57 protein-coding genes and 1 pseudogene are annotated in these 57154 nt (G+C 71.2%); 22 read left to right on the top strand and 36 right to left on the bottom strand.

From position 1 onward, the window contains the following. Positions 1-98: 98 nt before the first annotated feature. The 13 genes from DVR05_RS00730 to DVR05_RS00670 form a co-directional block, all read right to left on the bottom strand. Positions 99-425: a DUF2469 domain-containing protein gene (locus DVR05_RS00730; RefSeq protein WP_116243815.1), complete on the bottom strand. Its 327-nt coding sequence runs from the start codon at positions 423-425 to the stop codon at positions 99-101. 264 nt (positions 426-689) lie between these two features. After that, positions 690-1562: a signal peptidase I gene (gene lepB, locus DVR05_RS00725; RefSeq protein ID WP_116243814.1), complete on the bottom strand. Its 873-nt coding sequence runs from the start codon at positions 1560-1562 to the stop codon at positions 690-692. A 73-nt stretch (positions 1563-1635) separates the two neighbouring features. Beyond that, a complete protein-coding gene (gene rplS / locus DVR05_RS00720) occupies positions 1636-1995 on the bottom strand; it encodes a 50S ribosomal protein L19 (protein ID WP_116243813.1) in 360 nt (119 codons plus the stop codon). A 175-nt stretch (positions 1996-2170) separates the two neighbouring features. Beyond that, on the bottom strand, positions 2171-2950 hold the full coding sequence (trmD, locus tag DVR05_RS00715; protein WP_116243812.1) for a tRNA (guanosine(37)-N1)-methyltransferase TrmD: 780 nt from the start codon (positions 2948-2950) through the stop codon (positions 2171-2173). An 11-nt stretch (positions 2951-2961) separates the two neighbouring features. Beyond that, on the bottom strand, positions 2962-3474 hold the full coding sequence (rimM, locus tag DVR05_RS00710; RefSeq protein WP_116243811.1) for a ribosome maturation factor RimM: 513 nt from the start codon (positions 3472-3474) through the stop codon (positions 2962-2964). Between the two features lie 119 nt (positions 3475-3593). After that, positions 3594-3836 (bottom strand): RNA-binding protein, encoded by a 243-nt coding sequence (locus tag DVR05_RS00705; protein WP_017598215.1) that lies wholly within the window; start codon positions 3834-3836, stop codon positions 3594-3596. A gap of 1 nt (position 3837) precedes the next feature. After that, complete coding sequence (gene rpsP, locus DVR05_RS00700) at positions 3838-4296, bottom strand: 30S ribosomal protein S16 (RefSeq protein WP_116243810.1); 459 nt, start codon at positions 4294-4296, stop codon at positions 3838-3840. 274 nt (positions 4297-4570) lie between these two features. Beyond that, positions 4571-6169, bottom strand: coding sequence for a signal recognition particle protein (ffh, locus tag DVR05_RS00695; protein WP_116243809.1), 1599 nt, complete (start codon positions 6167-6169; stop codon positions 4571-4573). 71 nt (positions 6170-6240) lie between these two features. Further along, positions 6241-7479, bottom strand: coding sequence for a hypothetical protein (locus DVR05_RS00690; RefSeq protein WP_116243808.1), 1239 nt, complete (start codon positions 7477-7479; stop codon positions 6241-6243). A 398-nt stretch (positions 7480-7877) separates the two neighbouring features. Next, positions 7878-9209 (bottom strand): ammonium transporter, encoded by a 1332-nt coding sequence (locus DVR05_RS00685; RefSeq protein ID WP_116243807.1) that lies wholly within the window; start codon positions 9207-9209, stop codon positions 7878-7880. A gap of 641 nt (positions 9210-9850) precedes the next feature. Next, positions 9851-11032, bottom strand: coding sequence for a signal recognition particle-docking protein FtsY (ftsY, locus tag DVR05_RS00680; RefSeq protein ID WP_116243806.1), 1182 nt, complete (start codon positions 11030-11032; stop codon positions 9851-9853). 61 nt (positions 11033-11093) lie between these two features. Then, positions 11094-12095, bottom strand: a complete 1002-nt coding sequence (locus DVR05_RS00675; protein ID WP_116243958.1) for an iron ABC transporter permease — start codon at positions 12093-12095, stop codon at positions 11094-11096. Positions 12096-12197: 102 nt separating this feature from the next. Then, positions 12198-13139 (bottom strand): ABC transporter substrate-binding protein, encoded by a 942-nt coding sequence (locus DVR05_RS00670; protein WP_116243805.1) that lies wholly within the window; start codon positions 13137-13139, stop codon positions 12198-12200. Between the two features lie 617 nt (positions 13140-13756). Between DVR05_RS00670 and DVR05_RS00665 the strand changes: the two genes are divergently transcribed. Beyond that, a complete protein-coding gene (locus DVR05_RS00665) occupies positions 13757-16408 on the top strand; it encodes a S8 family serine peptidase (protein ID WP_116243804.1) in 2652 nt (883 codons plus the stop codon). Between the two features lie 97 nt (positions 16409-16505). Here DVR05_RS00665 and smc read toward each other — a convergent pair whose 3' ends face one another. The 10 genes from smc to recG all read right to left on the bottom strand — a co-directional run bounded on the left by smc (position 16506) and on the right by recG (position 28041). After that, complete coding sequence (smc, locus tag DVR05_RS00660) at positions 16506-20051, bottom strand: chromosome segregation protein SMC (RefSeq protein ID WP_116243957.1); 3546 nt, start codon at positions 20049-20051, stop codon at positions 16506-16508. A gap of 421 nt (positions 20052-20472) precedes the next feature. Then, positions 20473-20664, bottom strand: a complete 192-nt coding sequence (locus DVR05_RS00655) for a hypothetical protein (RefSeq protein WP_017598204.1) — start codon at positions 20662-20664, stop codon at positions 20473-20475. 335 nt (positions 20665-20999) lie between these two features. Continuing rightward, complete coding sequence (locus DVR05_RS00650; RefSeq protein ID WP_116243803.1) at positions 21000-21287, bottom strand: acylphosphatase; 288 nt, start codon at positions 21285-21287, stop codon at positions 21000-21002. A 92-nt stretch (positions 21288-21379) separates the two neighbouring features. After that, on the bottom strand, positions 21380-22234 hold the full coding sequence (gene mutM / locus DVR05_RS00645) for a bifunctional DNA-formamidopyrimidine glycosylase/DNA-(apurinic or apyrimidinic site) lyase (protein ID WP_116243802.1): 855 nt from the start codon (positions 22232-22234) through the stop codon (positions 21380-21382). A 1-nt stretch (position 22235) separates the two neighbouring features. Then, complete coding sequence (gene rnc / locus DVR05_RS00640; RefSeq protein WP_116243801.1) at positions 22236-22985, bottom strand: ribonuclease III; 750 nt, start codon at positions 22983-22985, stop codon at positions 22236-22238. A 329-nt stretch (positions 22986-23314) separates the two neighbouring features. After that, on the bottom strand, positions 23315-23491 hold the full coding sequence (gene rpmF, locus DVR05_RS00635) for a 50S ribosomal protein L32 (protein WP_013151268.1): 177 nt from the start codon (positions 23489-23491) through the stop codon (positions 23315-23317). Positions 23492-23622: 131 nt separating this feature from the next. Beyond that, positions 23623-24165 (bottom strand): DUF177 domain-containing protein, encoded by a 543-nt coding sequence (locus DVR05_RS00630; protein ID WP_116243800.1) that lies wholly within the window; start codon positions 24163-24165, stop codon positions 23623-23625. 240 nt (positions 24166-24405) lie between these two features. Continuing rightward, positions 24406-24894, bottom strand: a complete 489-nt coding sequence (coaD, locus tag DVR05_RS00625) for a pantetheine-phosphate adenylyltransferase (RefSeq protein ID WP_116243799.1) — start codon at positions 24892-24894, stop codon at positions 24406-24408. Between the two features lie 304 nt (positions 24895-25198). Continuing rightward, complete coding sequence (gene rsmD, locus DVR05_RS00620) at positions 25199-25780, bottom strand: 16S rRNA (guanine(966)-N(2))-methyltransferase RsmD (RefSeq protein WP_116243798.1); 582 nt, start codon at positions 25778-25780, stop codon at positions 25199-25201. A 59-nt stretch (positions 25781-25839) separates the two neighbouring features. After that, positions 25840-28041 (bottom strand): ATP-dependent DNA helicase RecG, encoded by a 2202-nt coding sequence (recG, locus tag DVR05_RS00615; RefSeq protein WP_116243797.1) that lies wholly within the window; start codon positions 28039-28041, stop codon positions 25840-25842. A gap of 378 nt (positions 28042-28419) precedes the next feature. Here recG and rpmB point away from each other — a divergent pair, with 378 nt between their 5' ends. Next, on the top strand, positions 28420-28605 hold the full coding sequence (rpmB, locus tag DVR05_RS00610; protein ID WP_013151263.1) for a 50S ribosomal protein L28: 186 nt from the start codon (positions 28420-28422) through the stop codon (positions 28603-28605). A gap of 102 nt (positions 28606-28707) precedes the next feature. Here the strand turns inward: rpmB and DVR05_RS00605 are convergent, their stop codons facing one another. Further along, entirely contained in the window at positions 28708-29361 is a 654-nt protein-coding gene (locus DVR05_RS00605) for a cellulose binding domain-containing protein (RefSeq protein ID WP_116243796.1), read from the bottom strand. Between the two features lie 204 nt (positions 29362-29565). Next, entirely contained in the window at positions 29566-30570 is a 1005-nt protein-coding gene (locus DVR05_RS00600) for a thiamine-phosphate kinase (RefSeq protein ID WP_116243795.1), read from the bottom strand. A 131-nt stretch (positions 30571-30701) separates the two neighbouring features. Here DVR05_RS00600 and DVR05_RS00595 point away from each other — a divergent pair, with 131 nt between their 5' ends. Further along, positions 30702-30935: an Lrp/AsnC family transcriptional regulator gene (locus DVR05_RS00595; RefSeq protein WP_116243794.1), complete on the top strand. Its 234-nt coding sequence runs from the start codon at positions 30702-30704 to the stop codon at positions 30933-30935. Positions 30936-30962: 27 nt separating this feature from the next. Further along, on the top strand, positions 30963-31424 hold the full coding sequence (locus DVR05_RS00590) for a DUF3515 domain-containing protein (protein ID WP_116243793.1): 462 nt from the start codon (positions 30963-30965) through the stop codon (positions 31422-31424). Between the two features lie 121 nt (positions 31425-31545). Here DVR05_RS00590 and DVR05_RS00585 read toward each other — a convergent pair whose 3' ends face one another. After that, positions 31546-32397, bottom strand: a complete 852-nt coding sequence (locus tag DVR05_RS00585) for a DUF3105 domain-containing protein (protein WP_116243792.1) — start codon at positions 32395-32397, stop codon at positions 31546-31548. Between the two features lie 88 nt (positions 32398-32485). On the opposite strand from DVR05_RS00585, the gene DVR05_RS00580 reads away from it, so the two are divergent. Together DVR05_RS00580 and DVR05_RS00575 are read left to right on the top strand one after the other, a co-directional pair. Then, complete coding sequence (locus DVR05_RS00580) at positions 32486-33247, top strand: DUF305 domain-containing protein (RefSeq protein WP_116243791.1); 762 nt, start codon at positions 32486-32488, stop codon at positions 33245-33247. Positions 33248-33762: 515 nt separating this feature from the next. Further along, positions 33763-34089, top strand: coding sequence for a hypothetical protein (locus DVR05_RS00575; RefSeq protein WP_116243790.1), 327 nt, complete (start codon positions 33763-33765; stop codon positions 34087-34089). 185 nt (positions 34090-34274) lie between these two features. Here the strand turns inward: DVR05_RS00575 and DVR05_RS00570 are convergent, their stop codons facing one another. Continuing rightward, a complete protein-coding gene (locus DVR05_RS00570) occupies positions 34275-34469 on the bottom strand; it encodes a DUF397 domain-containing protein (protein ID WP_116243789.1) in 195 nt (64 codons plus the stop codon). A gap of 4 nt (positions 34470-34473) precedes the next feature. Continuing rightward, positions 34474-35310: a helix-turn-helix transcriptional regulator gene (locus DVR05_RS00565; protein WP_116243788.1), complete on the bottom strand. Its 837-nt coding sequence runs from the start codon at positions 35308-35310 to the stop codon at positions 34474-34476. A gap of 184 nt (positions 35311-35494) precedes the next feature. Between DVR05_RS00565 and DVR05_RS00560 the strand changes: the two genes are divergently transcribed. The 10 genes and pseudogenes from DVR05_RS00560 (at position 35495) to DVR05_RS00525 (ending at position 41300) form a co-directional block, all read left to right on the top strand. Further along, a complete protein-coding gene (locus DVR05_RS00560; protein WP_116243787.1) occupies positions 35495-35887 on the top strand; it encodes a hypothetical protein in 393 nt (130 codons plus the stop codon). Beyond that, positions 35884-36030 carry a hypothetical protein gene (locus DVR05_RS26470; protein WP_157982370.1) on the top strand — a complete coding sequence of 49 codons (147 nt, stop codon included), beginning with the start codon at positions 35884-35886 and terminating at the stop codon, positions 36028-36030. Before DVR05_RS00560 ends, DVR05_RS26470 begins: the two co-directional genes overlap by 4 nt. A gap of 23 nt (positions 36031-36053) precedes the next feature. Then, positions 36054-36278, top strand: a complete 225-nt coding sequence (locus tag DVR05_RS00555; RefSeq protein WP_232831904.1) for a histidine kinase — start codon at positions 36054-36056, stop codon at positions 36276-36278. Next, entirely contained in the window at positions 36275-36850 is a 576-nt protein-coding gene (locus DVR05_RS26870) for a hypothetical protein (protein ID WP_198658977.1), read from the top strand. The genes DVR05_RS00555 and DVR05_RS26870 overlap by 4 nt, the downstream gene beginning before the upstream one ends. A gap of 73 nt (positions 36851-36923) precedes the next feature. Further along, positions 36924-37067 carry a hypothetical protein gene (locus DVR05_RS26465; protein WP_157982369.1) on the top strand — a complete coding sequence of 48 codons (144 nt, stop codon included), beginning with the start codon at positions 36924-36926 and terminating at the stop codon, positions 37065-37067. A 94-nt stretch (positions 37068-37161) separates the two neighbouring features. Continuing rightward, positions 37162-37440 (top strand): hypothetical protein, encoded by a 279-nt coding sequence (locus DVR05_RS00545; RefSeq protein ID WP_157982368.1) that lies wholly within the window; start codon positions 37162-37164, stop codon positions 37438-37440. Positions 37441-37774: 334 nt separating this feature from the next. Further along, positions 37775-38380 (top strand): annotated as a pseudogene (locus DVR05_RS00540) (dTMP kinase); the annotation flags it as partial. Then, positions 38377-39687, top strand: coding sequence for a B12-binding domain-containing radical SAM protein (locus DVR05_RS00535; RefSeq protein WP_116243783.1), 1311 nt, complete (start codon positions 38377-38379; stop codon positions 39685-39687). The pseudogene DVR05_RS00540 and the gene DVR05_RS00535, both read left to right, overlap by 4 nt. Positions 39688-39735: 48 nt before the next feature. Then, on the top strand, positions 39736-40908 hold the full coding sequence (locus tag DVR05_RS00530) for a DNA glycosylase AlkZ-like family protein (protein WP_116243782.1): 1173 nt from the start codon (positions 39736-39738) through the stop codon (positions 40906-40908). 71 nt (positions 40909-40979) lie between these two features. Further along, positions 40980-41300: a MazG nucleotide pyrophosphohydrolase domain-containing protein gene (locus DVR05_RS00525; protein WP_198658976.1), complete on the top strand. Its 321-nt coding sequence runs from the start codon at positions 40980-40982 to the stop codon at positions 41298-41300. A gap of 121 nt (positions 41301-41421) precedes the next feature. Here the strand turns inward: DVR05_RS00525 and DVR05_RS00520 are convergent, their stop codons facing one another. Both DVR05_RS00520 and DVR05_RS00515 read right to left on the bottom strand, forming a co-directional pair. Next, positions 41422-42597 (bottom strand): N-acetylmuramoyl-L-alanine amidase, encoded by a 1176-nt coding sequence (locus DVR05_RS00520; RefSeq protein ID WP_232831916.1) that lies wholly within the window; start codon positions 42595-42597, stop codon positions 41422-41424. A gap of 216 nt (positions 42598-42813) precedes the next feature. Beyond that, the gene (locus DVR05_RS00515; RefSeq protein ID WP_116243780.1) at positions 42814-43104 is read right to left on the bottom strand and encodes a hypothetical protein; all 291 of its coding nucleotides are present in this window, start codon (positions 43102-43104) and stop codon (positions 42814-42816) included. A 193-nt stretch (positions 43105-43297) separates the two neighbouring features. On the opposite strand from DVR05_RS00515, the gene DVR05_RS00510 reads away from it, so the two are divergent. From DVR05_RS00510 to cydC, 4 genes are all read left to right on the top strand, one after another. After that, complete coding sequence (locus tag DVR05_RS00510; RefSeq protein WP_116243779.1) at positions 43298-44737, top strand: cytochrome ubiquinol oxidase subunit I; 1440 nt, start codon at positions 43298-43300, stop codon at positions 44735-44737. A 12-nt stretch (positions 44738-44749) separates the two neighbouring features. Next, positions 44750-45793, top strand: coding sequence for a cytochrome d ubiquinol oxidase subunit II (cydB, locus tag DVR05_RS00505; protein WP_116243778.1), 1044 nt, complete (start codon positions 44750-44752; stop codon positions 45791-45793). 219 nt (positions 45794-46012) lie between these two features. Continuing rightward, entirely contained in the window at positions 46013-47773 is a 1761-nt protein-coding gene (cydD, locus tag DVR05_RS00500; protein ID WP_116243777.1) for a thiol reductant ABC exporter subunit CydD, read from the top strand. After that, positions 47770-49536, top strand: a complete 1767-nt coding sequence (gene cydC, locus DVR05_RS00495; RefSeq protein WP_116243776.1) for a thiol reductant ABC exporter subunit CydC — start codon at positions 47770-47772, stop codon at positions 49534-49536. Before cydD ends, cydC begins: the two co-directional genes overlap by 4 nt. A gap of 96 nt (positions 49537-49632) precedes the next feature. On the opposite strand, the gene DVR05_RS00490 is transcribed toward cydC, so the two are convergent. Then, positions 49633-50184, bottom strand: a complete 552-nt coding sequence (locus DVR05_RS00490; protein WP_232831903.1) for a Uma2 family endonuclease — start codon at positions 50182-50184, stop codon at positions 49633-49635. 264 nt (positions 50185-50448) lie between these two features. Between DVR05_RS00490 and DVR05_RS00485 the strand changes: the two genes are divergently transcribed. Continuing rightward, the gene (locus tag DVR05_RS00485; protein WP_369974482.1) at positions 50449-51297 is read left to right on the top strand and encodes an EI24 domain-containing protein; all 849 of its coding nucleotides are present in this window, start codon (positions 50449-50451) and stop codon (positions 51295-51297) included. Between the two features lie 68 nt (positions 51298-51365). Here DVR05_RS00485 and DVR05_RS00480 read toward each other — a convergent pair whose 3' ends face one another. The 4 genes from DVR05_RS00480 to DVR05_RS00465 form a co-directional block, all read right to left on the bottom strand. Next, positions 51366-52490 (bottom strand): D-alanine--D-alanine ligase family protein, encoded by a 1125-nt coding sequence (locus tag DVR05_RS00480; protein WP_116243773.1) that lies wholly within the window; start codon positions 52488-52490, stop codon positions 51366-51368. Between the two features lie 61 nt (positions 52491-52551). Continuing rightward, positions 52552-53769, bottom strand: coding sequence for a PLP-dependent aspartate aminotransferase family protein (locus DVR05_RS00475; RefSeq protein WP_116243772.1), 1218 nt, complete (start codon positions 53767-53769; stop codon positions 52552-52554). An 11-nt stretch (positions 53770-53780) separates the two neighbouring features. After that, on the bottom strand, positions 53781-54848 hold the full coding sequence (locus DVR05_RS00470) for an NAD(P)H-dependent glycerol-3-phosphate dehydrogenase (RefSeq protein ID WP_116243771.1): 1068 nt from the start codon (positions 54846-54848) through the stop codon (positions 53781-53783). Beyond that, a complete protein-coding gene (locus DVR05_RS00465) occupies positions 54845-55660 on the bottom strand; it encodes a 1-acyl-sn-glycerol-3-phosphate acyltransferase (RefSeq protein ID WP_116243770.1) in 816 nt (271 codons plus the stop codon). Before DVR05_RS00465 ends, DVR05_RS00470 begins: the two co-directional genes overlap by 4 nt. A 209-nt stretch (positions 55661-55869) precedes the next feature. Between DVR05_RS00465 and cofC the strand changes: the two genes are divergently transcribed. Continuing rightward, a complete protein-coding gene (gene cofC, locus DVR05_RS00460; RefSeq protein ID WP_232831902.1) occupies positions 55870-56664 on the top strand; it encodes a 2-phospho-L-lactate guanylyltransferase in 795 nt (264 codons plus the stop codon). Here the strand turns inward: cofC and DVR05_RS00455 are convergent. Beyond that, positions 56661-56939, bottom strand: coding sequence for an HU family DNA-binding protein (locus DVR05_RS00455; protein ID WP_116243769.1), 279 nt, complete (start codon positions 56937-56939; stop codon positions 56661-56663). The two genes, cofC and DVR05_RS00455, sit on opposite strands and share 4 nt — an antisense overlap. Positions 56940-57154 lie beyond the last annotated feature (215 nt).

Raw genomic sequence — 57154 nt, 5'->3', positions numbered from 1 at the left:
CCCGTTACCACGGTCGGTGATCGGCGGTCAGCACGCCAGAGGATGTTGTTCGGTTGTGGACAACCCCGCGGCGGTCGGTCCCGCCGCCGGTCAGGGGGTCAGGACGCGCCGCCCTCGGTTGGAGGCACCTCCAGGTCCGCCTTGGTGATCTCCTCGACGTTGACGTCCTTGAACGTCACCACGCGCACGTTGCGGACGAACCGGGCGGGGCGGTACATGTCCCAGACCCAGGCGTCCTCCATCACTACTTCGAAGTACATCTCCCCGTTCTCGGTGGAACGCGGTTGGAGGTCGACGTGGTTGGTGAGGTAGAACCGGCGTTCGGTCTCCACCACGTAGCTGAACAGCCCGACGACGTCCCGGTACTCGCGATAGAGCTGGAGCTCCATCTCGGCCTCGTACTTCTCCAGGTCCTCAGAACTCATCCACGCGCTCGCTTTCGTCGCACTCTCCGGTCGTTTCGACCCCCTGTCCCATGGACACCACCGGTCCCCGGCTTGTTCCCGCCGGGACGGCGGACCCACGGACGGGCGACGTGAGGACGACCCCGAACCCATCATGCGCCACGGAACGCCCCCGTGTACCCCAGCGGGAGGATTTCCTTCACCGATCGGTCACCGGGGACGCGTCCGGCGGACGTCGTACCGCCGTCCGCACGTCACACCCCGTCCTCCCCGAGCGGCCGCGCGTCAGCCGTCCGCGGCGTTGAGTTCCTCGAAGGTCTCCGGGACGCTCAGCGAACCGAACTGGTCGAACGGCCAGATGATCACGAAGGCGCGCCCCTCCACACGGTCGATCGGGACCGCGCCGCCGCCCGGGTCGTTCTGGTGGGAGCGGGAGTCGACGGAGATCGCTCGGTGGTCGCCCATCAGCCACAGGTGTCCCTCCGGCACCTCGATCGGGCCGAACTCGGTGTGGCTCTCCACGCTGCCCGGGAAGAGGTAGTCCTCCTCCAGGGGCACCCCGTTGACCATGATCCGGTTCTGCTCGTCGCAGCACTCGACCACGTCACCCGGGAGGCCGATCACCCGCTTGATGTACTCCCTGCCGGTCGGAGCCGCCCCCAGTTGCTGCTGCACCCACGTGAACGCGGCGGAGACCGGGTTGGTCGGCTCGGGAACCCGAACGCTGCTGGGGTCGTCCCAGGAGTCCTCACCGTTGAAGACGACGACCTCGCCGCGCTCGATGTCGCGGATCTCGTAGACGACCTTGTTGACGAGCACCCGGTCACCCACGAGGAGGGTGTTCTCCATCGAACCGGAGGGGATGTAGAAGGCCTGCATGACCCAGGTCCTGATCACGAAGGCCAGCACGACGGCGATGACGATCAGGATGGGGAGTTCCTTCCAGAACGACCCCTGTTTCTCGCTGTCCTTGGACTTGGCCATATCGCCGTCCGCCCCCTTCTCCTGCTCCGGACCGTCGCCGGCGGAGACACGACTGGCTCCCGAGTGGTCGTGCACTCGGGAGCCAGTGTCGGAGCCGTGCTCCTCCGGGCCCGGTCGGGCGGAATCCTCGTCCTGGACCCCGTCCTCGACGCGGTCCCTGTCGTCTTTGCTCATCGCCCGAAGCCTATCCTGCCTCCCTCCGGGAGGCGGTGAGGTTACGGGGAGAGCCGCGCCGGGAACGCCGGGACTACTTGGCGGCGGGCTCGCGGCGCTCGCGGATACGGGCCGCCTTCCCGCGCAGGTCGCGCAGGTAGTACAGCTTGGCGCGACGCACGCGGCCGCGGGCGACGACCTCGTACTTCTCCACGGCCGGGGTGTGGATGGGGAAGGTGCGCTCCACGCCCACGCCGTAGCTCACCTTGCGGATGGTGAAGGTCTCACGGTTGCCCGAGCCCTGGCGGCGGATGACCACGCCCTTGAAGACCTGGACACGGGTCCGGTTGCCCTCGGTCACGCGCACGTGAACGTTGAGCGTGTCACCGGGGCGGAACTCCGGGACGTCGGTGCGAAGCTGAGCCTTCTCGAGCTCCTGAATGGCGGTGTGCATCTCGCGAATCCTCATCGGTAGCGCTCCGCGTCCTGTCCCCGGCTCCGTGGCCGGGAAGGGGTGCGCGGGCGAGGGCCCTCATGGGTCTGACTGTCGTACCGCCCGGGTGACCGTCACAGAGGCCGACGTCGTGCCGCCGGCATGCGGATGCGGCCGATCACCAAGGGGAACTCACCTAGTTTGCCACAGGTTGGCCGTCCTCCCGAACGTCCTCCTCCGCGAGAACCTCCCGGTCACGCCGGTCCAGGCGCTCCTCCGGAGTGGCCGCCACCAGGTCCGGACGGTTCCGCGCGGTCTTGCGCAGCGCCTGGTCCCGGCGCCAGCGGTCGACGGCGCCGTGGTTGCCCGACAGCAGGACCGGCGGCACCTCCTGGCCGCGCCACTCGGCGGGCTTGGTGTAGACGGGGCCCTCGACGAGGTGCTCCATCCCGCCCGAGGCGAAGGAGTCCTGCACCGCCGACTCCGTGTTCCCGAGCACCCCGGGCAGCAGCCGGGTGATCGCCTCGACCATGACCAGGGTGGCCGACTCGCCCCCGTTGAGGACGTAGTCGCCGATGCTCAGCTCCTCGACCGGCATCCGTTTGGCGGCGTCCACCGCCACGCGCGCGTCGATCCCCTCGTAGCGTCCGCACCCGAAGACCAGCCGCTCCTCCCCGGCGAGCCGCTCGGCGTCGGCCTGGCGGAACGGCCGTCCGCTCGGGGTCGGCAGGATCAGCCGTGCGGTCCCCTCCCCCACGACCTCGTCGAGCGCCTCACCCCACGGTTCGGGCTTCATCACCATGCCGGGGCCACCGCCGTACGGGGTGTCGTCGACGGTGTTGTGCCGGTCGTGGGTCCAGGAGCGCAGGTCGTGGACCCGGACGTCGAGCAGACCGGCGGCGCGCGCCTTGCCGATCAGCGACAGGTCCAGGGGGGCGAAGTAGTCGGGGAAGATGCTGATGATGTCGATGCGCATGGGGCGCCCCTTCACTCGGCGAGATCGAGCAGGCCGTCGGGCGGGTCGATGACGAGTCGGCCCGCGGCCACGTCGACCTCGGGAACCAGGGCGGACACGAACGGGACGAGGAGTTCCCGCCCGTCCGTGGTCGCGACGACCAGGACGTCCTGCGCGTGGTGGAGCACGTCCTCCACCCGGCCGACGGGGTCGCCGTCGGTGGTCACCACGTCCAGGTCGATGAGCTCGTGGTCGTGGAACTCGTCGGGGTCGTCGATCGGGGCGACGTCGGCGGAGTCCACCAGCAGGGTGGTTCCGCGCAGTCTCTCGGCGGCGTCCCGGTCCGTGACGCCCTCGAAGCGCACGAGCAGTTTCCCGCTGTGGCGGCGGGTGGCGGCCACGCGCAGGGGGCCCGGGTCGGCGGGGTCGGTGGTGAGCACGGAACCCACCGCGAAGCGTTCCGCGGGGTCGTCGGTGCGCACGTCGACCGCGACGTCACCGCGCACACCGTGCGCACGACCGATCCGGCCCACAACGAGCTGCATGGAGCTCCGTCCCTCCCTGGGATCCGGCCCGCACGGGGCCGGGACGACGGTGCCCGGGGACGGACCCCGGGCATGACTGTGGGGCGCCGACCGGTCCGGTCGGCGCCCCGTGAGGCGTGTCAGCGCACCTCGTGCAGGTCCAACAGGTCCACACGGACGTAGCGGCCCCCGGCGAGGGAACCGATCACGGTCCGCAGGGCCTTGGCGGTGCGGCCGTTGCGGCCGATCACCTTGCCAAGGTCGTCGGGGTGGACCCGGACCTCCAGGACTTTGCCCTTGCGGAGCCTCCTGGCCCGCACCTGGACGTCGTCGGAGTTCGCGACGATCCCCTTCACGAGGTGCTCAAGCGCCTCTTCCAGCACGTCAGGCCTCGCCCTCGGACTTCTCCGTCTCGGCGGCCTCGGCGGGCTTCTCAGCCGCCTTGTCCGCCTTCTTCTCGGACTTCTTGGCCTTGCCCTTGGCCTCGCCGCCGGGGAGCACGAGCTCCTTCAGCGCGGCCTGGAAGGCGGCCTCCTTGGCCTCCGGGTCCTTGGCCTCGGCGACCTGGAGCGGAGCCGGGGCGGGCAGGCCCTTGAACTTCTGCCAGTCACCGGTCTTGCGCAGGAGGACCTTCACCGCGTCGGACGGCTGGGCGCCCACGGACAGCCAGTACTGGACCCGCTCGGAGTTGACCTCGATGAGGCTCGGGTGCTCCTTGGGGTGGTACTTGCCGATCTCCTCGATCGCCTTGCCGTCACGCTTGTTGCGGGCGTCGGCGACGATGATGCGGTACTGGGGCGTACGGATCTTGCCCATACGCTTGAGCTTCAGTTTGACAGCCACTGGAGTGGTCTTCTCCCGATTAACGGTGTTAGGCGCCCGGCGACGAACCACGTGGGGCTGTGGCACCCGCCTGGGCAGACGTGGGCGGCGGGCGAGTTAGAGGGCTGGCCAGCCACCGTTAGTCGACTACTCATTGTGCCAGACGCCGACGGGTTCCTTGGACAGGACACCGGGCGCGTATCGTCACACCCCCGACGCACGTGCGGCCCGCCCCGGGACTCGGATTCCGGGGCGGGCCGCACGCCGCGAACCCCGTCGCGGGTCGCGGCTACCTCTACTTCTTCTTCGGCAGCTTGAAGTTCGACAGGTCCGGCATGTTCGGGCCGCCGAGACCGGGCGGGAGCGTCGGCTGGCCGGCCCCGCCGCCGAGGCCCGGAGGCAGCTGCGGCATGGTCTGGCCGCCCTCCTCCTGGCGGCGCTGGCGCTGCGCGGCGCGCTCGGCCTCCTGCTGGCGGGCCTTCATCGGGTTGCCGCTGCGCTGCTTGCCCTTCTTCGCCTTCTTGCCCTGGGCCTTGGCCTTCTTGCGGTTGCCGCCGCCCATGCCCGGCATCCCGGGCATCCCGGGCATGCCACCGTTCTTCATCTTGCGCATCATCTTCTGCGCCTCGAAGAACCGGGTGACCAGACCGTTGACGTCGCTGACCTGGGTGCCCGAACCGTTGGCGATGCGCAGACGGCGCGAGCCGTTGATCATCTTCGGGTTGGCGCGCTCGGCGGGCGTCATCGACTGGATGATGGCCTGGATGCGGTCCAGGTCCTTGTCGTCGATGCTGTCGATCTGGTCGCGCATCTGCCCCATGCCCGGCATCATGCCGAGCAGGTTCCCGATCGGGCCGAGCTTGCGGACCATCGACATCTGCTGGAGGAAGTCGTCCAGCGTGAAGTCCTCGTCCGAGGCGATGGTCGAGGCCATCTTCTCGACCTCGGCCTCGTCGAAGGTGCGCTGCGCCTGCTCGATGAGGGTGAGGACGTCACCCATGTCCAGGATGCGCGAGGCCATCCGGTCCGGGTGGAAGAGGTCGAAGTCCTCCAGCTTCTCACCCGTGGAGGCGAACATGATCGGGCGGCCGGTGATGTGCCGGATGGACAGCGCGGCGCCACCGCGCGCGTCACCGTCGAGCTTGGTGAGCGCGACCGCGTCGTAGCCGACCCCGTCGAGGAAGGCCTGGGCGGTGTTGACCGCGTCCTGACCGATCATCGCGTCGACGACGAACAGGATCTCGTCGGGCGTGACCGCGTCCCGGATGTCCGCGGCCTGCTGCATCATCTCGCTGTCCACACCGAGGCGGCCCGCGGTGTCGATGATGACCACGTTGTGGTTGTTGCGCCGCGCGTGCTCGACGGAGTCGCGGGCGACCTGGACGGGGTCGCCGACCCCGTTGCCCGGTTCGGGGGCGAACACGGGCGTCCCGGCGCGCTCCCCGACCACCTGGAGCTGGGTGACCGCGTTGGGGCGCTGGAGGTCGGCGGCGACCAGCAGCGGCGTGTTGCGTTCGCCGGCCAGCCACTTGGCGAGCTTGCCCGCCAGGGTGGTCTTACCGGCGCCCTGGAGGCCCGCGAGCATGATGACGGTGGGCGGGTTCTTCGCGAACCGGATCTGCCGCGTCTCGCCACCGAGGATCTCGACCAGTTCCTCGTTGACGATCTTGATGACCTGCTGCGCCGGGTTGAGGGCCTTGGAGACCTCCTCGCCCCGCGCGCGCTCCTTGATCCGCGCGATGAACTCGCGTACCACCGGAAGCGCGACGTCCGCCTCCAGGAGGGCGAGACGGATCTCCCGCGCGGTCGCGTTGATGTCCTCCTCCGACAGGCGACCCTTGCCGCGCAGCGAGGAGAAGACCGATGTCAGCCGGTCGGAAAGCGTCTCGAACACGAGTGTGGCCAGTCCTTCGTCTCGGAATTGGTCTCCTAGGTTACCTGCCCTCGGCCACCCTGGGCCGAGGCTCAGTTCCCGGAGTCCTCCGTCTCCTCGGCGGACTCCCCGTCCGTCGCCTCGCCGCTCTCCTCGTCGTCGGCGCCGCCGGACAGCGTCGCCTCGCGCTGCTCGCCCAGGGCCGCCAGGACGCTCTCCTGTTCCTCATCGGTCATGCCGCGGGTGGAGAGCTGGGCCGAACCGTCCACCGAACGCTCCTCCTCGCCGCTGTCCGAGCTCTGGGAGTTGTTGTAGTCGGCGCTGCACGACAGCTCCAGCGCGCCGCCGGCCTCCAGGGTGCCGGAGTCGCTGCACCGCTGCTCGCCGAGCTCGTCGTTGCTGAAGGTCACGTCCATCCGGACCAGGACGCTGCCACCGTCGGCGCCGCCCGCGTCGTGGGCGGTCCCCGACCACGTGCAGTTGGGTCCCTCCCCGCAGGACATGTCCGGCTCACCCTGCCAGGCCACCTCGATACGGGCGTCCCGGGAACCGGTGAGCTCCTCCTCGACCGTGGCGACCAGACCGTCGTAGAGCTCCGTCACCGCGGACTGGTCGGCCCGGGCCAGGTCGAACCGCACCTGGGGTCCGCTCTCGGCTCCCTCGGGAACGAGTTCCTCGATGGCGATGCGCTGGATCTGGCGGGTCTCGGCGTTGATCCACACCTGGTCGCGCTCACCCGCCAGGTCGATCCGGTAGGCCAGGGCGCCGTCGAGGTTCTCCTCGATCGCGTCCTCCTCCTCGATCTCCAGCCCGCCCAGGATCTCGGCCAGGACCGGTGGGGCGAGGACGGCGCCGGGCTCGATCCCGACCTGGCCGGCGGAGGTGCGCACCCAGTTGTCCTCGAAGTCGTCGAAGTCCGGGCCGACGACCCCCCGGTCCAGCCAGAAGTCCTCCGTGGCGCGGACGTAGGTGCGGCCGTCGACGTCGATGATCTCGCCCTCGATGCCGTGGGCCCGGATGGTGCCGCTGGTCGCGCCGCCGTCGGCCACCGTCAGGGAGGCGTCCTGCACGTCCTCGCCGACGCTCCGCGCCACCTGCCCGGTCGCCGTGAGCGCCGGATAGTCGGCCAGGTCCGCGAGGGCCTCCTCCAGGAGGGGGGCCGCGGCCACCGACTCGGTGGGCTCGGGGCTGGGCTCCTCCTCGCCCCCTCCCCCCGGGAGGAGGTCGCTGATGGTCGAGCAACCGGTCAGACCGAGCACGACGGCCGTGCCCGCCGCGGCGAACACGCTGCGACCGCTCCTGCGACCCCTGTTGTGACTGACCGGCGCCATCTTGCCTCCTGACCCCGACGGACGGGGCGCTCTACGAATACGCGTGGATCCTTGGGAAGGGGGACCGTCGACGCGTGTCCCGTCCCTGGCGTGGGATGCGGCTCCGCGGCCCGCGGCCAGCGCCCGGCGCGTTCAGGGCCGGGGTGCGGGGCCGTCCTCCGTGTCCCGGCCGTCTCCTCGAGCGGGTTCCCACGGTTGCTCCGGCGCTGCCGCCGCATCGCCTTGAAGGGTATCCAACCGGGACGCGCGCCTCGGCCAGTCCCGGCCCGGCCGTCGGTCGCAGGAGGGCGCACGGCCCGGGGACGACGGGACGGAGCCGACGGGGATCACTCCCCGCCGGCTCCTGGGATCACCTCACCGCGTCGAGCGGCGCAAGTCCCCTGACCTCAGCGTCGAGGCTAGGCCTTGGCCTGCGGTGAGGCCGTCTCCTCACCCGGAGGCGTCGGCGAGGAGACCGCTCCTTCCAGCTCGTCGAGTTCCTCGAAGGCGTAGGCGGACTCGGCGTGCAGCTCGTGGTCGAGGCCGTTGGTCTCGACCTCCTCCGGGATCCGGAAGCCCATGACGAGGTCGATGACCTTGGCGATGATCCAGGTGACGACGAAGGAGTAGACGATGGTGGCGACCACGGCGATCAGCTGGACGGCCAGCAGGTCGACACCGCCGCCGTAGAGGAGGCCGTCGGCGCCGCTGGCGGCCGAGGCGGCGACGAGACCGATCATCAGCGAACCGATGACACCGCCGACCAGGTGGACGCCGACGACGTCGAGCGCGTCGTCGTACTTGAACTTGAACTTCCAGCTGATGGCGTAGGCGCACAGGGCACCGGAGACCAGGCCGACCGCGATGGCGCCCATCGGGGTGACGTCGGCGGCGGCGGGCGTGATCGCGACCAGGCCGGCGACGGCGCCGGAGGCGAACCCGAGCGCGCTGGCCTTGCCGTAGCGCAGCTTCTCGACGAGCATCCAGGCGATGATCGCGGCGGCCGTGGCGACCTGGGTGTTGACCAGGGCGAGGGCGGCGGTGGCGTCGGCGGCGTAGGCCGAACCGGCGTTGAAGCCGAACCAGCCGAACCACAGCAGGGCGGCGCCCAGCAGGACGAAGGGCAGGTTGTGGGGGCGCATGGACTCGACGCCGAAGCCCTTGCGGCGGCCGAGGACGACGGTCAGGGCCAGGGCGGCGGCACCGGCGTTGATGTGGACGGCGGTACCGCCCGCGAAGTCGATGACGCCCGCGTCGCCGATGCCGATCAGCTCGAACCAGCCACCGCCCCAGACCCAGTGGGCGACGGGGAAGTAGGCGAGCAGGGCCCAGAGGGGCACGAAGATCAGCCAGGCGCCGAACTTGGCGCGGTCGGCGATGGCGCCGCTGATGAGGGCCACGGTGATGACCGCGAACATCATCTGGAACCCGGCGTCGACGAGGAGCGGGTAACCGCCGCTGCCGTCGTCGGCCGCGGGCTCGATCTCACCGATGAGGCTGGTGAGGCCGACGTAGTCGAAGCCGCCGATGAAGTGGTTGAGCGCTCCGGGCCCCTCGGCGTAGGTCAGCGAGTGCCCGACGAGCACCCACAGGACACTGACGATGGCGATGCTCGCGAAGCTCATGAGCATCATGTTGAGCACGCTCTTGGCCCGTGACATGCCTCCGTAGAAGAAGGCCAGGCCCGGGGTCATGAGCATCACCAGCGCGGCGCTGACCAGCAGCCACGTGGTGTTGCCAGAGTCAATCATTTCGTCGCCTCCGTAGGACGGACGGGGGATGGTCATGCAGGGGCGGCGTCAGCGAGCGCATCATCGGGCCGTGCGGATCACCACGGACGCCACTGTCCGACCTGGGTGTTTCTCGTCCTGGGCCGACATGTTGCGCGCGTGTAAAAGGACAGTCAGGAGTGTTAAGGAGCCGTGAACCGACGGATCGTTCCACGCGAACGATCGCGTGCCGGCACGAACCCGCCACCGCGTGGCACACATACGGCGACGAACTGAGCGCACTTCGTGACATATCGGAGCGATCTCACGACGGTAACGAACCTCACGACAGGTCGTTCGCCCCGGTGTTGCGATCGGGTTTCCGCGACATGACGCCGGTCACACCCCCGGACACGACGAAGGCCGGGCCCCGCTCGGGGTGCCCGGCCGCTCGGAGTTCGGGACAGTCACCCCAGGGGGCGCCGTCCGGGCGCCGACGGGGTTACGCACGACGAGGCGAGCCGCGTGGCGGGGAACGCGCCAGGAGGAGGGCTGCGCCGTAGGCGTCGGTCGAGGGTGGTGGAGGGCGACGGGCGGGCGCCGCCGAGGAGGGTGGGGAATCCCCGCCTTCGGGGCGCCCGAACCCGGGCCGAAGCGAAGCGGAGGCCCGGGGCAGGCACCGCTCAGTCCGCGGCGAGGATGGCGTCCACGAAGACCTCGGGGTCGAAGGGGGCGAGGTCGTCGGGCCCCTCGCCCAGTCCGACGAGTTTGACGGGCACACCCAGCTCGCGCTGGACCTGCACGATGATGCCCCCCTTGGCGGTGCCGTCCAGCTTGGTCAGCGCGATCCCGGTCACGTTGACGACCTCGGCGAACACGCGCGCCTGGCGCAGTCCGTTCTGGCCGGTGGTCGCGTCCAGGACCAGCAGAACCTCGTCCACCTGCGACTTCTTCTCGACGACCCGCTTGACCTTGCCCAGCTCGTCCATGAGGCCGGTCTTGGTGTGCAGGCGTCCGGCGGTGTCGATGATCACCGTGTCCGCACCGTCGTCGATCCCCCGGGAGACGGCGTCGAAGGCGACGCTGGCCGGGTCCGCGCCCTCCTCCTTGCGCACGACCGGGGCGCCCACCCGGCCGCCCCACGTCTGGAGCTGCTCGGTGGCGGCGGCGCGGAAGGTGTCGGCCGCGCCGAGCACGACGCTGCGGCCGTCCCCCACCAGCACACGGGCGAGCTTGCCCGTGGTCGTGGTCTTGCCGGTGCCGTTGACGCCCACGACCATGATCACGGCGGGGCGGTCCCCGTGCGGCTCGGTGCGCACCGTGCGGTCGGTGTCCGCGCCGATCTGGTTGAGCAGCTCCTCGCGGAGCATGGCGCGCACCTCGTCGGTGTCGCGGGTGCCGAGCACCTTCACCCGCGTGCGCAGGTGGTCGACGATCTGGGCGGCCGACGTCACACCGATGTCGGCGGTGATGAGCGTGTCCTCGATCTCCTCCCACGTGTCCTCGTCGAGGGTGTCGGAGGACAGCAGGTTGAGCAGCCCCTGACCGAAGGAGCTCTGCGAGCGGGCGAGCCGGGCGCGCAGGCGCACCATCCGACCCGCGGACGGCGGGGGCGTCTCCAGCTCCGGCTCGGCGGGCTTGACGGCCTCCTCCACGGGAGGCGCCTGCGCCGGGGGCGTGGCGACCGCCTCGGCGCTCCGGTCGCGGTCCTCCGCGGGAGCCGCGGTCGGGGGCTCACCGGTGACCTCGGGTGTGGTCTCCTCCTTGCCCGGCGCGACCGAGCGTCGGGACGTGACCAGGAAGGATCCGCCGATCACCAGGAGCGCGACGACGATGATCAGGATTGCGAGCAAGGTGTAGTCCATAGCGGCTCCAGTATCCCAGAGCGTTCACCGTGGTCGTCGGGCCGCCCGTCGGCGGGGCGCGTCAGGTGGTCCGGTGGCGGGTGGTGCGCAGGATGAGGAGGAAGAAGGGCGCTCCGAGGAAGGCGGTGACCACGCCGAGGGGGAGCTCCGCCGGGGCCACGATCGTGCGGGCGACGATGTCGACCACGACCATGAACGCGCCGCCGAGGAACACGGTCACCGGGAGGATCGCCCGGTAGTTGGCGCCGACGAGACGGCGTACGACGTGCGGTACGACGATCCCGACGAAGCCGATCAGCCCGCTCACCGCCACGGCGGCGGCCGTGGCCAGCGACGCGGCGCCGATGACGACCACGCGCACCACCGCCGGGTTGAGCCCGAGGCTCATCGCCTTCTCGTCGCCCAGGGCGAGCATGTCCAGCAGGTAGCCGCACAGGAGCAGGACGAGCAGGGAGACCACCGCGTAGGGGGCGACCAGCCGGACGTCGTCCCACCCCTCGCGGCCGAGCCCGCCGAGCAGCCAGGAGAAGATCCTGCGGAGCTGGTCCGCGCCGATCTGCTGGACGAGCGTCTGCGCGGCGGACAGGAAGGACGACACCGCCACGCCCGCCAGCACGAGGGAGGCGGTTCCCCCTCCTCCCGCGGTCGATCCCAGCGCGTAGGCCGCCGCCACCCCCAGCAGGGCGCCGACGAAGGCCGCCGCGGGGACCAGTGACCGGGGTGTGTCGGTCAGCTCCTGGCCGAAGACCATGACGAGGGTCGCTCCGAGCCCGGCGCCCGCTGCGGCGCCGAGCAGGTAGGGGTCGGCCAGGGGGTTGCGGAACACCCCCTGGTAGGCGCCGCCCGCGGTGGCCAGGAGCGCGCCGACGACGGCTCCCATGACCACCCGGGGCAGGCGGAGTTCGACCAGCAGCGCCGCCTGCCGGTCGGTCAGCGGGCTCTCGACCCGCGGTGCGACGAGGCTGAGCAGGTGGCGGACGATGCCGGCCGCGGAGATGTCCGCCGCGCCCGCCGTGACGCCGAGGAGGACGGAGGCGACGAGCAGCGCGGCGCCGCCCGCCAGCCACCCGAGGGGGAGGCCGAGGGGGCGCCCCGCGACGGGGCGGGTCGTCGGCGGCCGACGCCCCTCGCCCGCGGACGCCTTCGGCCCGGCCTCGCCCCGCACCTACGCGCCGGCGTTCTCGATCACGGCCGCGCCGACCGCCTCGGCGAAGTCGACCACGCGCGGACCCCAGCGGGAGGCGATGTCCTCGTCGAGCTGGATGACGGCGTCGTTGCGGACCGCGGTGACCGTGTCGAAGGCGGGCCGCTCGGCGACCGCGCTGACGGCGTCCGCACCGCCGTAGGACAGGAAGATCAGGTCCGGGTTCTGCTCGACGACGAACTCCTGGGACAGCTGCGGGTAACCGCCCGAGGTGCCGTCGTCGGCCTCGTCGGCGATGTTGACCAGGCCGAAGGAGGAGTAGATCTGGCCGACGAAGGTGTCGGAGGTGGCGGAGTAGAGGGTGTCGTCGAGCTCCTGGTAGAAGGTGAGGTCGGTCTCGCCGACCTCGGCCCGTACGTTCTCGACGACCTCGTTGAACTCGGTCTCGACGCGGTCGGCCTCGGCGTCGGCCTCCTCGGACATGCCGGTGGCGTCGCCGAGCAGGCGGATCTGGTCGTAGACGTCCGCCATGTCGGTGGCGGCGTCCATCGTCAGGACCGGGACGTCGACGGCCTCCAGCTGCGGGACGGTGTCCTCGGCGCTGCGGGCCAGGATGACCAGGTCGGGGTCGTACTCGACGATCGCCTCGACGCTGGGGGTGAACCCGCTGAGGTCGGTGGTGGGCGCCTCGGGCGGGTAGTCGGAGTACTCGTCGGCCGCCTCGACCAGGTCACCGGCGCCGATGGCGAAGAGCATCTCGGTGTGGCTGGGCGACAGGGAGACGATCCGCTCCGGCGCCTCCTCCAGGGTGACCTCGCCGAGCGCGTCGGTGAGGGTGACCGGGAAGGCGCCGTCATCGGCCGGCGCGGAGTCCTGGTCGGTCTCGGAGGCCGGGCCGCCGCACGCGGTGAGGGCGAGCGCGGCGCCGAGGAGTGCGAGGGGAAGTCTGCGTGCGATCCGCACTGTGCTCCTTGGGTCGGGCAGGGGGAAGGGGAGCACGGCCCAGGGGGACGGCCGGTCCTTCCCACGAGGACGGTTGCGTCGGTGCGGGCGAGGCGACCTGGCTCGTCCCCGCCGGGGCGGGGCCTCACAGTTGCGGGACAGCACCGGATTGGGCGGCCCGGAGGGCCTCGTGACCGGACTTCGCTCGATCCACACCGTCGGGTCACCGGCGGTGACCCGACTCCCCCACTGTACTCGTGAGTCTTTCGTCCCTGTTCAGACCCCGGAAGTCGGCTCTCCTCCGCCCGAAGCGGGGCGGGACCGGGGAGGATTCCCTCACCAGGCCACCTACATCCCTTTTTGACGAATTAAGTAGTAAAAGCCTTATCTGCCCGATTTGTTGCCCCATGAGAAGCATGATGCTGTTAGTTCAATTCATTCCCCCATGTGGCCGAATCGAGTCTCGGAGAACATTGACACGCTTATGACTCACCGCAATGATCTCGGTGCTATGTGCGTCGAAAAACCGATAACGGACACCACACGGACTATCCATCGGTACACGCCAATCCGTCACCGTCCGGATGGTCCGCTCCCCCGGTGTTCCGCGACGCACCGAGAAGGGATGTGTTGACAAGGTGGTATCCCACCGATCGCACCTGGCGTCGCTCGCCGGGCTGACCCTGATAGCGGGCCTCGTCACGGCCGCCCCCGCAAGCGCCGACGAAGGATCGGAACTCGCCCCCCTCCACCCGGCCCCCAGCGCCGAGAACGGCGAGATGACCCACCAGGCCGAGGGACTGTGGTTCATCGAACTGGAGGGACCCGCCCAGGCCGAGGGCAACTCCGAGGCAGCCGTCGAGAACGAGCAGCGCCGGTTCCGCGCCGAGGCCGAGGAGTACGGCCTGGAGTACGAGGAACGGCACGCCTTCGGCGAACTGTGGAACGGCTTCTCGGTCGAGATGGACGACGCCCAGGTCGGCGCGGCCCGGGAGATCCCCGGCGTGCGCGCCATCTACCCGGTCACGCGTCACGCGGTCCCCGAGCCGGAGCAGGCCGAACCCGACATGGACACCGCGCTGAGCATGACCGGCGCCGACATCGGCCAGAGCGAACTCGGCCTGACCGGCGAGGGCCTGCGCGTCGCCGTCATGGACACGGGCATCGACTACACCCACCCCGACCTCGGCGGTCCGGGCGGTTTCCCGAGCGACCGCGTCGTCACCGGCCACGACTTCGTCGGTGACGACTTCAACGCCGCCGACCCCACCAGCGTCCCCGTCCCCGACGACGACCCGCAGGACTGCAACGGACACGGCACGCACGTGGCCGGGATCATCGGAGCCGAGGGACAGGTCACCGGCGTGGCGCCCGACGTGGAGTTCGGCGCCTACAAGGTGTTCGGCTGTGAGGGGTCGACCACGGCCGACATCATGATCGCCGCCATGGAGCGGGCCCTGGCCGACGACATGGACGTGCTCAACATGAGCATCGGCTCCTCCCACAGCTGGCCCGGCTACCCGACCGCCGTCGCCGCCGACAACCTCGTCGACGAGGGCATGGTGGTCGTCGCCTCGATCGGCAACTCGGGCGCCACCGGACTCTACTCGGCCGGCGCCCCCGGCCTGGGCGAGGACGTGATCGGGGTGGCCGCCTACGACAACACCCACATCCGCGCGGCGTCCGTGGTCGTCAACCCCAGCGGCGAGGCGCTGCCCTTCATGGCGATGAGCGCCGCCGCCGCGCCGCCCACCGAGGGTGAGACCGACGAGCTCGTCTACATCGGCCGCGCCTGCTCGTCCCTGGGCGACACCCTGGAGGGCGACCCCGAGGGCCGGACCGCGTTGATCGTGCGCGGCGACTGCACCTTCGCGGAGAAGTACGACACCGCGCTGGACGCGGGCGCCACCGGCGTCGTCATCCACAACAACGTGCCCGGCATGTTCGCCGGGGGCGGCATCACCGACCGGGGCGCCTTCGCCATCGGCGTCTCCGACGAGGCGGGCGCCCACCTGACCGAACTCCTGAAGGGCTCCGAGCCGGTCACCCTCAGCTGGTCCGACCAGACCGTCAGCACCCCCAACCCGACCGGCGGCCTGATCAGCTCGTTCAGCTCCTACGGCATGTCGCCCGACCTGGACCTGAAACCCGACATCGGCGCGCCCGGCGGCCTGATCAACTCGACCTACCCGATGGACCAGGGCGGGTACGCCACCATCAGCGGTACGTCCATGTCCTCGCCGCACGTCGCGGGCGCCGTGGCGCAGCTCCTCCAGGCCCGTCCCGGGCTGGCGGCCGACGAGGTGCGCACCGTCCTCCAGAACAGCGCCGACCCCAAGGCGTGGTGGGGCAACGCCGACCTCGGCTTCCTCGACAACGTCCACCGGCAGGGCGCGGGCATGGTGGACATCCCCGGTGCGGTCCTGGCCACGACGACCGTCACCCCGGGCAAGCTGGCACCGGGCGAGACCGAGGAGGCGGTGACCGAGACCGTCACCATCACCAACGACGGCGACAGCGAGGCCACCTACGAGCTCGGCCACCAGGCGGCGCTCGGCACGCACGGCAGCACCTTCACCCCGTCCTTCAACGACGCCTTCGCCGACGTGACCTTCGACGCCGACACGGTGACCGTCGGCGCGGGCGGTTCGGTGGAGGTCGAGGTGACCATCACCCCGCCCGCCTCCGAGCTCGACCAGCTGCTCTACGGCGGGTACGTGACCGTCTCCCAGGTCGACGGCGAGACCTACCGGGTCCCCTACGCGGCCTACGCCGGTGACTACCAGGAGATCGACGCGATGACCCCGATCACCGACGGGGACGGCAACGTCCAGGAACTGCCCTGGCTGACCCGGATCACCGAGTGCGAGGTCTTCAACGGCCTGGACTGCGCGGCGCCGAACGGCGGCGCCTTCGCCAACCAGCCGGACGGCGCGACCTACTCCATGAGCTGGGTCGACGGCCTGCCCGACTACCCGTACGTCATCGCGCACTTCGACCACCACGTGACACGGCTGGAGATGCGGGTCATCAGCGAGCGCACCGGCCGTCCGGTGCACCCGCGCCGCAACGTGGCGGTGGACGTGACCAACGTCGGACGCAACGAGACGTCGACGGCGTTCTTCTCCTACGTCTGGGACGGGACGGTCAGCGACGCGCACCGGGACCGGCAGGTCCGGGACGGTGACTACCGACTGGAGGTCCGCGCGCTCAAGGCACTGGGCGACGAGGACGACCCCGACCACTGGGAGACCTGGACGTCCCCGGTCATCACCATCGACCGGGGCTGACGGGCACCGACCGGGGCCGCCTCTCGGGGGCGGCCCCGCGCGCGTCCGGGGCGGGCCGCCTCCGGCACGACCGTCCCGGCGCGTGCACCGGTCCGCCTCAGGCGGGGCGGTCGAGCTTCTGGCTGATCACCTGGGAGATGCCGTCCCCCTGCATGGTGACACCGTAGAGGGCGTCGGCCGCCTCCATCGTGCGCTTCTGGTGGGTGATCACGATGAGCTGGGACGACTCCCGCAACTCCTCGAAGATCACCAGCAGCCGTTGGAGGTTGGTGTCGTCCAGCGCGGCCTCGACCTCGTCCATGACGTAGAACGGCGACGGCCGCGCCTTGAAGATCGCGGCCAGGAACGCCACCGCCGTCAGCGACCGCTCGCCGCCCGACAGCAGCGACAGCCGCTTGACCTTCTTGCCCGGCGGACGGGCCTCCACCTCGATACCGGTGGTCAGCATGTCCTCGGGGTCGGTCAGCAGCAGCCGACCCTCACCGCCCGGGAACAGGCGGCCGAAGATCGCGGCGAACTCGCGCTCCACGTCCAGGTAGGCCGAGGAGAAGACCTCCTGGACCCGCGCGTCCACCTCCCGCACGATCTCCAGCAGATCCCGGCGGGTCTTCTTCAGGTCCTCCAGCTGCGCGTTGAGGAACGCGTGCCGCTCCTCCAGCGCCGCGAACTCCTCCAACGCCAGCGGGTTGATCTTGCCGAGCTGGTTGAGCTGGCGCTCCGCGCTCCGGGCGCGTTTGGCCTGCACGTCGCGCACGTACGGCACCGGTTCGGCGTCCTCACCGGCGTCGGCGGGCGGGGGCACCGGCACCTTCGGCCCGTACTCGGCCACGAGTGTGGGCACGTCCACGCCCATCTCCTCGACGGCCTTGGTCTCCAGCTGTTCCAGGCGCATCCGCCGCTCGGCCCGGGCGACCTCTCCGCTGTGCGCCGAGCTGGTGAGCTTCTCCAACTCGACCGACAGCTCCCGCACCCGCGCGCGCACCGTCCGCAGTTCGGCGTCGCGCTCCTCCTTCGCCGCCTCGGCGGCGGCCCGCTCGGTCTCGGCCGCGACCAGGGACACCCGGATCCGCTCCAGGGCCAGGCGGGCGCTCTCGGCGACCGCCTCGGCGATGGTGGCCTGGGCGGCCCGGGTCCGCCTGCGCTCGGCGGCCCGTTCCACGGCACGGCGTTCCTCGGCGGCCTGGGCGCGCAGTGCCTCGGCCCGTCCGGCGACGGAGCGCGCGCGCTCCTCGGCGGTGCGCACCGCCAGACGCCGTTCCATCTCGGCGGCGCGGGCGCGCGCCGCCTGGGTGGAGAGCGCGTCGCGCGTCTCGGGGTCGGGTGCGTCCTCCTCGATGGAGGCGGCCATCTCCTCGGCCTCGGCCAGCTCCTCCTCCAGACGGGCGAGTTTGGCCTCGTCCTCGCCCCGGGAGGTGGCCGCCTTGGCCGCGGCCGCGGCGTAGCGTTCGGCCTCCGCCTCGGCGGACCGGGCCTGACCGGCGAGTTTGCCCAGACGCTGGGCGGACTCGTTGCGTTTGCGGTCGCTCTGCCTACGGCGGGCGGTGAGTTCCTCGACGGCCTCGGCCAGTTCGGCGCGTTCGCGTTTCTTGGCCTCCAGGTCCGCGGCGGCGCGCTTGGCGGTCTCGGTGGCCGCCTCCAGGCGCTCGGCGGCCTCGTCCACCGCGGCCTGGACCTCCAGGAGGCTGGGCGCGGCGGCGGAGCCCCCGTGGACGAGCGCGGCGCCGAACAGGTCGCCGTCCGGCGTGACCGCCCGCACCCCGGGGACGGCGTCGACCAGGTGCCGGGCGTGGTCGGCGTCGGCGGCCAGGGCGGTCCGGTCGAGCAGGGCGGTGACGGAGCCGCGCAGGTCCGCGGGGACGGTCACCGCGTCGACGGCGTAGCGCGTCCCGTCCGGCAGGGCGGGCCACTCCTCGCGGGGCGGGGCGGGCACGGCGCCCGCGACCACGATCCCGGCCCGGCCCGCGTCCCGTTCCCTGAGCAGTCGGACGGCCTCCGCGGCGGATTCCGGGGACGCCACGGCCACGGCCCCCGCCGCCAGTCCGAAGGCGGCGGCGACGGCGGTCTCCTGGCCGGGTTCGACCTGGACGAGCGCGGCCAGACTCCCGAGCAGTCCGTCCGGCCCGGCCTCCAACAGGGTGCCCGCGCCGTCCTTGTGCGCGAGTCCGAGTTCGAGCGCCTCCTTGCGGGCGGCCAGCGCGGAGCGTTCCCGTTCCGCCGCGCGTTCGGCGTCGCGGAGTTCGTTGAGTTCGGCCTCGGCCGCCGACAGCAGCCGCGCGGCCCGCTCCTGGGCGGTGTCGAGTTCGGCGTCGCCCTCGTCCAGACCCGCGGACTCCTCGGCGGCCATCTCGTACTCGGCCTGGGCCTCGGCCGCGCGCTCGGCGGCCTGCCGGGCGGCCTCCTCCAGCCGGGCGATCTCGGCCTCCCCCTCACCGAGCCGGCCGCGCAGGCTCTCCACGCGCGCGCCCAGGCGCACGATGCCCTCACGGCGCTCGGCGGAGGCGCGGGTGGCCGCCTCCAGCCGCTTCTCCTCGCGGTGCAGCGCGTCCTCGGCGGAGGTCCGCTCCTCGACGGAGACCTCCAGCGCCTCGCGGGCCTCCTCCAACCGGGTGAGCAGTTCCTCCTCCTGGGCGGCGGCCTCCTCGGCCGCCATCTCCAGTTCCTCGGGATCACGGCGGCTCACGGGCTCGTCGGTGACGGCGACGAGGTTGCGGTGGCGCTCGCCGGCCAGTCCGCGGACGGCGTCCAGGCGTTCGGCCAGACGGGAGAGGGAGTGGTAGGTCTCCGAGGCCCGAGCCAGGACCGGAGCGGCCTCGGCGGACTGGGTCTCCAGGGCGGTCTCGCGTTCCTGGGCCTGGGTGAGGCTGGCCTCGGTGGCGGCGCGGCGTTCGAGGACCTCCTTCTCGTCCGCCTCCTCCTTGGCCAGCTGGTCGGTGAGGGTGACGATGTCGTCGGCGAGGAGACGGAGCCGGGCGTCGCGCAGGTCGGCCTGGATGACGGCGGCGCGCCTGGCCAGCTCGGCCTGGCGGCCGAGGGGTTTGAGCTGGCGGCGCAGCTCGGCGGTGAGGTCGGTGACCCGGTCCAGGTTGCCCTGCATCGCGTTGAGCTTGCGGATCGCCTTCTCTTTGCGCTTGCGGTGCTTGAGGATGCCCGCGGCCTCCTCGATGAGCGCCCGGCGCTCCTCGGGCCCGGCGTGCAGGACGGTGTCGAGCTGCCCTTGGCCGACGATGACGTGCATCTCGCGACCGATGCCGGAGTCGCTGAGCAGGTCCTGGATGTCGAGGAGACGGCAGGTGTCGCCGTTGATCGCGTACTCCGAGCCGCCGTTGCGGAACATCGTCCGGCGGATGGTGACCTCGGTGTAGTCGATCGGCAGGGCGCCGTCGGTGTTGTCGATGGTGAGGCTGACCTCGGCACGGCCGAGGGCCTGGCGGGTGGAGGTGCCCGCGAAGATCACGTCCTCCATCTTGCCGCCGCGCAGGGACTTGGCGCCCTGTTCGCCCATCACCCAGGAGAGGGCGTCGACGACGTTGGACTTGCCCGAGCCGTTGGGGCCCACCACACAGGTGATCCCGGGTTCGAAACGCAGGGTGGTGGCCGACGCGAACGACTTGAAGCCGCGCAGCGTCAGGTTCTTCAGGTACACCCACACCTCCCACACCGGCCACCGGGCCCACACGGCCATCTCACGTACGGCGTCGACGCCCGCTGTGACGTGGGGCGCCGCGCGGCATCATCCAAGGGTGCCACGAAGACGGAGGTGACGTGCGCGGTTCGCGCCGACGGGCCGCGATGAGGTGGGCCACGGTCGGGCCGGGGGAGCTCCGGCGAACACGGAGGGTTGCGAGGGTGTTCGCCGGGTACAACGGTAAATAATGCCGCAAGGAAAAGGAAAGAGAGTCTGCGGCGGAGGGTTCTGGGTTGTCGGACCGCTGGGTCGAGAGGACCGCGGAGCGGCTGACGGAACCGCCGTCAGGGACGCCTGAGGTGCTGCGTGCGGCGTCCCATCCGTGGTTCACGTGTCGCGCGGTCGGCCGGGTGTACGCCCGGTGGGTCGACGACGCGGGTTAGGCGAGCGCGGGCTCGCGGTCCGTCGCACTGACGGCGACGTCGGAGACGGCCATGCTGAGCTGGTCGTTGCGTGCCTGGAGGCGGCTGACCTCGGCCTCAAGGTCACGTACTCGATTCTGGAGCCGTCGCATCTCCTGGACCATACGAGGGTCGGAGCCGCCGACGTGGCCAAACAGAGCCTTCGCCATGATGTGGGTCCTCCACGCTGAGTGACCAGTGGTGAGACGCGCACACGAAACCCCGGAGACACTCGACTGACGAGCCGTTTCCAACGGGTGGCAGATTGCGCGATGTGCCTTCCAGAATCTCACTCCGCGCGTCGCTGGTCAAGATTGGATTACAACAGTCGGTAACGACCACACCCCGGGCCGGAATGACCTGGGCACGTGAGGTCCCGCGATCCGGACGCGCCCGCCCCGGGTGCCGCACGCCGGAAGGCGTGTGCGGAGTGGACCGGTGTCCCGCCGCAGCCTCCTCGGGGCCGCCGCGAGACGGTCCGAATCACGTTACGCCACAAGCATACTCATCGCTCGACGAATCCGGTGAACGTCCCCCCAGGCGATGACCAACGTTCCACCACGGAGTCCACACGACCGGGCGTCCGGCCGCCCCGCAGGTGCTCCAGAAGCCGTTCGCAGCCGCCTCTGGGTCCCTCGGCGACCACCTCGACCCGACCGTCGGCGAGGTTGGTCGCGGCGCCGCTCAGTCCCAGTTCGAGCGCCCGGGACCGCGTCCACCAGCGAAAACCCACTCCCTGGACCCGACCCCGCACCCAGGCGGTCAGCCGGACGGGCTCCTCGCGGTTCTCCACGCGCCGCACCTTTCCTTACCTCAAGGAGACAGTTTCCTCACCAACACGCCCGACCTTCCTGACCTCTCCGTCCCCGGCGGCGCCGGAGGGGTTCAACGGCGCGTTCCCGGCGCCCGCTGGCAGCGCGGGCAACTGAACGAGGAGCGGTTCATGAACGCCTCGCGGATGATCGGGGCGCCGCAGCGACCGCACGGCCGGTCCTCGCGCCCGTAGGCGTTCAGACCGCGCTCGAAGTAGCCGCTCCGCCCGTTGACGTCGACGTACAGCCCGTCGAAGGTGGTCCCGCCCACCTCCAGCGCCTCGTTCATGACGTCGCGCACGTGCCCCAGGAGTTCGGTCGCCTGGGCGAAGGACAGTCCCCGGGTGGACCGGGACCAGTGCAGCCGGGCGCGCCAGAGCGCCTCGTCGGCGTAGATGTTGCCGACGCCGCTGATCAGCGACTGGTCGAGCAGGGCCCGCTTGACCTCCGTACGCCGCGCGCGCAGGGCGCGCACGAAGACCTCCGGGACGAAGTCGGGGTCCAGGGGGTCCAGCGCGATGTGGTCGACCGAGGCCGGAACGTCGTCCCGCTCCCCCGGGGCGTCCACCAGCAGGTGGCCGAAGGTGCGCTGGTCGACGAACCGCAACTCCTGGCCGTCCGACAGGGGGAGCCTGACCCGCAGGTGCTTCTCGTCGGGCTTCCCCTGCGGCTGGACGAGCATCTGGCCGCTCATCCCCAGGTGGGTCAGCAGCATCTCCCCGCTGTCCAGGGACAGCCACAGATACTTGCCGCGCCGGCGCGCGGCCGTCGGCACGCGCCCCTCCAGACGGGCCGCGAAGTCGGCGGCTCCGGGCACGTGGCGACGCACGGACCTGGGGTGCAGGACCTCGACGGCGCCGACGGTCCGGCCCAGCGCGTGGGTGGTCAGGCCGCGGCGTACGACCTCGACCTCGGGGAGTTCGGGCACCTCAGCTCCGGTTCTGGCTCTTGGCGGACGTCTCGGATCCGGCGGCGGCGTCGGACCGCGCCCGGATGGCCTTCCACGCGGACTCGGCGGCCTGCTGCTCGGCCTCCTTCTTGCTGCGCCCCTCGCCCAGACCGTAGCTCTCCCCCGCGACGCGGACGGTGGCGCGGAAGGTCTTCTGGTGGTCCGGTCCGCTCTCGTCGACGTGGTACTCGGGGACGCCGAGCAGCTCGGCGGCGGTCAGCTCCTGGAGGGAGGTCTTCCAGTCCAGCCCGGCGCCCAGGCCGGAGGCGGTGGCGATGAGGGGGTCGAAGAGCCGGTGCACGAACTCGGAGGCGACGTCCAGCCCCCGGTCGAGGTACACGGCGCCGATGATGGCTTCGAGGGTGTCGGCGAGGATGGAGGACTTGTCACGCCCTCCGGTGCCCTCCTCACCCCGGCCGAGGCGGATGTAGGCCCCGATGCCCAGGCCGCGCGCCACGTCGGCCAGGGCGCGCATGTTGACGACGGCGGCCCGCAGCTTGGCCAGCTGGCCCTCGGGCAGGTCGGGGTGCTTGCGGAAGAGGGTGTCGGTCACCACCAGACCGAGCACGGAGTCACCGAGGAACTCCAGGCGCTCGTTGGTGGGCAGACCGCCCTTCTCGTAGGCGTAGGAGCGGTGGGTCAGGGCGCGGAGCAGGATCTTGGGATCGACCTCGACACCGATCGCCTTGTGGAACGCCCTGGCCTCGGAGACGGAGAGTTGGCTTGCCACGCGAGTTCACTTCCCTGTTCTGACGCGTCCCGTGGGGGCGCGCGACCTGCGGTCGGGTGTGGATCCTCGGCCCGGCAAGGGCGCTCGAACACGAGGTGACCGTCGCGGGAGCGGTGCCCCCCCGGCAGCCACCACGAACTCGGGAACCCGGATGAGCCCGGATCACTGGTGGGTGCTTGTGCGGTTCTGGTTGTCTACTGCCCACACAGGAGCGGGTCACTCACGCTACAACCCCCGTGCGACAGCACGTCGGGGCGGACCCGACGTGCGGGTCCGCCCCGAGGCGAATCGGGAATCGGGCATGGGACCCGAAGCCTGACACGAGTGCGTTACGCCGGGTTGGTGACCTGACGGTTGTTGTAGGTACCGCAGGTCGGGCACGCGATGTGGGGCTGCTTCGGGTCACGGCAGCGCGGGCAGTTGACCAGCACCGGGCGCGACGCCTTCCACTGGGAACGGCGGGTCCGGGTGTTGCTCCGCGACATCTTCCGCTTCGGGACGGCCACTTCAATCCTCCTGGGTCACCCCCGCGGTCGCGGGAGGTCGCTTATCTGGTCACCCCGCGCGCTGCGGCGGGGAGGGTGTGCTCCGTTCGACGGGGGCACCGGATGGGCGCCCCCGTGACCGGTTCACGAGTTCATCGTTCTCCGGGATCCTCCGCGATGGCGCGGAGAGCCTCCCAGCGTGGGTCGACGCGCTCGCCGTGGCTGTGGTCGGGACCGGCCTCGGCGAGTCTGACGCCGCACTCCGCGCACAGGCCGGGGCAGTCCGGTCCGCACAGCGGTGAGAGCGGGAGCGCGAGCACGACGGCGTCCCTGACCACCGGTCCGAGGTCGAGCAGATCGCCCTCTAGATAGTAGTCCTCATCCTCGTCCTCCGCGTCCTCACCGCTCAGGGGGGACTCGTCGTCGCCGGGGTAGCGGTACAGCTCCTGGAAACCGGCTTCGAGGTCGTCGGAGAGGGGGTCGAGGCAGCGCGAGCACTCGGCGGTGAGCTGGCCGCCGATGGTACCGGTGACGAGGACGCCCTCCATCACCGCCTCCAACCGGAGGTCGAGCTCGACCTCGCTCCCCTCGGGCACGCTCGCCATCGCCCCGGAGAAGGCCTCCGGCACGGCCACGATGCGGTTGACGGTTCGCATCGACCCCGGCTGGCGGCCCAGCTGGCGGGTGTCGACCACGAACGGGTCACGGGGTTCTGGACGAGACAGGGTAATCGCGCTTTCACGAGAGGTCGTCATATGCCGGACACGCGGGACGCGTCGGGAAGGCGACGGTTGCGGCGTGACCAGCCCGCGCGCACGCCAAGGACGGCGACGCTCGGGGTCAAACCCAGATTCTACCTATCATGGGCCCGACCACCCAAATCAGCCGCCGGAATCCGGACCGGAGGGCGGTGGGAGGCCCGAAGCGGGCGCGGTCTAGGCGTCCGGCCGCTTGCCGTACTTGTCCCGGAGGCGCTCCTGGACGTAGGGCGTCACCAGGGTGGAGACGTCGCCGCCGTGCTGGGCGACCTCGCGCACCAGGCTGGACGACAGGAACGAGTACTTCGGGTTGGCGGTCATGAACACGGTCTCCACGCCGGAGAGCTGGAAGTTCATCTGCGCGATCTGGAGTTCGTAGTCGAAGTCGCTGACCGAGCGCAGGCTGCGGACGATGGTCTCGATGCCGTTGGCCCGGCAGAAGTCGACGAGGAGCCCGTCGAACTCGCTGACCCGGACGTTGTCGAGGTCGGCGGTGCTCTCCCTGAGCATGTCCAGCTTCTCGGGGACGGTGAACAGGCCGCGCTTGTTGACGTTGTTGAGGACGGCCGCCACGACCTCGTCGTACTGCTTGGCGGCACGGCCGATGATGTCGATGTGTCCGAAGGTCACGGGGTCGAAGGATCCCGGACAGACGACTCGGCGCACGGTGGATCGCCCCTCTCAGGAGTTACTCTCGGGTACCGAGATCGTAGGGGTTGCCCCCCGCGGCGATTCGGGCAACACCCACATAGTGACCGCGGACGTCGTCCAGCCGTCTCCGTGCGCACGTGCCCCGGAGCGGACCTCCTGCCCGATTTCTACCCCAACCGGACACAGCCGCGTGGAGGCACGCCGGAGGCCGTCAGTTGAGGGTGGTGGAGGGCGACGGAGTGGGGGACGCCGCGGCCGCAGGCCGTCAGTTGAGGGTGGTGGAGGGCGACGAAGTGGGAGACGCCGCGGCCGCAGGCCGTCAGTTGAGGGTGGTGGAGGGTGACGGGCGGGCGTACCAGAGCACCGCCTCCCCGTACCCCCGTCTGCGGTCGCGCTCCAGCCCCGAGGGCCAGGCCGGTTCCGCCCCGCGCTTGGAGCGTTCGACCACGACCACCGCGTCCTCGGCCAGCCATCCGTTCCGCACGAGGTCGGCGAGCACCCCCGCGACCTCCTCGTCACCGACGGCGTAGGGCGGATCGGCCACCACGAGGTCGAAGGGCTCCCCCGGGTTGGCGGCGGCGACCACCCGCTCCACCCGGTCGGCCACCAGGCGGGCCCCGGGCAGCCCCAACGCGCGGATGTTGTCCTGGACGACCCGTGCCGCCCTCCGGTCGGCCTCGACGAGCAGCGCGTGCCCGGCGCCCCGGGACAGCGCCTCCAGGCCGATCGCCCCGGACCCCGCGTACAGGTCCATGACCCGGAGTCCGTCCAGGGCCCCCAGGTCGGACTGGACGGAGGCGAACAGGGCCTCGCGCGCCCTGTCACTGGTGGGTCGGGTGGTGCGGCCGTCGGGCGCGGCGATACGCCGTCCACCGGCCGTTCCGGCGATGATGCGGGTCATGGCTCCACGTTAGGGCGTGTGCCGACCACGACCGCCCGAACGGGCCGGCGAACCCGGGATCAGGCCTTGTCGAGGTACTCCGCGCGTTCCTGGGGAAGCAGTTCCGTCAACGCCTCCGCCAACGGCGGGTAGGCGGTCAGGTCGGGGTCGCCCGCGACGTAGGCCGTGGCCTCCTCGCGCGCCTCCCCGATCAGTTCCTCGTCCTTGAGCAGGGTGAGCATGCGCAACGAGGAACGGGCCCCGGACTGGGACTCCCCCAGGACGTCGCCCTCCCTGCGCATCTCCAGGTCGACCCGGGACAGCTCGAACCCGTCCGTCGTCGCCGCCACGGCGCCCAGCCTCTCCCGCGCGGGGGAGCCCTCCTCCGCGTCCGTGACCAGCAGACACAGCCCCGGGAGCGTCCCCCGCCCCACCCGGCCGCGGAGCTGGTGCAGCTGGGAGACCCCGAAGCGGTCCGCGTCCATGATGACCATCACGGTGGCATTGGGCACATCCACGCCCACCTCGATGACGGTCGTGGAGACCACCACGTCCGTCCGCCCCTCCGCGAAGCGACGCATGACCGCGTCCTTGTCGTCCGGGCTCATCCGCCCGTGCAGCGCCTCCACCGACAGGTCCGCCAGCGGCCCGTCGGCCAGGCGTGCCGTGACGTCCAGCACGGCCAGCGGGGGCCGGGCGCCGGGGACCTCCGCGTCCCGGTCGCCGTCGACCTCCTCGTCAGCTCCCTCCCCCTCGCCGTCGCCGATCCGCGGGCAGACCACGAACGCCTGGCGCCCCCGGGCGGCCTCCTCGCGGATCCGCTCCCAGGCGCGGGTCAGGAAGTGCGGTTTCTCCTTGGCCGGGACGACGTGCGTGGACACCCCCGCGCGTCCGGTGGGCAGCTGGGTGAGCGCGACCACGTCGAGGTCCCCGTAGACGGTCATGGCCACCGTGCGCGGAATCGGGGTGGCGGTCATCACCAGGACGTGCGGCCGCCCGTCGGCGGCCTTCTCCCGCAACGCGTCGCGCTGCCGCACGCCGAACCGGTGCTGCTCGTCCACCACGACCAGTCCCAGGTCGGCGAAGGAGACGTGCTCCTGGAGGAGCGCGTGCGTGCCCACGACGATCCCGGCCGCCCCGGAGGCGGCGTCGAGCAGGGCCTCGCGGCGCGCGGCGGCGTTCATCGACCCCGTGAGGAGCGCCACCCGGGTGGCGCTCTCCGCCCCGTCGATCTGTCCGGCCCGGGCCAGCGGGCCGAGCATCGCGCTGATCGACCGGTGGTGCTGCTGCGCGAGGACCTCCGTGGGCGCCAGCAGCACGGCCTGACCGCCGGAGTCGACCACCCTGAGCATGGCGCGCAGCGCGACCAGGGTCTTGCCCGCGCCGACGTCGCCCTGGAGCAGGCAGTGCATGGGGTGGGAGGCGTCCAGCCGTCGCGCGAGCCGCTCACCGACCTCCCGCTGTCCGTCGGTGAGGGTGAAGGGCAGCTCGGCGTCGAAGGCGTCGAGGATGCCGCCCTCGGCGCCCGGGCGCGGTGTGGCGGGCAGCTCCTCGGCCAGGTGGCGGCGCTGGGCCAGGGCCAGTTGGAGGACGAACGCCTCGTCCCACTTGAGCCGGCGGCGGGCGGTCCCCACGTCCGACCACTCCGACGGGCGGTGGATCCGCTCCAGGGCGTCGCGCACGCCGACCAGGTGGTGGCGTGCGCGGACCTCGGGCGGGAGCGGGTCGGGCAGGTCGGCGGCGCGGGCCAGGGCCAGGTCCACCCCCAGCGCGATCCGGGACGAGTCCAGTCCCTTCACGGCCGGGTAGATCGGGATGAGCTCCTCCGCGTAGGCGCGGGCGCGCTCACCCTCGCTGCCGTCCTCGTCGATGAGCTGGTACTCGGGATGGTCGAGTTGGCGGCGCCCCCGGTAGGAGGAGACCCGGCCGGAGAAGAGCGCGAGCCGTCCCGGGACGAGCGAGTTCTGGTGGTAGGCGCCTCTGTTGAAGAAGGTCAGGTGCAGGCGGCCGGTGCCGTCGGTGACCGTGGCCTCCATCATGTCCATCCGGCGACGGCCCTGGCGGGCGGGCACGGTACGGCGTTTGGCGTCCAGCACCCGTGCCTGCACGGTGACGTCCTCGCCCTCGCGCAGCCCGGCGAGGTCGGTCAACTCTCCTCGGCGGTCGTACCGGCGCGGGTAGTACCGCAACAGGTCGCCGAGGGTGTGCAGTCCGAGTTTGTCCTTGAAGGCCCGCGCGGAGCCCCCGAGGGCCACGCGCAGCGGTTCGTCCCAGGTACTCACTGTGTCCCGTCCCCGCCTGATCGCTCTGCTCAACGTCACCGTAGTGGCAGCGTGCGACGGGGAGGGCGGACGGGCGCGGGAGCGGGGCGGCGTCCGCCCTCCCCCAACCGGGGTATACTGGTCGGAGTTCATCGCCTTTTCGCCATGCCCGCGTGGTGGATGCGATGCCCCGGTGGGGGTGCGAGGGCTTCGGCCGCACCGTCTCCACCACGTCGAGTACGGACACCGGTCTGCGGTACGAATCCGCGTCCGACCGCGTCCTTCGTGTACTCTTCCACGGTTGGCGTCCGCGCCAGCCTGTCCACCCGGCCGGTCCCGGCCGGTCGACCCTTCGCGTGCGGCGACGTGCGCGATCCCGAGCGCTTGAATGGAGTTACCGTGGCTTCCGTCTGCGACGTCTGCGGCAAGGGACCAGGGTTCGGTAACAGTGTTTCCCACTCGCACCGTCGCACCCGCCGCCGCTGGAACCCCAACATCCAGACCGTTCGCACCCGCGTGGGCGGCACGCCCAAGCGTGTGAACGCCTGCACCTCGTGCATCAAGGCCGGCAAGGTGACCCGCTAGGGTTCCAGCCCTCTGGATTCGACGAAGGCCCTCCGACACCTCATCGGGGGGCCTTCGCCGTGTCCGGTGCCGGGAGCCCCGGCTTCCGTCGGTACGGCGGGGTCAGAGGGCGCAGACGTGGCCGTTCAGGGAGCAGCGCACGGGGGACTGGACGACGCCGAGGGCGTCGAGTTCGAGCGTCGCGGAGTCACCGGGGTCGAGGGCCTCCTGGGAGCCGGGTTGACGGGCGAGGATCCCGTCCGCGAACGGTTCCCAGTCGGCGTCGCGCACCTCGGTGACCTCGGCGGTCTCGAAGGCCAGCGCCAGCTCCCAGGTGTCCAGTGTCGCCCTGGAGGTGTTGGTGACGGTGACCCGCGCGGTGAACCCCGTGTCGGTGGTGTCGACGATCTCGTAGACGACCGTGGTGGGCTCCACACCCGCCTGGACCTCCTCGGCGCTGTCGCCGGAGGAGCCCTCGTGCTCCTGGTTCGGCGAGGCGTCGCCGCTGGGGTGGAGCCCGTCCTGGGCCCCCGGGGCCTCCGTCGCGCCCGGCGCGCCCCCGAACTGGAGGTAGATCTGGGTCGTGCTGTAGCCGAACAGCAGCAGCCCCAGGATGACGCCGGACACGACCAGGACGTTGATCAGCCGCGGGGGTTCGACGCGCTTGGGGACGGTGCTCTCCAGGAAGCCGCCGATCCGCCGCAACGCACCGGCGTCCTCCCGCTCGCTGCGGTGCGCACCGCGTCGGGAGTCGTGCCGCGACACGTGCCGGCCCATAAACCGCCTCTCGACGATGCTCCGCCTCCGTTCGCCCCGCCGGACGGTCGCCGATCGCGGACCTTCCGTGCCGGGAGGAGGCGGACATGAACGTTCCGGGGCTCTTCGCTCTCCACGAGGACGGGCGGGCCGCCCCTGGGGCGGCGCGAGCCGCGTTGGATCAGCCTAGCGCGATCACCAAACGGGACAAATCCCGGTCCTGGCTCACTCCGTCCGAAAGTGGTCCCAGCCAAGGCGCGCCGGAGGCCGTCCGGCGACGGTGACGGGCGCCTCGGACGGCTCCCCACCGCCCTGCGGGACCCACTCCGGCCCGTGGACGGCGCCCACCCTGATCCAGTGCTCCGGGAGGTCGACGTCCGGCGGGAACGTGGCGGCCAGTGCGTGGTCCTCGCCGCCGCCGACCATGAGCTCCCGGGCGACGCGCTCGGCGTCCGCCGGTGCCGTGCCCAGGGCGCGGACCGCCGCCAGGAGCGCGGGTTCCGGCCGCAGGGCGGAGGGGTCCAGGTCGACGCGGACACCGCTGGCGCGGCAGACGTGCCCGAGGTCCTGGGCGAGACCGTCGCTGACGTCGAGCATGGCCGTGGCCCCCGTCCTCGCCGCGACCACCCCCTCGGCGTAGGGCGGGCTCGGTCGGCGGTGTTCGGCCAGGCACTCCTCGGGGCCGTCGATCCCCGCCTCCAGCAGCGCGAGCCCGGCCGCCGACAGTCCGAGGCGGCCGGAGTAGGCCACGACGTCGCCGGGGCGGGCGCCGTCGCGACGGACCGGTGCGCGTCCCTGGAGGTCGCCGAGCGCGGTGATCGCGACGGTCAGTGTGTCGGACGCCACCGTGTCCCCTCCCACGACGGCCCCGCCCGCGAGGGCGCACTCGTCACGCACCCCGGCCGCGAACTCCTCCACCCAGGAGACGGGCAGGTCGGGCGGGGCGGCGAAGCCGATGAGCAGCCCGGTGGGACGGGCTCCCATGGCCGCGACGTCGGCGAAGTTCTGCGCCACCGCGCGGTGCCCGACGTCGCGGCCCGACGACCACTCCCTCCGGAAGTGGCGCCCCTCCACCAGCACGTCCGTGGTGGCGACCGTCCTCCTGTCGGGTGCGGCGACGACCGCCGCGTCGTCGCCTGGTCCGAGGATTACATCTTGCGTCGCGGGGAATTTGCTCGTCACGCGTGTGATCAGAGCGAACTCACCAAGACCCCCAATGGTGCTCAACACAGGGATCAGGGTACGGTGACGCTCCGGAACGGTGGTCTGGACCCACGTTTGTCATCTGTTCGTCATCGGCCGCACCGTCGGCTCGGCCGGGGCCGCTCTACCTCACGCCCGGCACACACGAAGGAGTTCTCATGGTGCAGGCATACATCCTGATCCAGACCGAGGTCGGGCGGGCCGCCGAGGTCGCCGGGCGGATCCGGGAGATCGAGGGCGTCGACGAGGCGCACGACGTGACCGGCCCCTACGACGTGGTCGTGCAGGCGCACGCCGAGGACGTCGACTCGCTGGGCGCCCTGGTGGTGGCGCGGATTCAGCGCCTGGACGGTATCGCCCGTACCCTGACGTGTCCCATCGTCAATATCTGACCCACGGAGCGGATCGGGGTTGCTGACGTGTTGATACGGCGTCTCGGGGCGGCGTTCACGGCCGTGTTGACCGCCGCGGGCTGCGGTGCGCCGACCGTGCGTGTCGAGCCTCCCGAGGTCGACGAGGCGACCGCACGGACCTGCGCGGCGTTCGTGGCCTCCCTGCCCGACACCCTGATGGACGCCGAACGCGCGACCGTCCGACCCGAGTCGGAGCTGACGGCGGCGTGGGGTGACCCGCCGATCGGTGTGCGCTGCGGTGTCCCCCGACCGTCCGCGCTGGCTCCCGACTCCGTCCTCCAGGAGGTCAACGGGGTGCCCTGGCTACCGCTGCCCGCCGACGACCCCACCATGTACGTGGCGGTGGGACACACCGCCTACGTCGAGCTGACGGTACCGCCGACCCACGGCCCTCCGGCCGCCGCGCTGACGACCCTGAGCGCGGCCGTCGAGGAGCACATCCCCGCCCTCCCCGAGGGAGAACTGTGACCCTGCCCCTGATCCGCGCGGGTACGCGGACCGGGAGGGTCGGGAAACGGAGAGAGGGGCCGCCGGGGCGTCGGCGGCCCCTCTCCGCCTGTGAGGGGAAGGGTGGGTCGGGGGAGTCGGTCTACTCCGTTCCGTCGGTGTCCTCCGCGTCCTCGTTCCGGGTCCCCTCGTCCTGGGAGCCGGTGTCCGCCCCGTCCTGCTCGGCGCCGTCGTCGCCCTCGGGGTCCTGCCCGTCGGCGGTGTCCTCCGCACCGGAACCGGTGTCGGCGGCGCCGTCACCGGCGGGGGCGTCCATCGGGGCTCCCCCGCCCAGGAAGTCCACGTTCCCCGACTCGATACCGGCCGAGACCTCGGCGGCCGTCGCCGACACCGCGCCCGAGCAGGCGGCGCCGGGTTCGGGGACGTCCGTGCCCCGCTCGAAGCGCTCGACGAACCGCTGGAGGGCCTCGTCGGAAGCGGTCTCCGCGGTGACCTGGCGGCCCCAGCTGGAGGCGACGATGGGGGCGTCCAGCTCACCGTCGTGGGGGGCGATGAGCAGGTAGTCGCCGGGGCTGTACATGTCCACCAGGGTGTCCACCTCGTCCTGGGGCAGGTCGGGCGCGTAGTTGATCCACACCGCGCCGTGCTCCAGCGAGTGCACGCCCAGCTCGTAGGTGACCGGTTCGGGGTAGACCCCGCAGTTCTGCCAGTAGGCCCAGTGGTTGCCACCGACCGGAGGCGTCTGGTCGTAGTCCACCCGTTCGCCCACCTGGACGTGCTCGTAGGAACCGACCTCGAACTCCTCCATCCCGGGGATGATGCTGCTGCGGATCTGCATGAAGACCGCGAAGCCGAGCAGGCCCAGAACCAGGGCTGCGGCGGTGCTGACCCCCGCGATGTTGAGGATCCTGCGACGCCGCTCCAGCCTGAGCCGTTGTTCCCGCATCTCCGCTGCCTTACGGCGTCGCTCAGCCGCCGTCTTCTTCTTGGCCACCGGGCCTCCTGGTACACATGCGGTCGTATCGGACTTATCTATCCTCTACTTTGGCACCACGGCCGTGCGATTCGACCAGGATGGGTCCATGGGACACACAAGCGACACCTCCGCCGGAGTCACCGGCGGAACCGACGACGCGACGGACGAGACCGCGTTCGCACGGGAGGACCCGGAGGAGACGGACGGCGACCGCGAGGACGCCCCGCACCGCCCGACGAGGCGATCCGTCCCCGTGGGCATCACCGTGGCCCTGGTCACCCTCGCGCTGCTGGTCGGCTACCTGGTGGGGCGCCCCTCCAGCCCGCTGGACAACAGCGCCGACGCCGGTTTCCTCCGCGACATGAGCTCACACCACGCCCAGGCGGTGGACATGTCGTACATCATCCTGGACAAGACCCAGGACCCGGAGCTGCGGATCATGGCGGTCGACATCGCCCGCACGCAGCAGGGCCAGATCGGGATCATGCAGGGCTGGCTGACCATGTGGGGGCTGAACTCTCGCCGCAGCGGGGAGCCGATGGCCTGGATGGAGGGGTCGGAGCACGACCACGGCGCCGGGGAGGGGGTCGTCCCGGAGCGGATGCCCGGACTGGCCACCCCCGAGGAGATGGACGCCCTCCGGGCGGCCGAGGGCGTGGAGGCCGAGATCCTCTTCCTGGAGCTGATGATCGCCCACCACGAGGGCGGGATCGACATGGCGGAGGTCGAGGTGGAGCTCGGTGGCGAGGAGCGCGTCATCGACCTGGCCCAGGGCATGGCCGACGCCCAGGTGAAGGAGATCGAGGCGATGGAGGCCATGCTGGCCGACCGCGGGGTGGACGTCGGGGAGGACGCCGAGCAGGACTGAGCCCCGCTCGTTCCGGGCCTCCCCGTTCTCGGCTGCGCCCGCTCCGCACCGCGGAGTCGGCGTTCGCCCCACAGTGGGAGCGCTCCCCGACGCGTGGTGCCGCACACCACACGAATCCGTGCCCATGACCACCCCGACACCGGAGACCGACCACCTCTACGACCGCGTTGACGCAGGTGAACGCCTTGGGGAACGGCTTCCCAGCCGCATCGGACAAGGCGCCGACACAGCCCCGCGCCCCTCCGGGGCCACGCCGACCAGGCATTCCCCGGGGGGCGCCCTGTTTTACGACGCGGCGTAGCACTACAGTTTGTAGTACTACGCGGCAACGCTATCCGACCTGCGAGAACAGCACCATAGCAGGGAACGCTAAGCGATGGATAGTGCTACGTACAAGTCAGCGCAACCCTTCGCACTACACGAAGGTCTAGCGAGGCTTCACCGATCCGGCTGCGAAACCGCCAACCGGCGTGCGAGGATCATCACACTCCACCCCCCGGCTGTAAGGAGTCGCCATGATCCCCCGCCCCCTGCTCGTGTCCTCCGCCGCCCTCGTGGTCGCCGCAGCGACCGCATGTGGCAGCGACCCCACCCCGGAGGGGATAGTGACCGACTCCGAGGTGATGTGCGAGGAGTTCGTGGAACGCGAGCTGAACACCCCAGCGGAGTTCTCCGACAGCCAGGCCGAGGTCGCCGACGCGGAGTCGTGGACCTACGAGGCGACCGGCACCGTCGACTACGAGGACGAGAGCGGACCCGTCAGGGCCACCTACACGTGCACCCTCGCCACCGACGAGACCGGTGAGGAATGGACCTTGCTGGACCTCACCTTCGACGAGTGAGGAAGCATTTCTACACAGAGGCTCGGCTCACTGCGCAGTGAGCCCCGCGCACGCGGGGATGGACCGATTCGCGCGAACTGAGCCGTAGGCCCTTCGTCCCCTTCCTGCTGACACCCTCTCGGGGTAAGGTGAGCGCGGGAACTGAGAAGGGGCCGCCTGCACGCAGGCGGCCCCTTTCGTTTGCCCTATGCGTGGCGCACGCTAGCGAGCAGAGCGCCCCACTCGGCAGCCGGGACCTCCAGGTGCCCAGCGCCCGGGTACTTGGAGTCGCGCACGGCTGCGCCGGACGGAAGGTCGGCCACCTCGACGCAGTTACCGCCGGTCGGCTGACTGTAGGAGGACTTACGGAAGTTCAGAGAGGTGGGAACTGAGCTGGTCATGGGCCTACTCGATCATCTGTCGAAGGTGGTCGGCTGTCTCGCCAGGCCGGAGTGCAGCCAGGCGAAGATGGTTCATCAGGTTGCGGTACCGGGCGATCTCGTCGGGCTCCTCCAGGTAGATGCCATCGGTGTCCGTCTCCAGGTACACGATGGTCGGGTCAACGGGTTCGGGGAACTCCAGGATGACGAACGGCCCGCCACTGCCCGCGTTGAGCTGGTTGGCGCGCGTCATCTGGAGGGTGATGTTCGGCCGCTCCGCCATCGCCAGCAGGTGCGCGATCTGCTCCTGGCGGACGCGCGGGTGCTGTTCCAGTCGTAGCAGAGCGGTCTCGTCGAAGATGGCCCACAGTTCTGGCGGGTCCTCGTCTTCGAGGATGCGCTGTCTGGTCATACGCGCGTCGACCACCCGCCGCACATCCTCGGGCTGCGCCAGGGACGCCTGGGCGGTGACCTCCATGTACGAGGGGACCTGGAGAAGTCCGGGCAGGACGACCGGTTCCCACGTGCTGAGGCTGTTGGCTTCGGTCTCGAACCCGACGTAGCGCGCGGCCAGCACGTCTCGGTACCGGTTCCACCACCCTCGTTCCAGGGCTTGGCGGCACAGATCGAGGATCTCCTCGTACTCCTGGCCGTAAGGGACCTTGCAGGCGTCGAGGATCGCGCGGATCTCGGGCAGCTTCGGGCGCTGCTTGGCGCCGGACTCGATGTTGCTGTACGTGGACTTGGACAACTCGGCAGCCTTGGCGACCTCTTCGCTGGTCATGCGGGCGGCCTGGCGGACCCGACGCAGCTCAGCGGACAGTCGGCGACGGCGGATGGTGGGCGAGTACCTGGTGGCCATGATTCCCCTGATCGTAGATCGTCCGAGGTCAGACGGGGACATTTTAGGAATCCAAGGACTGGATATCGGACAGTCGATCAAAAATAGGACTCCAGCCCTTGAAAACCTGGAGTTTAAGTTTCAGTATGAGACTACTCAGTTCCCCGCCGCCCTCCCAGCGGCACTCTGACCCAGGAGGTGCGCTGTGCGCTACCTGATCCTGTTCCTCGCGTCGCTGCGGCGCATACTGGCCCCGCCCCCGCAGGGCCGCCACGCCCGCCCGCCCCAGCCCGCCCCCGGCCGCCAGCACTCCCGGCCGCAGCCGTACCGCCGCACCGCGCGGCGCGTCCCCGACACCCACCCCCCGAGGTGGACCGCCCCGCTCTCCGCCCCCACGTGGCACCCGCCCGTCCTCGACGAGACCCCGGTCCGCCCCTACTACCGGGCCTGGGAGGAAGAGCGGTGCCGCCGCACCGAGGACCGCGACCGGCTGGGCGTGGCCGTCCTGCGGGACATCTCCACTCCGCTCCCGGCCTCCGACCTCGGGGAACTGGCCGCCGTCGTCCGCCAGTGGCAGCACATGGGGGTGGGAAGGTGAACGCCCTGACACCGAAGCGCCGCCGCGCCGCACGGCTCCGCCCCTACCTCCCCGAACTGTCGGCCATGTGGGTCGGCTCCGCCGCGACGGTGTTCCCGCTCGTGCGGAACGTCCACCAGGTCCTCCGGGAGGTCCTCCGATGACACACGCAACCACCGTGGTCACTGTGACCGACCTAACCGAGGCCGACGTCCGGCTCGCCCGCGACCTCGTCGACGGGTCGGCAACGTCCCTCGTCGTCGCCGGGTGCTACGTCGACGTCACCCCGAGGGCTGTCCGCACGAGCGGACCGGACGAGCGCATCGCCGCGCTGGAGCGCCTGGCCGACCTGGCCGTGGAAGCCGCCGCCGAGCTGCGTCGGACCCGGATGCGGGAGGTGCGCCGGTCATGAGGCTGCGACCCCGCACCGTGTTCGAGGTGCGCGAGACCGAAACCCGCAGCGCCCTGTGGCGGTGGGCCCATCAGTTCGGTGTCACCATCCACCACCTGGGCTCGGTCATCGAAGGCCGGGAGGTGTACGGGGCCATGCTCGGCCCACACCTGCGGGTCTGCCGCACCGCCCAGGAGCGGCTCCACCCCGTCCGCTGGGTGTCCCCCCTCGAACAGCTCCCCCGCTCCCGGAAGGCCCCGACCATGTCCGCGATCGCCTGCCCCGCGTGGTGTGAGAACGACCACGGCATGGACCCCTCGTCCGACGTCGTCCACCACATCCGGCTCTTGTACGACGAGACCGGCCACCCGGTGACCGTCTACGTCGAACGAGACGACCCCGTGTCCGGACCGCAAGGCCACGCCCAGGTGTGCGTCACCACGTGGGCGGAACCCGACACGGCCCAGCTCCAGCTCTCCGCCGCGCAGGCTCGGGCGCTGGCTGTGCTCCTCACCGCGACCCGCAGGGACGGCGAGGTGGCGTCGGCCCTCACCGAAGCGGCTGAGGTGATCGAGGGCGATCTGGGCACCTGAGAGGCTCCCGCGCACCTGGTGACCGTCCCCTGGGTGCGCGGGCTCCGCCCCCCTTACCGACAGGAGAGGCCCTGTGGACGATTCCGACGACACCCCGAAGGCACCACCGCCCCCAGACTCCGATGCCGACTACCAGAGGGTGCGTGCCGTGCGCCTGGGGATCGGCACCGACCTGCCCGCGCTGGGCGGGGTCACCGGTAGCTACCCCGACGACTAGACCTCCGCACGCCCCGGGACCCCGGGCGTGCGGGCCCATCCGAACTCAACGAACGAAGGCCGACGAGATGCCCGACCTGTGCCCCCGGTGGTGCATGAGCGACCACCGCACCGAGGACACGACCTTGCGTCACGAGCGCGAGGTGGCCACCCACGCGGGGGTGACCGTGAGCCTGCTCCGCGACGACCCGTGGACCGGCCCCCCGCAGACCACCGAAGTGGTCGCCGCCGCGACCGTCGGCCCCAAGAAGATCCGGTTGGCACTCGGTGTCGCCCAGGCACGACAGCTCTCCGCGCTGCTCACCATCGCGGGCGCGGACCGGGCGCTGGCGATGGCGGTCCTGGACGCGGCCGACCTCGCCGACGCCCCATAAACCTTCATGGAGGTCACGCCTGCACGAGAGGGGAAGACGTGACCGACCCCGGTGGGGTCACCGGACTGAGGAGAACCGGTGGCCCCACCACATCCTCTCCCCGAGACCCCCACACGGCCGGGCACACAGACTGCCCCTCCAGTCCGGACGTGCGGGGCCGCCTCCTCCTGATGAGAAGGCGGCACGCCAGGGGTCACCGCCCTCTGGCACCTTCCACACTGACCGTGCTCACCCCCGCTTCGGGAGGACCCCGTGGACAGGACCGAACGCCCTCATGAACTGACCCCCCCCGCCCCCTGCCCCTGGCGGATTCCTCGTCTCCCTCGACGGCCCCTCCGGGGTCGGCAAGACCACCACCGCCCGCCACCTGCGCAACCTGCTCGACACCACCGGCCACCGTGCGGTTCTCGAAGCACAGCCCTCCAGCTCCCCGATCGGGGAGCTCGCGCGCCACAGCACGCACACCATCTGCGGCCTGGCGCTCACCTGCCTGATGGCGGCCGACCGCTACCACCACCTCACGACCACCCTTCTCCCCCACCTGGCCGCCGACCGGATCGTGGTGTGCGACCGCTACACCCCGACCGCGTTCGTCCTGGACCAGCTCGATGGCGCCGACCCCGAGTTCATCACCTCCCTGTACCGGTACGCGCGCCCCGCCGACCTGTTCGTGTTCCTGACCGCCCCGCCCCAGGTGTGCGCCGACCGGGCGCGCAGCCGCGGCAACAACTACAGCCGCTTCCACCACACCGACACCGCGGCGGCCGACCGCGAGCGGGCCCTGTTCGCTGAGACCGCGCAGCGCTACCGGCGCGCTGGCCTGCCCGTGCTGGAACACTCCACCGAGGCACTGGCACCCGAGGAGGTCGCGGCGCAGCTCGCCGAGAAGGTCAGCACGGAGGTCACCACCCGTCAGGGCGGAAGGGGGCGGGTGGCATGAAGGTGGTGCTGCTCTACCCCGAGGTGTACGACATGGCCCGTTTCAAGGACGGGCGCAAGGAGTTCCCTCCGTTCGGCGTGCTCTACCTGGCGTCCGTGGTGGAGCAGGCCGGTCACCAGGTCGCCATCGAGCGCGTCACCCACGGGCGCACCCGCCTGGACCTGTCCGGCTACGACGCGGTCGGGTTCAGCCTCGCCTCTTCGGCCACCTACGGGCTGATGCTCCAGGCGCGCCGCGAAGCGCACATCGACCCTGGCGCGCTGGTGATGGTGGGCGGGGTCCACGCCAACTTCTACCCCGAGGAGTCCCTGGCCGACTTCGACGCGCACGTCGCCGCGATCGGAGAGGCCGAAGACACCATCCTGGAACTGCTGGACCACGCCCACGATCGCGACTTCACCAGTGTGGCCGGAGTGGTCTACCCGGGCGAGGGCCGACCGGTCCGCACCGCGCCACGGGTGCTGATGCGCGACATCGACCGCCTGCCCGATCCGGCCCGCCACCTGCTGCCCACCGACGACTTCGTGCTCTCCGACCGGCTGGCCGGGACCGATGTGCGGATGGCCCACACCATGTTCTCCCGCGGCTGCCCCTTCCCCTGCTCGTTCTGCGCGGTCGCCCAGCGCCGCATGCAGTACCGGGGCGGCGCCTCGGCCCGAGCCGAGCTGGAGCACCTGATCGACGCCTACGGCATCGAGGGCTTCGCGATCGTCGACGACAACTTCATCGTCAACAAGCACAAGGTCGCCGACATCTGCACCCACATCACCGACCTGGGCCTGCGCTGGTCCGCGCTCTCGCGGGTGGACACCGTGGACCAGCCGCTGCTGGAGACGATGGCCGCGGCCGGGTGCATCGAGGTCAAGTACGGAGTCGAGTCCGGAAGCGAGCGCCTGCTCAAGGCGATGCGCAAGAACACCACCCAGGACAAGATCCGGCGCGCCGTCCACCTGAGCGCGGCCGCCGGCATCCAGGCCAAGGCGTTCATCATCCACGGCTACCCCGGGGAGAACACCGAGACCACCCGGGAGACCATCGCGCTGCTGCGCGAACTGCGCCCCCACCTGGGCCGGGTGTCGCTGTTCCGGTTCGTGCCCCTGCCCGGGACCGAGGTCTACGACAACGCCCTGCTGCACCGGGTGCACGGAACCCACCACCAGCCAGGCTTCGACGGCGACTGGGAGAGGTTCCACATCCACCACAACGACCGCCACTGGTGGGGGTCGGAAGCCGACTGGGAGGAGACCCAGCGCTCCTATGCCGAGCTGCGCGCCTTCGTCGAAGCCGAATGGGGGCCGCAAGGATGATCCCTGTACCCGCTACCTGGAGAGGAGGAGGCTGTTAGCCTCCCGCCCATGACCCCCGAACTCGAACCCCTGGTCGTGGACGCCCACCGTCTGTCCGACGGTGAGGCGTCCCGGCTGTGGCAGTGGGTGCTGGCCCGCCAAGGGCTGGCGCCCCGCGCCCGCCTGGCTTCGGTGGAGGAGACCGCTGACCTCGCGCTGGGTCTGCATGCCGCACGCCTGCCCTCCCCGTTCCAGACCGCCGCCGCGCGGATCGACGACTCCTCCCAGGTGCTGCGGCTCCTCGCCCCGGCCGGTCGGGGCGACCTGGTGACGGTGCGGTGCATGCGTAAGACCCTGCACACCCTGCCCCTGCCGCTGGCCGCCGCGGCGCACGCCGCCACCCGGCACTTCCGTGAACGTGACGCGCTGCGCGCCATGGTCAACGCCCAGGTCCCCGAAGGAGAGGTCGCCGCGGTGACCGCGGACCTGGTCGCCCTGCTCAACGAGCAGGGCCCGACCGGGCACCGGGACATCGAGCAGCACCTGGCCACGCACGGGCGGGCCGTCCCTGCGGTGCGTGTGGCGCTCAAGCTCGCATGGGAACGCGGCGTCCTCACCTACGCCAACACCTCGGGAGTGTGGAACCGGGAACGGCGCACCTTCGACGTGGCCGCCCGCGCCTACCCCGGCCTGGACACCGCCATGAGCCGAGAGCGGGGCGCCGAACTGCTGATGGCCGCCTACCTGGACCGGTACGGGCCGGTGAGCATGCGCGACGCCACCTGGTGGTCGGCGTTGTCACGCCGGGACGTGGAACAGGCGTGGCTCCGCGCGGGTGTGAAGCTGGTGAAGGTGGCCGGGCCGTCGTGGTCTCCGCAGCCGATGGTGATGAGCGCCGACCGGTTCGAGGAGTTCGCGCACGCCCGTCCCCAGGAGAGCGGTGCGCACCTGCTGGCACACGAAGACGTCGCCCTCAAGGCTTACTTCGAGACCCGCACCCGCTACCTCGGGCCGCTGCCAGCGGCCAAGGCGTTCAACCAGATCGGCGAAGTCCTGCCGACCGTGGTCGTGGACGGGCGGGTGGTCGGGACATGGGCGTGGGACCACCAGGGCCGCCGAGTGCGTCACCGGCTCGTCCCCGGGGCGACCTCGGCGAACGTGCGTCCCCGGGTGCGCGCCGCTGCGCAGCGGATGAGCGGCCTCCTGCGCGCCGGGTTGGATCACACCTTGGCCGCGAGCTGACCCGTTCCCCTCCTCTCGCGCACGTCTCGCTGGTAGCGTCCGTGCTCACACGCCCGAGAAGGGATTTCGCTATGGAGCCGCTGCCCGACCGCCCGCTCACCCTGGCCCAGATCCAGGAGTACGTGGCGAAGATGGAGGTAGAGCGCGGGTTCGCCGACAGCACCCTGGTCGAGCAGACCCTGAAGCTGGCGGAGGAGACCGGCGAGGTGTGCAAGGCCGTGCGCAAGCAGGCCGCGCTCAGTGTGGACCCCGCCAGCAAGGTCGGCGGCCTCGGCGAGGAACTGGCCGACGTGCTGATCTACCTCGCCGCGATCGCGAACCGGGGGAGCATCGACCTGAGCCAGGCACTGCGGGACAAGGAAGCAGTGAACGAGAACCGCACCTGGACCTGAAACCCGGGAGTCCTCCCTGGTGAAGAAGCAGAACACGAAGGAGCCCCACCCCCTTTCGGGAGGTGGGGCTCCGTGCGTCCGCCCTCAGGGCGGATCGAGGGTAGCCGTCGGCACCGACGGATCAGAACCGGCGCGCGTTCACCGTCTTCTGCAACTCCCGGGTGGTCTGGGAGACCACCCCTGAGTTGAGGGTGACGATGCCCGCCTTGGAGACGGCCCGGACGGATGGCCAGATGCCGTCCACCGCCCGGCTGGTGAGACCGACCCGGCGCTGCACGGCGCGGGTGGTCTGCGGACCGAGGATGCCGTCCACCGCGCGACCGCGCAGCCCGCATCGGAGCTGCATGGCGCGGACGGTGACCGGCCCCCACACCCCGTCGTCCTCGACCTGCAAGGCGCGCTGCACGGCCTTGGCGGTCAGCTCTCCCAGACGCCCGTCGACGACGAGCGGATCCGGCCCCGACGGCTTCGACGCCGACGAGGACAGGGCCCGCCTCAGCTCGGCTGCGGACTCGGTCCCGTACACGCCGTCGATGCGGATGCCGCGTGCCCGCTGCAGGGCCTCGACGGCGTCCTCGGTCTCCTGACCGAACGATCCGTCCGCCCCGTACTGCGGGAGCAGGGACGGCCGCCACTTCTTCAGGCCCTCCTGCAGGCGCAGGACCGGAGTGCCCCGCATGCCGCGCAGCAGCCACGGATCCCCAGTCGGCACCCGCACACCCGCCACCGTCCAGTAGGAGAAGGTCGGTGCAGGCGGCACGGACCTGTCTCCGCTGTCGCCACTGCCCCAGTCGCCGGAACGGACACGGCGGTACAGGTGGTCACCCGGGCACGACGTCGAGTTCCAGTCGCGATGCCCGGTCACAGAGGCTTTCACGCCACGTGCGGCCAGCCAGGCAGCCAAGGCGACGAACGCGGCAAGTTGAGCAGCCGACGGGCGCTGCGACCCCCCGAGCATGAACTGGACGCCGACGTGGCTGGCGTTGGCCCCGGGAGCGTGCGCGCCGACGCGGTAGATTCCGCGGCCGGTGAGCACGACGCCATGCCAGCAGATGAGCAGGTGGTAGCCGATCCCCGCCCATCCGCGCGCACGGTGGTAGGCGTGCATCTGCCGGACCTGGGCGCGGCAGTTGGCGTGCGACCCCCAGGTGAGGGGACCGCCGTTGTAGTGGACGACCCGGCCTGACCGTGGGCGGCCCGAGGAGCCGATCACGGTCGGGATCCCGACGGTGGAGGCGGACTCGATGACGAGGCCGAGCATCACCGGGACGGTCGTGAGTGCGACCAGGAGCTGCATCACGTCCACGGGTCAGCCCTCGCGGGTGCCCTCGTCCGGCGGCGTGGCCAGGCGGGGGTCGAACTCGACGGTGCCCTCCGGGGCCGAGTAGGACTCGCGGGCCGCGATCAGGTCTTCCTCCCCGCGTGCGCGCGGTCCTGAGGTAGCGCCGCCAGGCGGGGACGAGCTTGGCCAGCTCGTTGCGGTGCGGCTTGGTCTTCTTCCTCGTGGCCACGGTTATCGCGTCCTGTACGTGACGGGGAGGGCGGCGGTGTGACTGCGGATCTGCTCGGCGCACCATCCGTCGATCGGGTCCACGTCGTGGAGGTAGGTCCGCAGCTCGGGGAGGAGGGCGCGGACACGGTCAGCCAGGAGGGTGTCGCGGTCCTGTTCGTCGTCGGCGGTGCGCGGGTTGGGGAGGTCGATGGCCTCCAGGACGGCCGCGAGCATGTCACGGATGCCGTCGTCGACGGTGTTTGCGGGGCTCGTCGGGCCGACGTCGAGGGTTCGGGCGGGCTGGTGATGCATCGCACTACTCCTGCGGTTCGAGGGTTAGCGACTGGCCCGGATAGTACGAACCAGGAACGCTAACCGATCGGTGGCACTTTGTGCCGACTTTTGTTTCCTCAGGTCAGAACATAGATGGGGGTCACGTTTCTCCGTCAACCGCTTTGCACTACAGTTTGTAGTACTACGGCCAGTCGGTACCTGAGAGGTGGGCATGGAAGCTCTGGATCTCGCGAGGTGGCAGTTCGGGATCACCACGATCTACCACTTCCTCTTCGTCCCCCTGACCATCGGGCTGTCCCTCATCGTGGCCGTGCTCCAGACGGTCTGGTACCGGACGGGAAGGCACGAGTACCTCCAGGCGACCCAGTTCTTCGGGAAGCTGTTCCTCATCAACTTCGCCATGGGCGTGGTCACCGGGATCGTGCAGGAGTTCCAGTTCGGCATGAACTGGAGTGAGTACTCCCGCTTCGTCGGGGACGTCTTCGGCGCCCCGCTGGCGATGGAGGCCCTGCTGGCCTTCTTCCTGGAGTCCACCTTCATCGGCCTGTGGATCTTCGGCTGGCACCGGCTGCCGCGCGCCGTCCACCTGCTGTGCATCTGGCTGGTGGCGCTCGGCACCAACCTGTCGGCGTACTTCATCCTGGCGGCCAACGCGTGGATGCGCCGCCCGGTCGGCTACGAGGTCGACCCCGAGACCGGCCGCGCCCAGCTCACCGACATCTGGGCCGTCCTGAGCAACGACCAGGCCTGGTCGACCTACCTGCACACCGTGTCGGCCGCGTTCATCACGGCCGGGCTGTTCGTCGTGTGCGTCAGCTGCTACAAGCTCTGGCGCAACACCCGGCACAACGACACCGGGGTGGCGGGCGTGGTCCCGCCCAGGGGTGACCGCGCCCTGTTCCGCGGCACGCTCAGAGTCGGGCTGGTCTTCACGCTCCTGGCCGGGATGATCGTGGTGCTCTCCGGCGACCACCAGGCCAAGCTCGCCGCCGAGTACGAGCCGATGAAGCTCGCCGCCGCCGAGGCCCTGTGGGACACCGAGGAGGGCGCCGACTTCTCCGCCTTCGCCGTCGGCGACACCGAGGCCCGGTACAACCCCATCGACGTCACCGTGCCCAACGTGCTCAGTTTCCTGGCCACCGGGGAGTTCGACGGCGAGGTGCACGGGATGAACGACCTCCAGGAGGCCTACGAGGAGGCGTACGGCCCCGGCGACTACACGCCCAACGTGTTCGTCGTGTACTGGGCGTTCCGCCTCATGATCGGCCTCGGGATGGCCGGGGTCGCGGTCGCCGCCCTCGGGCTGTTCCTGACCAGGGGCGACCGCTCGCCCCGGACGTGGTTCTACTTCCTGGGGATGCTCGCTCTGCCCGCCGCGCTGGCGGCGAACATCCTGGGCTGGGTGGTCACGGAGATGGGTCGCCAGCCGTGGACCGTCCACGGCGAACTGCTCACCGCCGCCAGCGTCTCCCCCGGAGTCAGCCTCGCGACGGTCGCCACGAGCCTGGCCGTCTTCACCGCCCTCTACGGAGTCCTCTTCGTGGTCGAGGTCGGACTGCTGGTCAAGTACGTCAAGGCCGGACCGTCGCACCTCGTCCCCGAACTGGAGGACGACGAGGACGAGGCCCGCATCCCGCACTTCAGCTACTAGGAGCCGAGGACCATGGAACTGACCGTCGTCTGGTTCGTCGCCATCGCGGTCCTGTGGACCGGATACTTCGTCCTGGAGGGGTTCGACTTCGGGGTGGGCGCGCTGCTGCCCCTCATGGGTCGGCGCGACTCCGTCGACCGCCGGGTCGCGATCAACGCGATCGGCCCGGTCTGGGACGCCAACGAGGTGTGGCTGCTCACGGCGGTCGGCGCGATGTTCGCCGCCTTCCCCGCCTGGTACGCCTCGCTGATCAGCGGGTTCTACCTGCCGATCCTCATCGTCCTGGTCGCGCTGATCGTCCGGGGCGTGGCCTTCGAGTACCGGGGCAAGCGGGACGGCGCGACCTGGCGTGCCTGGTGGGACCGGGCGATCTTCTTCGGGAGCGCGGCGCCCGCCTTCCTGTGGGGCCTGGTCTTCGCCAACGTCGTCCGTGGCGTGGCCATGGACGCCGACCACATCGTCACCGCCGACCTCCTCGACCTGTTCAACCCGTACGGTCTGCTCGGCGGGGTGACCACGCTGTCGCTGTTCACACTGCACGGCGCGGTGTTCCTGACGCTCAAGACCGACGGTCCGGTACGGGTCCGGGCCCGGCGGGCCGCCCTGGGCTCCTCCTGTGTCGCGGTCCCTGCCGGAGCGGCCTTCCTGGTCTGGACCCAGGCGGCCCACGGCGCGTCCTGGACCCTGCCAGTGGCCGCCGTGGCTGCCGTCGCGCTGGTGGGCGGGGTCGTCGCGACCCGGTTCGGGCGTGAGGGGGTGGCCTTCACCCTGACCGCCGTGACCATCCTGGCGACGTCCGCCGTGCTGTTCGGGTCGCTGTTCCCGAACGTCCTGCCCTCCACGACCGACCCGGCGTTCCACCTGACCGTGGCGAACGCGGCCTCGGCCGACTACACGCTCACGGTGATGACCTGGGTGGCCGCGGTGTTCCTGCCGCTGGTCCTCCTCTACCAGGGGTGGAGCTACTGGGTGTTCCGCCGACGGGTGACGGGTCCGCAGGTCACCGGTGAGCGGGTCACCGGAGCGGCCGGGTCCGCGCTGAGCCCGACCCCGTGAGCCACCGCGCGCGGAATGCACCGTACGCATCGCCCCGTACGGATCGCCCGGTGTTCCGCGCGCGGCACACCCCGTGGAGGACCCCTCTCCCGGAATCGCCCCCGGGCCGCGAGCCGGAGTTGTCCACAGGCCGCGAGGAGGGCCTGCCGCGCTCCGGGCCGGGTGAGTAGGGTCCTGGGAGAGCGTCCCGCCGTACCATCCCCCGGCAAGGAGACCTGGTTGAAACCGCTCGATCCACGCCTGGTGCGGACCGCCGCCGCGGTCCGCACCCATCTGGCCGTCTCGGTGGTCAGCGGTGTGCTCGTCACCGGGCTGATCCTGGTCCAGGCGTGGCTGCTCGCCCACGCGATCGCCGGGGCGGCGGACGGCGCCGGGACGGACACGCTGGGATGGGCGATCACCGCGGTGGCGGTGGTCGCCGTGCTCCGGGCGCTGCTGTCGTACGCGGCGGAGGCGTCCGCCCTGCACAGCGCCGCCCGCACCAAGTCGCAGCTGCGCCGGCGCCTGGTCGCGCACGTGACCGGTTCGGGACGGGTGTGGACCGCCGAACCGGGGGCCGGCGGCGAACCCGGCTCCCCCAAGGCGGGAGAGCTGGTCACCCTGGCCACCCGGGGTCTGGACGCGCTCGACGACTACTTCGCCCGGTACCTGCCCCAGCTCGTCCTGGCCGCGATCGTTCCGCTGGCGGTCCTGACGGTGGTGTTCTGGGCCGACTGGATCTCGGGGATCGTCATCCTGGTGACGCTGCCGCTGATCCCGGTCTTCATGGCGCTGATCGGGATGCACACCCAGGCGCGCACCGACCGCCAGTGGCGGTTGCTGAGCCGTCTGGGCGGGCACTTCCTCGACGTCGTGGAGGGCCTGCCGACCCTGGCCGTGTTCCGCCGCGCCAAGGCGCAGGCGGCGATCATCCGGCGCGTGGGCGAGGAGCACCGGCGGGCCACCATGGGCACCCTGCGGGTCGCCTTCCTGTCGGCGTTCGCCCTGGAGCTCCTGGCCACCCTGGCGGTGGCGCTGGTGGCCGTGGAGATCGGACTGCGGCTGCTGGGCGGCCACATGGACTACCAGACCGCCCTGCTCGTGCTGATCCTCGCACCGGAGGCCTACCTGCCGCTCCGGGAGGTCGGCGCCCGCTTCCACGCGAGTATGGAGGGGGTGGCCGCCGCCGAGCAGGTGTTCACCGAACTCGACCGCACCCGCGGCACGGCCCGCCGGGCGCCCGGGGCCGGGGTGGAGCCGCGCCGGGCCCCGCCGCCCACCGGGGCGGCCTCCCCCGCCACCGCCGGGGACATCCGGTTCGAGGGCGTCGGGGTGCGCTACCCCGGGCGGGACCTGCCCGCGTTGTCGGGCCTGGACCTGGACGTCCGGGCCGGTGAGCACGTCCTGCTCACCGGCCCCAGCGGGGCGGGCAAGAGCACCCTGCTGTCACTGCTGCTGCGGCTGAACGAGCCGGGGCAGGGGCGGATCAGCGTCCGGCCGCCCGGCGGGGAGTGGACACCGCTGGAGGAGGTTCCGGCGGAGGACTGGCGGCGGGGGATCGCGTGGGTCCCCCAGCACCCCTACCTGTTCGACGTGTCGGTGGCCGACAACATCCGGCTCGGCGCCCCGGACGCCTCCATGGAACGGGTCCGGGAAGCGGCGCGCCGGGCGGAGGCCGACGCCTTCGTCTCCGGGCTGCCGCAGGGGTACGACACCCGCCTGGGCGAACGCGGTGCGCGGCTGTCGGCGGGACAGCGCCAGCGGATCGCGCTCGCGCGGGCGCTGTGCCGGGACGCGCCGCTCGTCCTGCTGGACGAGCCCACCGCCCACCTGGATCCGGAGAACGCGGCGGCGGTGCGCACGGCGGTCGCGCGACTGCTGGAGGGGCGGACCGCCGTGATCGTCGCCCACGACGCCGGATGGGCCGCTGGCGCCCTCGGAGCCGCGCCGCGCGTCGTGTCCCTGCCACTGCCGAGTCCGGAGCGGAGCGTGCCGCGATGAGTACCGAGACGGGGGCCGCCGTGGAGCGCGGAGCGGACCGGCTCGCCGACGGCCGGGATCCGCTGCGTCGGATGATCGCCCTGGCGTGGCCGCGCGGGGCCCGGTTCGCGTTGGGGGTGCTGCTCGGCGCCGCCGCGACCGGCGCCGGGATCGCCCTGCTGGCCGTGGCCGCGTGGATGCTGGCCACGGCCGCCGACCACCCGCCGATCACGGCGCTGGGTGTGGCCGTGGTGGCCACGCGGGCGCTGGGGGTCGGTCGGGGGGTGGCCCGGTATCTGGAGCGTCTGGTCACCCACGACGCGGCCTTCCGCACGCTGGCCGAGGTCCGGGTACGGGTCTACGAACGGCTCGCGGCCACCGAGCCGTTCGGCCGGTTCCGGTCCGGTGACCTGGTGTCGCGGCTGGTCAACGACACCGAGGCGACGCTGGACCTGCTCGTACGCGGACTGACACCGCCGTTGGTGTCGGTGGTGACCGGTGGAGCGACCGTGCTCTTCCTGACCACGGTGTACCTGCCGGGCGGACCGCTGCTGGCGGCGGGGCTGCTGCTGGCCGGTCTGGCGGTGCCGCTCGCGTCCGCCGCGCTCGGCAGGGGGCCGGGACGACGGCAGGCCAGGGCCCGGGGTGAGCTGTCGACCGCCCTCGTGGACACGCTGCACGGCGCGCCGGACCTGGTGGTCTACGGGGCGATGGACCGGCAGGTGGCGCGGGTGAACGCCGCCGACGAGGAACTGACGCGGATGGCACGGCGGGACGCGGCGATCCTCGGGTTCGGGGCGGGGGCCACCGCGCTGATCACCGGTCTGACCGTGTGGGCGGCACTGCTGCTGGGCGTGGCCGCCGTGGAGGACGGCGGGCTGGACGCGGTGTCCCTGGCTGTGCTGGTGCTGACGACGATGGCGGCGTTCGAGATCGTGGCGCCGCTGCCCGCGGTGGCCGCCAGGCTGGGGGCGATCCGGGCGAGCGGGGCGCGGCTGTTCGGCGTGCTGGACACCCCTGCGGCGGTCGCGCCGCCCACCCGCACCGGGTTGGCACCGGACAGCGATCCGACGGTGCGGGTGCGGGGTCTGAGAGCGCGGTACGGTCCGGACGAGCCCTGGGCCCTGGACGGAGTGGACCTGGAGATCCCGGCCGGGTGGACGGTGGCGGTGATCGGGCCCAGCGGCGCGGGCAAGAGCACGCTGGCCTCGGTGATGCTGCGGTTCCGCGACCCGGACTCGGGCCGGGTGGAGATCGGCGGCACGGACGTGACCTCCTGTCCGGCGGACGAGGTGCGCGCCGTGGTGTCGGGGGTGCCGCAGGATCCGCACGTGTTCGCGTCGACGCTCCGGGAGAACCTCAGGCTGGCGCGCCCCGGCGCGGAGGACGGCGAACTGTGGGCGGCGTTGCGCAGGGCCCGGCTCGCGGACGAGGTCGCGGCGATGCCCGAGGGGTTGGACACCCGGGTGGGCACGCACGGACTGGGGCTGAGCGGCGGGATGGTGCAGCGGCTGGCGCTGGCCCGCGCGCTGTTGGCGAACCCGAGGGTCCTGGTTCTGGACGAGCCGACCGCGCACCTGGACCCCGGCACCCGCGACGCGGTGATCGAGGACCTGCTGGACGCCGCCGAGGGGTACTCGACCCTGCTCATCACCCACGACCTGACGGGGTTGGAGCGGGTCGACCGGGTCTACGTCGTGCGCGAGGGGAGGGTGATCCAGTCGGGGACGTACGCGGAACTGGCCCAGGAGGAGGGGTGGTTCCGGGCCGTGAGCGCCCGCTGACCGTGACGGAGAGGGGTCCTTCCACGGACGTCAGCGGGCCGACGGGACGAACGAGCACTGTGCTCATTCGTCGCGTCGTGCCCGAGCTCGCATCCGTTAGGAGAAGAGTGACTTCACTTTGATCTCGATACCGAAAGGCTCCGGGAGCTTCACGGACTCATCCTGGAGGGCTCGAGCCACGTCTCGGTACTGGCCCTTGTGAGGGTTGGAGAACAGGGCGATTTCGCCCTTACGCGGATCGACGACAAGGTAGAGCGGGACACCAGCCTGGGCGTATCCCCTGACCTTGGCCTCCCAGTCATGGAGACTGCTGCTCGGAGAGACCACCTCGACCGCGAGCTCGAGGTCCTCGGCAGAGCGAATCCAGTCCGGGCCGGACCGGCCACCTTCCCCACGGACCACCGAAGTGGGTATGACGGCCAGGTCGGGGACGTACCGGTCCCCTGTCTTGGGAACTTCAACGGTCACCACCTGAAGTGCCCGCAGATCAGTGAGCCCTGCCCGGATCAGGTCTTCGTGAAGAACCGTCACGATGTCAGCGTGCCGGTAGGACGGTGTTGGCGACACGACGATGCTCCCGTCGATGATCTCCGTGCGATAACCCTCCGGGAGTTCGAGGTTTTCAGCCAGCGTCGGGAGGTCCACCATCGTTTCCTCCACCCGCTCGTGAGTGACACACGTCATTCGTGACCCCCTGCGGTGTTCGGAACATGTCCGACGGTAGCGAGAGCACGCGTCCAGCGTACGCCTTTTGCAGGAAATCCACAGGGATGCGCCCTGCGGCGTGCTCCCTGGACATACACCCCGCCCCATGTGTCTGACCCCGGCGGACCCATCCTCTAGGGTTCGTGCGTGGTCAAGTCTCTTCGCGAAATCCTCGGTGGTGCGGGCGCGCTGGCACGCGGCTTCGGCATGATGGTGCGCAGCCCCCGCCTGTTCCTTCTGGGCGCCCTGCCTCCGCTGTTCACGTCCCTGCTGTTCCTGGCGTTGTTCGTGACGCTCCTGGTCAACGTCGCCGATCTCGCGGCATGGGCGACGCCCTTCTCGGAGGGGTGGGACCCCACCTGGCGAAGCGCCCTACGCGTCGCGGTCTCCGTGGCGATGGCGGTCGGCGCCGTCCTGGTCATGGTCGTGACGTTCACGACCGCGACGCTCACGCTGGGCTCACCCATCTACGACAAGATCGGTGAGCTGGTCGAGGAGCAGCTGGGCAACGCGCCCGAGGGCGCCGACGAGCCGCTGATGGCGTCCGTCATCCGGGCGATCCGCCAGTCGCTCGGGATCATCCTGGTGTCGCTGCTGGTCACGCTGATGGTGTTCGGGATCGGCTTCGTCCCGCTCATCGGGCAGATCGTCGGCGCGGTCCTGGCGGCCGTGCTCGGTGGCTGGCTGCTCGCCATCGAACTCCTGGCCGGGGCCTTCGACCGGCGGAACATGCTGTTGGTCCGGGACCGCCGCCGCTACATGGGCACCCGCCGCCTGCGCGTCCTCGGGTACGCCGTTCCCACCTACCTCCTGCTGGCGATCCCGTTCGTGGCGATCGTGGTGTTCCCGGCCGCCGCCGCGGGCGGCACGATCCTGGCCCGGGAGCTGTTCGAGACCGGTGAGCGCCGGGGCTGGAACGGCCCCGGCGGCACCCCGATCACGCGGTCCGGACCGGGGCATCCGGGTCCGGGCGGCCCGCAGGCCCCCAGCGCCCACCCGCCGCCCGGCGCTCCGCGGCCTCCCCGGGGTCCGGGGCGCCCGCCTGTCCAGGGCTGACCCCCGCCCGGTGCTCCGGCGCACGCGAAGGGCGGGTGACCGGCCGGCCACCCGCCCTTCGAGGGTTCCTAGCGCAGACCGGGGTTCCGGCGCAGGGCCGTGGTGATCATCCGGTCGACGAGTGTGGCGTAGTCGACGCCGGTCGCCCCCCACATCTGCGGGAACGCCGACGCCGGGGTGAAGCCGGGCATCGTGTTCAGCTCGTTGACGAGGATCTCACCGTCCTCGGTGTAGAAGAAGTCGACCCGTGCCAGGCCCTCGCAGCCCATCGCCTCGAACACCTCGGCCGCCATGCCGCGCAGTCGGGCGGTGGCCTCCTCCGGGATCCGCGCCGGAATGGTCAGGCTGCTCGTGGACAGGTACTTGGCCTCGAAGTCGTAGAAGTCGAACCCGTCCGCGACGTGCACCTCGGCGGGGAGGGAGACGTCGGGGGTCCCGCCGTCCTCGGCCTCCAGCACACCGCACTCGATCTCGCGGCCGACGACCTGGGCCTCCACCAGCACCTTGGGGTCGTGCTCCCGCGCCGCCTCGACGGCGGCGATCACCGCGTCGGTGTTCCCCGCGTCGTCCACCTTGCTGATGCCGACGCTGCTGCCCGCGCGGGCGGGCTTGACGAAGACGGTCCCGCCCAGATCGGCGACGTCGTCGAGCACCCTCTTGCGCTCGGTCCGCCACTGCCGGTCGGTGACCGCCACGTAGTCGCTGGTGGGGATGCCGTTGCCGATGAGCATCGCCTTCATGAACACCTTGTCCATGGCGGCGGCGCTGGAGAAGACCCCGGCGCCCGCGTAGCGCACGCCCATCATCTCGAACAGCCCCTGGATGGTGCCGTCCTCACCGAACGGCCCGTGCAGGAGCGGCAGCACGACGTCCACCCCGGCCAGGCGCTCCACACCCTGCTCGGGGTCGACGGTCATCAGCTGACCGGCGGCGTCGAACGGCAGAGCCAGGTCCGTGCCGTCCTCGGCGACGGACGGCAGCGCCTTGGTCTTCGCGTCGATCCGCAACCGTTCGGGGTCGGCCGGGGCCAGGACCCAGTTGCCGCTCTTGGTGATGCCGACCGGCACGATCTCGTAGCGGTCGTGGTCGACGACGGACAGGACGCTGCCCGCGGTGACGCAGGAGATCTCGTGCTCGGAACTACGACCGCCGAAGACGACGGCGACCCGAATCTTGCGCTGCTCGGACGACATGCTGCCTGACCTTATCTCGCCTTTTGGTGGAACCGGAACCGGAGAAACGCCCCTGTTCGTGTCAGATGTCCGCATCGAGCGCCGCGAGTGCGTCGTCGATGAGGTCCCGGGGGTCCTCCAGCCCGATGGAGAACCGCACCGCTCCAGGTGAGATACCCGCGTCCGCCAGCTCGATCTCGCTCATCTGCCGATGCGTGGTGGAGGCGACGTGCCCCACCAGCGTGTGTGTCCCACCCAGTGAGGCGGCGACCGTCCCCAGCCGGAGCCGGTCGGCGAAGGCCATCCCGGCCTCCCCTCCGTCCCGGTGGTGCACGGTCACGACGCCGCCGGCCCTTCCGGCGTCGAACAGCTTGGCCGCCAGCTCGGCCTGCGGGTGCGAGGCCAGGGACGGGTGGTCGACCCGTTCCACCCTCGGATGTCCCTCCAAGGCGGCGGCGAACGCGGCGGCGGACTCGCACTGCCGCTGGACCCGCAGCGGCAGGGTCTCCAGTCCCCGGTGCAGCAGGTAGGCCTCGTCCGGGGCCAGGCACGGCCCCAGGTCGATTCGGGCGGCGCGGATCCGGTCGACCAACTCGGGCGAGGCCACCACCACACCGCCCGTGGCGTCGCTGTGCCCGCCGATGTACTTGGTGGCCGAGTGCACCACGACGTCGGCGCCGTGCTCCAGCGGCCGGCACACCACGGGGGAGGCGAAGGTGGAGTCCACGACGAGGGCCGCACCCGCCTCCCGCGCGATCCGGGCCAGCGCGGGCAGGTCGGACACCGCCATCGTGGGGTTGGACAGCGTCTCGGTGAACACCACCCGCGTGTCCGGCCGCACGGCCGCGCGCACCGCGTCCAGGTCGGTGATGTCCACGAAGTCCGTCCGCACGCCGAACCGCCGCAGCAGCCCGTCGAGCAGCGAATAGGTGTTGCCGTAGATGGACCGTGCGGCCACGACGTGCGCCCCTGCCTCGGTCAGCGCCATGAGTACCGTGCTGATCGCCGCCATGCCCGACGCGAACGCCTGCCCCCGCACCGGGGTGCGCAGGCCGTCGCCCTCCAGCGTGGCGACCCCCTCGGCGAACGCGTCCACCGTGGGGTTGTCGATCCGCGCGTAGGAGTAGCCCCTCCGGGTCCCCGCCAGTACGTCGGCGTACTCCCGCGAGGTGCGGAACTCGTAGGTGGTGGCCCGGTGGACGGGCATCCGCATCGGGCGCTCGGCCGGGACCGGCGCGTGCGGGAGGCGCTGCGCCAGGGTGTACTCCGTGTCGGGCCCGGGGTCGGGTATCCGCGGCATGCTGCTCTCTCTCAGACCCCGTAGCGCTCGGGCTTGGCGCTGCGCGCCATGAACGCGGCCAGCGCCTCGGCGGGGCTCAGGTCGTGGTGCATCATCTTGACGACGGCCTCGGTGATCGGCATGTCGACGCCGTGGCGCCAGCCCAGTTCGAGGATCGACTGTGAGGACTTGACCCCCTCGGCCGTCTGGCTGGTCTCCGCGACGACCTGTTCCAGGGTCTTGCCCGCGCCCAGTTTCTCACCGAATGTTCGGTTGCGCGACAGCGGCGAGGAGCATGTCGCCACGAGGTCACCCATCCCGGCCAGACCGGACAGGGTGTGCTCGTCGGCGCCGAGGGTCACGGCGAGCCGCGTCGTCTCGGCCAGACCCCGGGTGATGAGGGACGCCTTGGTGTTGTCCCCGAAGCCCATCCCCTCGGCGACGCCCACGGCGAGCCCGATGACGTTCTTCATCGCGCCGCCGATCTCCACCCCGACCAGGTCGGTGCTGGTGTAGGGGCGGAAGTACGGCGCCTTGAACAGCCCCTGGAGCCAGACCGCCGTCTCCTCGCGGGGGCAGGCCACCACGGCGGTGGCGGGCTGGCGCTCGGCGATCTCCCGGGCCAGGTTGGGGCCCGAGACCACCGCGATCCGCTCCTCCGGGTACTCCAGGACCTCGGCGACGATCTGGCTGACCCGCAGCAGCGTGCCCAGTTCCACGCCCTTCATCAGGCTGACGATCACCGCGTCCTCGCGCAGGTGCTCCCGCCACTGGACGAGGTTGGCCCGCAGCGTCTGGGACGGAACCGCGAGGACCACCACGTCCGCGTCGGCGACCGCCTCGGCCACGTCGGCGGTCGCGCGCAGCCTCGGGTTCAGCGCGATCCCGGGGAAGTAGTCCGGGTTCTCCGAGGTCGCGTTGATCGCGTCCACGACCGACGCGCGCCGCCCCCACAGCACGACCTCGACCGCCGGACCGCCCGGTTCCTCCTCCCGTGCCCGGTCCGCCGCGTCCGCGACGATGTTGGCGAACACGGTTCCCCAGGAACCGGCGCCGAGCACGGCGATCCTCACCTTGTCGCTGCCCGTCAACCCCGTCACGCCTCGTTCTTCCCATTGTCGTCCTCGCCCCCGGCGGCCCGCTCCGCCGGGCCGTCGTCGGCCGTCCCGCCGTCGCGCTCGGACCGGGCCTGGACCCGCGCCCGCTTCATGTCGTAGGGCACCGCCGGCGGCTCCTCACCCCGGATCTTGGCCTGGAGCGCGGTGATGTCGCGCATGATCGCCTCGGTGGCCTCGCTCAGGACCGTGGCGGTCAGCGGCTTGTCCCGGAACCTGTCCAGGTCCACCGGCGGCCCGGCGCGGAACTCCACGCGCTTGGGCGGGAACAGGCTGAGCTTCTTCTTCCCCTGGTAGGGGAGGATGTGCTGCTCGCCCCAGTGCGCCACCGGCACCACGGGAACCCCCGTGCTCAGCGCCAGGCGGGCCACCCCGGTCTTGGCGGTCATCGGCCACAGCTCGGGGTCGCGCGTGCAGGTGCCCTCCGGGTAGAAGACCACAGACGCGCCGTCCCGGGTGAGCGCGGTCTCGGCCTCCTTCAGGGCCTTGATCGCGTCCGTGCTGCCGCGCTTGATGGGGATCTGCCCGGTGCTCTTGGCCACCGACCGCACCACCGGGATCCGCATGACCGCGTCCTTCATCGTGAAGGTCGGCCAGCGGCGCGCCCCGACGTACATGAAGTGCGCGACCGTCAACGGGTCGACCGTGGACAGGTGGTTGGCGGCGATGATCACCCCGCCCCGGGCGGGAACGTGCTCCGTCCCCGACCAGACGGGCTTGGTCACCAGCCTGAGGAGGGGGCGCACGATGCACGCCACGACCACCTTCACCCACCGTGATTCTCGTTGCTTGGCCACGGGACTCCTCACTTCATCGCTCCCGGCCCGTCCGGGACCCGAAGCACAACCGGTTCAGTCTAGGGCCGGTACCCGCTCCTCCAGCCCGGAGACGGACGTCACCAGGCGGGTCACCGATCCGACCCCCGTCCGGGGCCCCGCGCCGCGCCCGTCCCCGACCGCCTACCCTCGTGTCACTGCCCTTGCCGCACCGACGCCCCGGGGGGACCGTGACCGGTTTCGGAGAGCGAGACGGGGCCGCGCGCGCCGGGGTGCGCTGGTCCCTGCTCGTCCCAGTCAAGCACCTCGACCGGGCCAAGTCGCGACTGGCCCGGGCCGTCGGACCGCTCCGGGGCGATCTCGCACTGGCCGTGGCCTGCGACACCGTGGCCGCGGCGCTCGCCTGTCCCGCGGTCGCCTCGGTCTTCGTGGTCACCGACGACGACCGGGCCCGTGACGCACTCGCCGCCCTGGGGGCGGTCGTGGTCGGCGGTGAGCCGGGAACGGGGCTCAACCCCGCGCTGCGGCACGGGGCGGCGGTCGCGCGGCGGCGTCTGCCCGGCTTCGGGGTGTGCGCCCTGTCCGCGGACCTGCCCGCGCTGCGCCCGGAGGAGCTCGGCCGGGTCCTGACCGCGGCGGCCGGTCAGCGCCGGTCCTTCCTGCCGGACGCGCCCGGGGTGGGCACGACCGCGCTCGCCTCGGCCCCGGGCGCCCCGTTCCTGCCCGCCTTCGAGGGGGCCTCCCGTGCCCGGCACCTGGCCTCGGGCGCCCGGGAGCTGGTGGTTCCGGACGTCGACTCGGTCCGGCGGGACGTGGACACCCCCGAGGACCTGCGCGCGGCGGTCCGCCTGGGGGTGGGGGCGCGTACCCGGAGCCTGCTGGAGCGGCTGGAGGGGCCCGCCCCCGTGCTCGACACGGGCCGGTGGCGGCGTTCCGCCCAGGCCCCGGTGTCCCGGAACAGCAAACCGCCCGGGCCCCGTGGGAACCCGGGCGGAACGACCGATCCTTCGCGACGGCGGGCCTAGGCCCCCTTGTTGACCCGTTCCTTGAAGTCAGCGCCAGCGCGGAACTTCGGGACCTTGGTCGCGGGGACGTTGATGGTGGCCCCGGTGGCGGGGTTGCGCGCGGTACGGGCCGCGCGCTCGGACTTCTCGAACACACCGAAGCCCGTGATGGCGACCTTGTCGCCCTTCGCCACGGTCTCCTGAATCGTCTCGAGCACAGCGTTGACCGCTTCGGTCGCGGTCTTCTTGTCTCCGAGCCGATCGGAGATCGCGTCGATCAGGTCACGCTTGTTCATAAGGTTCCTCCGGTTCCCCCTTGCTCGCACGAAATTAGGGGAAGCCCGGGCCGTTACACAAATACAAACGCCTGCGGGGAAGGCGTGTCGGCCCCTCCCCCACCTGCGCGCCAGTCGCGGAAGGCGGTGGAACCGAGTCGCGAGACAGCGTCCCACGAGTCCCTTTTGACCCCTTGTGTGAGCCTCAAATGCCTACGTATAACCGGATTCCGGGC

Origin of the sequence: Nocardiopsis sp. FIRDI 009 (genome assembly GCF_003386285.1) — a bacterium.
Taxonomy (GTDB): domain Bacteria; phylum Actinomycetota; class Actinomycetes; order Streptosporangiales; family Streptosporangiaceae; genus Nocardiopsis.
The sequence above is the reverse complement of the archived record's forward strand: the minus strand, read 5'-3'. Positions and strand labels throughout refer to the sequence as shown.

Coding starts and splice junctions, on each gene's coding strand:
- DVR05_RS00730 (WP_116243815.1), bottom strand. CDS start 425: ATGAGTTCTGAGGACCTGGAGAAGTACGAGGCCGAGATGGAGCTCCAG.
- lepB (WP_116243814.1), bottom strand. CDS start 1,562: ATGAGCAAAGACGACAGGGACCGCGTCGAGGACGGGGTCCAGGACGAG.
- rplS (WP_116243813.1), bottom strand. CDS start 1,995: ATGCACACCGCCATTCAGGAGCTCGAGAAGGCTCAGCTTCGCACCGAC.
- trmD (WP_116243812.1), bottom strand. CDS start 2,950: ATGCGCATCGACATCATCAGCATCTTCCCCGACTACTTCGCCCCCCTG.
- rimM (WP_116243811.1), bottom strand. CDS start 3,474: ATGCAGCTCGTTGTGGGCCGGATCGGTCGTGCGCACGGTGTGCGCGGT.
- DVR05_RS00690 (WP_116243808.1), bottom strand. CDS start 7,479: ATGGCGCCGGTCAGTCACAACAGGGGTCGCAGGAGCGGTCGCAGCGTG.
- DVR05_RS00685 (WP_116243807.1), bottom strand. CDS start 9,209: ATGATTGACTCTGGCAACACCACGTGGCTGCTGGTCAGCGCCGCGCTG.
- ftsY (WP_116243806.1), bottom strand. CDS start 11,032: ATGGACTACACCTTGCTCGCAATCCTGATCATCGTCGTCGCGCTCCTG.
- DVR05_RS00655 (WP_017598204.1), bottom strand. CDS start 20,664: ATGGCGAAGGCTCTGTTTGGCCACGTCGGCGGCTCCGACCCTCGTATG.
- rsmD (WP_116243798.1), bottom strand. CDS start 25,780: ATGACCCGCATCATCGCCGGAACGGCCGGTGGACGGCGTATCGCCGCG.
- DVR05_RS00605 (WP_116243796.1), bottom strand. CDS start 29,361: ATGGGCCGGCACGTGTCGCGGCACGACTCCCGACGCGGTGCGCACCGC.
- DVR05_RS00595 (WP_116243794.1), top strand. CDS start 30,702: ATGGTGCAGGCATACATCCTGATCCAGACCGAGGTCGGGCGGGCCGCC.
- DVR05_RS00580 (WP_116243791.1), top strand. CDS start 32,486: ATGGGACACACAAGCGACACCTCCGCCGGAGTCACCGGCGGAACCGAC.
- DVR05_RS00575 (WP_116243790.1), top strand. CDS start 33,763: ATGATCCCCCGCCCCCTGCTCGTGTCCTCCGCCGCCCTCGTGGTCGCC.
- DVR05_RS00570 (WP_116243789.1), bottom strand. CDS start 34,469: ATGACCAGCTCAGTTCCCACCTCTCTGAACTTCCGTAAGTCCTCCTAC.
- DVR05_RS00565 (WP_116243788.1), bottom strand. CDS start 35,310: ATGGCCACCAGGTACTCGCCCACCATCCGCCGTCGCCGACTGTCCGCT.
- DVR05_RS26870 (WP_198658977.1), top strand. CDS start 36,275: ATGAGGCTGCGACCCCGCACCGTGTTCGAGGTGCGCGAGACCGAAACC.
- DVR05_RS00545 (WP_157982368.1), top strand. CDS start 37,162: ATGAGCGACCACCGCACCGAGGACACGACCTTGCGTCACGAGCGCGAG.
- DVR05_RS00535 (WP_116243783.1), top strand. CDS start 38,377: ATGAAGGTGGTGCTGCTCTACCCCGAGGTGTACGACATGGCCCGTTTC.
- DVR05_RS00530 (WP_116243782.1), top strand. CDS start 39,736: ATGACCCCCGAACTCGAACCCCTGGTCGTGGACGCCCACCGTCTGTCC.
- DVR05_RS00525 (WP_198658976.1), top strand. CDS start 40,980: ATGGAGCCGCTGCCCGACCGCCCGCTCACCCTGGCCCAGATCCAGGAG.
- DVR05_RS00520 (WP_232831916.1), bottom strand. CDS start 42,597: ATGCAGCTCCTGGTCGCACTCACGACCGTCCCGGTGATGCTCGGCCTC.
- DVR05_RS00515 (WP_116243780.1), bottom strand. CDS start 43,104: ATGCATCACCAGCCCGCCCGAACCCTCGACGTCGGCCCGACGAGCCCC.
- DVR05_RS00510 (WP_116243779.1), top strand. CDS start 43,298: ATGGAAGCTCTGGATCTCGCGAGGTGGCAGTTCGGGATCACCACGATC.
- cydB (WP_116243778.1), top strand. CDS start 44,750: ATGGAACTGACCGTCGTCTGGTTCGTCGCCATCGCGGTCCTGTGGACC.
- cydC (WP_116243776.1), top strand. CDS start 47,770: ATGAGTACCGAGACGGGGGCCGCCGTGGAGCGCGGAGCGGACCGGCTC.
- DVR05_RS00490 (WP_232831903.1), bottom strand. CDS start 50,184: ATGGTGGACCTCCCGACGCTGGCTGAAAACCTCGAACTCCCGGAGGGT.
- DVR05_RS00485 (WP_369974482.1), top strand. CDS start 50,449: ATGATGGTGCGCAGCCCCCGCCTGTTCCTTCTGGGCGCCCTGCCTCCG.
- DVR05_RS00480 (WP_116243773.1), bottom strand. CDS start 52,490: ATGTCGTCCGAGCAGCGCAAGATTCGGGTCGCCGTCGTCTTCGGCGGT.
- DVR05_RS00475 (WP_116243772.1), bottom strand. CDS start 53,769: ATGCCGCGGATACCCGACCCCGGGCCCGACACGGAGTACACCCTGGCG.
- DVR05_RS00455 (WP_116243769.1), bottom strand. CDS start 56,939: ATGAACAAGCGTGACCTGATCGACGCGATCTCCGATCGGCTCGGAGAC.